64 protein-coding genes, 1 riboswitch and 1 other annotated feature (1 of these 66 cut by a window edge) are annotated in these 56,260 nt (G+C 39.0%); of the genes, 40 read left to right on the plus strand and 24 right to left on the minus strand.

All coding sequences use genetic code 11. From position 1 onward, the window contains the following. Positions 1–97: IS3 family transposase (locus ABVF21_RS19035; RefSeq protein ID WP_160917705.1), on the plus strand; the 97-nt coding region annotated here is incomplete at its 5' end. A gap of 47 nt (positions 98–144) precedes the next feature. On the opposite strand, the gene ABVF21_RS19040 is transcribed toward ABVF21_RS19035, so the two are convergent. Next, entirely contained in the window at positions 145–609 is a 465-nt protein-coding gene (locus ABVF21_RS19040) for a hypothetical protein (protein WP_371018775.1), read from the minus strand. A 167-nt stretch (positions 610–776) separates the two neighbouring features. Between ABVF21_RS19040 and ABVF21_RS19045 the strand changes: the two genes are divergently transcribed. After that, complete coding sequence (locus ABVF21_RS19045; protein WP_371018776.1) at positions 777–1,445, plus strand: DUF1836 domain-containing protein; 669 nt, start codon at positions 777–779, stop codon at positions 1,443–1,445. Between the two features lie 64 nt (positions 1,446–1,509). Here the strand turns inward: ABVF21_RS19045 and ABVF21_RS19050 are convergent, their stop codons facing one another. Then, complete coding sequence (locus ABVF21_RS19050) at positions 1,510–1,911, minus strand: BsuPI-related putative proteinase inhibitor (protein WP_371018777.1); 402 nt, start codon at positions 1,909–1,911, stop codon at positions 1,510–1,512. Positions 1,912–2,148: 237 nt separating this feature from the next. On the opposite strand from ABVF21_RS19050, the gene ABVF21_RS19055 reads away from it, so the two are divergent. The 3 genes from ABVF21_RS19055 (at position 2,149) to ABVF21_RS19065 (ending at position 3,687) form a co-directional block, all read left to right on the plus strand. Beyond that, complete coding sequence (locus ABVF21_RS19055; protein ID WP_303533006.1) at positions 2,149–2,775, plus strand: NUDIX hydrolase; 627 nt, start codon at positions 2,149–2,151, stop codon at positions 2,773–2,775. 236 nt (positions 2,776–3,011) lie between these two features. Beyond that, positions 3,012–3,215, plus strand: coding sequence for a hypothetical protein (locus ABVF21_RS19060; protein WP_194220200.1), 204 nt, complete (start codon positions 3,012–3,014; stop codon positions 3,213–3,215). Then, a complete protein-coding gene (locus ABVF21_RS19065; protein ID WP_303533002.1) occupies positions 3,208–3,687 on the plus strand; it encodes an endolytic transglycosylase MltG in 480 nt (159 codons plus the stop codon). Before ABVF21_RS19060 ends, ABVF21_RS19065 begins: the two co-directional genes overlap by 8 nt. Before the next feature lie 44 nt (positions 3,688–3,731). Here the strand turns inward: ABVF21_RS19065 and ABVF21_RS19070 are convergent, their stop codons facing one another. Together ABVF21_RS19070 and ABVF21_RS19075 are read right to left on the minus strand one after the other, a co-directional pair. Further along, positions 3,732–4,952 (minus strand): GerMN domain-containing protein, encoded by a 1,221-nt coding sequence (locus ABVF21_RS19070; protein WP_371018778.1) that lies wholly within the window; start codon positions 4,950–4,952, stop codon positions 3,732–3,734. Next, the gene (locus tag ABVF21_RS19075) at positions 4,952–5,485 is read right to left on the minus strand and encodes an RNA polymerase sigma factor SigX (RefSeq protein WP_303532998.1); all 534 of its coding nucleotides are present in this window, start codon (positions 5,483–5,485) and stop codon (positions 4,952–4,954) included. Before ABVF21_RS19075 ends, ABVF21_RS19070 begins: the two co-directional genes overlap by 1 nt. 206 nt (positions 5,486–5,691) lie before the next feature. Here ABVF21_RS19075 and ABVF21_RS19080 point away from each other — a divergent pair, with 206 nt between their 5' ends. After that, positions 5,692–6,972 carry an MFS transporter gene (locus ABVF21_RS19080; RefSeq protein ID WP_371018779.1) on the plus strand — a complete coding sequence of 427 codons (1,281 nt, stop codon included), beginning with the start codon at positions 5,692–5,694 and terminating at the stop codon, positions 6,970–6,972. Positions 6,973–7,061: 89 nt separating this feature from the next. Here the strand turns inward: ABVF21_RS19080 and ABVF21_RS19085 are convergent, their stop codons facing one another. From ABVF21_RS19085 to ABVF21_RS19095, 3 genes are all read right to left on the minus strand, one after another. Next, on the minus strand, positions 7,062–7,598 hold the full coding sequence (locus ABVF21_RS19085) for a GNAT family N-acetyltransferase (protein WP_303532994.1): 537 nt from the start codon (positions 7,596–7,598) through the stop codon (positions 7,062–7,064). Positions 7,599–7,682: 84 nt separating this feature from the next. Beyond that, complete coding sequence (locus tag ABVF21_RS19090) at positions 7,683–8,564, minus strand: protein-glutamine gamma-glutamyltransferase (protein WP_303532993.1); 882 nt, start codon at positions 8,562–8,564, stop codon at positions 7,683–7,685. Beyond that, positions 8,545–9,486, minus strand: a complete 942-nt coding sequence (locus ABVF21_RS19095) for a hypothetical protein (protein ID WP_303532991.1) — start codon at positions 9,484–9,486, stop codon at positions 8,545–8,547. The genes ABVF21_RS19090 and ABVF21_RS19095 overlap by 20 nt, the downstream gene beginning before the upstream one ends. Positions 9,487–9,691: 205 nt before the next feature. On the opposite strand from ABVF21_RS19095, the gene ABVF21_RS19100 reads away from it, so the two are divergent. Both ABVF21_RS19100 and ABVF21_RS19105 read left to right on the plus strand, forming a co-directional pair. Beyond that, positions 9,692–10,549 (plus strand): ABC transporter permease subunit, encoded by an 858-nt coding sequence (locus ABVF21_RS19100; RefSeq protein WP_303532990.1) that lies wholly within the window; start codon positions 9,692–9,694, stop codon positions 10,547–10,549. A gap of 24 nt (positions 10,550–10,573) precedes the next feature. Continuing rightward, a complete protein-coding gene (locus ABVF21_RS19105; protein WP_371018780.1) occupies positions 10,574–11,617 on the plus strand; it encodes an ABC transporter permease in 1,044 nt (347 codons plus the stop codon). 96 nt (positions 11,618–11,713) lie between these two features. On the opposite strand, the gene ABVF21_RS19110 is transcribed toward ABVF21_RS19105, so the two are convergent. Both ABVF21_RS19110 and ABVF21_RS19115 read right to left on the minus strand, forming a co-directional pair. Continuing rightward, positions 11,714–12,340: a hypothetical protein gene (locus tag ABVF21_RS19110; protein ID WP_303532987.1), complete on the minus strand. Its 627-nt coding sequence runs from the start codon at positions 12,338–12,340 to the stop codon at positions 11,714–11,716. Between the two features lie 7 nt (positions 12,341–12,347). Continuing rightward, positions 12,348–12,911, minus strand: a complete 564-nt coding sequence (locus tag ABVF21_RS19115) for a sigma-70 family RNA polymerase sigma factor (RefSeq protein WP_303532986.1) — start codon at positions 12,909–12,911, stop codon at positions 12,348–12,350. A gap of 219 nt (positions 12,912–13,130) precedes the next feature. On the opposite strand from ABVF21_RS19115, the gene ABVF21_RS19120 reads away from it, so the two are divergent. Next, entirely contained in the window at positions 13,131–13,781 is a 651-nt protein-coding gene (locus ABVF21_RS19120) for an N-acetylmuramoyl-L-alanine amidase (protein ID WP_303532985.1), read from the plus strand. A gap of 60 nt (positions 13,782–13,841) precedes the next feature. Here ABVF21_RS19120 and ABVF21_RS19125 read toward each other — a convergent pair whose 3' ends face one another. Beyond that, the gene (locus ABVF21_RS19125; protein ID WP_084006653.1) at positions 13,842–14,009 is read right to left on the minus strand and encodes a YfhE family protein; all 168 of its coding nucleotides are present in this window, start codon (positions 14,007–14,009) and stop codon (positions 13,842–13,844) included. A gap of 137 nt (positions 14,010–14,146) precedes the next feature. On the opposite strand from ABVF21_RS19125, the gene ABVF21_RS19130 reads away from it, so the two are divergent. Continuing rightward, complete coding sequence (locus ABVF21_RS19130; protein ID WP_303532981.1) at positions 14,147–14,461, plus strand: hypothetical protein; 315 nt, start codon at positions 14,147–14,149, stop codon at positions 14,459–14,461. A 21-nt stretch (positions 14,462–14,482) separates the two neighbouring features. Here the strand turns inward: ABVF21_RS19130 and ABVF21_RS19135 are convergent, their stop codons facing one another. Genes ABVF21_RS19135 through ABVF21_RS19145 form a run of 3 tightly spaced genes read right to left on the minus strand, consistent with a single transcriptional unit; the run spans position 14,483 to position 18,211 of the window. Next, positions 14,483–15,616 (minus strand): Ger(x)C family spore germination protein, encoded by a 1,134-nt coding sequence (locus ABVF21_RS19135; protein WP_371018781.1) that lies wholly within the window; start codon positions 15,614–15,616, stop codon positions 14,483–14,485. Continuing rightward, entirely contained in the window at positions 15,613–16,701 is a 1,089-nt protein-coding gene (locus tag ABVF21_RS19140; protein WP_371018782.1) for a GerAB/ArcD/ProY family transporter, read from the minus strand. Before ABVF21_RS19140 ends, ABVF21_RS19135 begins: the two co-directional genes overlap by 4 nt. Beyond that, positions 16,688–18,211 carry a spore germination protein gene (locus tag ABVF21_RS19145; RefSeq protein WP_371018783.1) on the minus strand — a complete coding sequence of 508 codons (1,524 nt, stop codon included), beginning with the start codon at positions 18,209–18,211 and terminating at the stop codon, positions 16,688–16,690. Before ABVF21_RS19145 ends, ABVF21_RS19140 begins: the two co-directional genes overlap by 14 nt. Positions 18,212–18,489: 278 nt before the next feature. Between ABVF21_RS19145 and ABVF21_RS19150 the strand changes: the two genes are divergently transcribed. Then, entirely contained in the window at positions 18,490–18,684 is a 195-nt protein-coding gene (locus tag ABVF21_RS19150; RefSeq protein ID WP_303532973.1) for a hypothetical protein, read from the plus strand. Positions 18,685–18,728: 44 nt separating this feature from the next. Further along, positions 18,729–18,942, plus strand: a binding site (T-box leader). Positions 18,943–18,996: 54 nt separating this feature from the next. Continuing rightward, on the plus strand, positions 18,997–20,682 hold the full coding sequence (gene argS, locus ABVF21_RS19155; RefSeq protein ID WP_371018784.1) for an arginine--tRNA ligase: 1,686 nt from the start codon (positions 18,997–18,999) through the stop codon (positions 20,680–20,682). A 30-nt stretch (positions 20,683–20,712) separates the two neighbouring features. Here argS and ABVF21_RS19160 read toward each other — a convergent pair whose 3' ends face one another. Further along, on the minus strand, positions 20,713–21,444 hold the full coding sequence (locus tag ABVF21_RS19160; RefSeq protein WP_371018785.1) for a TraR/DksA C4-type zinc finger protein: 732 nt from the start codon (positions 21,442–21,444) through the stop codon (positions 20,713–20,715). Between the two features lie 150 nt (positions 21,445–21,594). On the opposite strand from ABVF21_RS19160, the gene ABVF21_RS19165 reads away from it, so the two are divergent. Continuing rightward, entirely contained in the window at positions 21,595–22,071 is a 477-nt protein-coding gene (locus ABVF21_RS19165) for a hypothetical protein (protein ID WP_303532967.1), read from the plus strand. A 777-nt stretch (positions 22,072–22,848) separates the two neighbouring features. On the opposite strand, the gene ctaG is transcribed toward ABVF21_RS19165, so the two are convergent. Further along, positions 22,849–23,754 (minus strand): cytochrome c oxidase assembly factor CtaG, encoded by a 906-nt coding sequence (ctaG, locus tag ABVF21_RS19170; protein WP_303532965.1) that lies wholly within the window; start codon positions 23,752–23,754, stop codon positions 22,849–22,851. Positions 23,755–24,043: 289 nt separating this feature from the next. On the opposite strand from ctaG, the gene ABVF21_RS19175 reads away from it, so the two are divergent. The 10 genes from ABVF21_RS19175 to ABVF21_RS19220 all read left to right on the plus strand — a co-directional run bounded on the left by ABVF21_RS19175 (position 24,044) and on the right by ABVF21_RS19220 (position 32,076). Beyond that, entirely contained in the window at positions 24,044–24,370 is a 327-nt protein-coding gene (locus ABVF21_RS19175; protein ID WP_303532963.1) for an ArsR/SmtB family transcription factor, read from the plus strand. A gap of 114 nt (positions 24,371–24,484) precedes the next feature. Next, positions 24,485–24,607, plus strand: coding sequence for a hypothetical protein (locus ABVF21_RS19180; RefSeq protein WP_255622948.1), 123 nt, complete (start codon positions 24,485–24,487; stop codon positions 24,605–24,607). A 26-nt stretch (positions 24,608–24,633) separates the two neighbouring features. Then, a complete protein-coding gene (locus ABVF21_RS19185) occupies positions 24,634–24,774 on the plus strand; it encodes a hypothetical protein (protein ID WP_371018786.1) in 141 nt (46 codons plus the stop codon). 144 nt (positions 24,775–24,918) lie between these two features. Next, positions 24,919–25,368: an NUDIX hydrolase gene (locus ABVF21_RS19190; protein WP_303532954.1), complete on the plus strand. Its 450-nt coding sequence runs from the start codon at positions 24,919–24,921 to the stop codon at positions 25,366–25,368. 92 nt (positions 25,369–25,460) lie between these two features. Next, on the plus strand, positions 25,461–25,778 hold the full coding sequence (locus ABVF21_RS19195; RefSeq protein ID WP_303532952.1) for an ArsR/SmtB family transcription factor: 318 nt from the start codon (positions 25,461–25,463) through the stop codon (positions 25,776–25,778). 197 nt (positions 25,779–25,975) lie between these two features. Then, complete coding sequence (locus ABVF21_RS19200) at positions 25,976–26,548, plus strand: SCO family protein (RefSeq protein ID WP_371018787.1); 573 nt, start codon at positions 25,976–25,978, stop codon at positions 26,546–26,548. A 267-nt stretch (positions 26,549–26,815) separates the two neighbouring features. Beyond that, positions 26,816–28,258 (plus strand): NADP-dependent isocitrate dehydrogenase, encoded by a 1,443-nt coding sequence (locus ABVF21_RS19205; protein WP_371018788.1) that lies wholly within the window; start codon positions 26,816–26,818, stop codon positions 28,256–28,258. A gap of 130 nt (positions 28,259–28,388) precedes the next feature. Further along, positions 28,389–29,879, plus strand: a complete 1,491-nt coding sequence (locus ABVF21_RS19210) for a spore germination protein (protein WP_303532944.1) — start codon at positions 28,389–28,391, stop codon at positions 29,877–29,879. 23 nt (positions 29,880–29,902) lie between these two features. Further along, complete coding sequence (locus ABVF21_RS19215; RefSeq protein WP_303532941.1) at positions 29,903–30,997, plus strand: GerAB/ArcD/ProY family transporter; 1,095 nt, start codon at positions 29,903–29,905, stop codon at positions 30,995–30,997. Then, positions 30,994–32,076 (plus strand): Ger(x)C family spore germination protein, encoded by a 1,083-nt coding sequence (locus ABVF21_RS19220; RefSeq protein ID WP_303532939.1) that lies wholly within the window; start codon positions 30,994–30,996, stop codon positions 32,074–32,076. The genes ABVF21_RS19215 and ABVF21_RS19220 overlap by 4 nt, the downstream gene beginning before the upstream one ends. 40 nt (positions 32,077–32,116) lie before the next feature. Here ABVF21_RS19220 and ABVF21_RS19225 read toward each other — a convergent pair whose 3' ends face one another. The 3 genes from ABVF21_RS19225 to ABVF21_RS19235 all read right to left on the minus strand — a co-directional run bounded on the left by ABVF21_RS19225 (position 32,117) and on the right by ABVF21_RS19235 (position 35,053). Beyond that, positions 32,117–32,665, minus strand: a complete 549-nt coding sequence (locus ABVF21_RS19225) for an NADPH-dependent FMN reductase (protein WP_194220170.1) — start codon at positions 32,663–32,665, stop codon at positions 32,117–32,119. Positions 32,666–32,788: 123 nt separating this feature from the next. Further along, positions 32,789–33,448, minus strand: a complete 660-nt coding sequence (locus ABVF21_RS19230; protein ID WP_303532937.1) for a response regulator — start codon at positions 33,446–33,448, stop codon at positions 32,789–32,791. 12 nt (positions 33,449–33,460) lie between these two features. After that, positions 33,461–35,053: a GAF domain-containing sensor histidine kinase gene (locus ABVF21_RS19235; protein ID WP_371018789.1), complete on the minus strand. Its 1,593-nt coding sequence runs from the start codon at positions 35,051–35,053 to the stop codon at positions 33,461–33,463. Between the two features lie 138 nt (positions 35,054–35,191). On the opposite strand from ABVF21_RS19235, the gene ABVF21_RS19240 reads away from it, so the two are divergent. From ABVF21_RS19240 to ABVF21_RS19255, 4 genes are all read left to right on the plus strand, one after another. After that, on the plus strand, positions 35,192–36,541 hold the full coding sequence (locus ABVF21_RS19240) for a TrkH family potassium uptake protein (protein WP_371018790.1): 1,350 nt from the start codon (positions 35,192–35,194) through the stop codon (positions 36,539–36,541). A gap of 111 nt (positions 36,542–36,652) precedes the next feature. Continuing rightward, positions 36,653–37,144, plus strand: a complete 492-nt coding sequence (locus ABVF21_RS19245; protein ID WP_303532932.1) for a universal stress protein — start codon at positions 36,653–36,655, stop codon at positions 37,142–37,144. Between the two features lie 126 nt (positions 37,145–37,270). Next, positions 37,271–37,480 carry a helix-turn-helix transcriptional regulator gene (locus ABVF21_RS19250; protein WP_303532931.1) on the plus strand — a complete coding sequence of 70 codons (210 nt, stop codon included), beginning with the start codon at positions 37,271–37,273 and terminating at the stop codon, positions 37,478–37,480. Further along, positions 37,477–37,944 carry a hypothetical protein gene (locus ABVF21_RS19255; RefSeq protein WP_371018791.1) on the plus strand — a complete coding sequence of 156 codons (468 nt, stop codon included), beginning with the start codon at positions 37,477–37,479 and terminating at the stop codon, positions 37,942–37,944. Before ABVF21_RS19250 ends, ABVF21_RS19255 begins: the two co-directional genes overlap by 4 nt. A 3-nt stretch (positions 37,945–37,947) precedes the next feature. Here ABVF21_RS19255 and ABVF21_RS19260 read toward each other — a convergent pair whose 3' ends face one another. Beyond that, a complete protein-coding gene (locus tag ABVF21_RS19260) occupies positions 37,948–38,310 on the minus strand; it encodes a hypothetical protein (RefSeq protein ID WP_303532927.1) in 363 nt (120 codons plus the stop codon). Positions 38,311–38,446: 136 nt separating this feature from the next. Here ABVF21_RS19260 and ABVF21_RS19265 point away from each other — a divergent pair, with 136 nt between their 5' ends. The 11 genes from ABVF21_RS19265 (at position 38,447) to ABVF21_RS19315 (ending at position 48,009) form a co-directional block, all read left to right on the plus strand. Then, complete coding sequence (locus ABVF21_RS19265) at positions 38,447–38,686, plus strand: hypothetical protein (RefSeq protein ID WP_194219929.1); 240 nt, start codon at positions 38,447–38,449, stop codon at positions 38,684–38,686. 105 nt (positions 38,687–38,791) lie between these two features. Beyond that, positions 38,792–39,238: a GNAT family N-acetyltransferase gene (locus tag ABVF21_RS19270; RefSeq protein ID WP_371018792.1), complete on the plus strand. Its 447-nt coding sequence runs from the start codon at positions 38,792–38,794 to the stop codon at positions 39,236–39,238. 303 nt (positions 39,239–39,541) lie between these two features. Next, positions 39,542–40,906, plus strand: coding sequence for a sigma-54 interaction domain-containing protein (locus ABVF21_RS19275; protein ID WP_371018793.1), 1,365 nt, complete (start codon positions 39,542–39,544; stop codon positions 40,904–40,906). A 237-nt stretch (positions 40,907–41,143) separates the two neighbouring features. Further along, positions 41,144–41,845, plus strand: coding sequence for a CoA transferase subunit A (locus tag ABVF21_RS19280; RefSeq protein ID WP_371018794.1), 702 nt, complete (start codon positions 41,144–41,146; stop codon positions 41,843–41,845). 2 nt (positions 41,846–41,847) lie between these two features. Continuing rightward, positions 41,848–42,516, plus strand: coding sequence for a CoA transferase subunit B (locus ABVF21_RS19285; RefSeq protein ID WP_303532922.1), 669 nt, complete (start codon positions 41,848–41,850; stop codon positions 42,514–42,516). A 15-nt stretch (positions 42,517–42,531) separates the two neighbouring features. After that, the gene (locus tag ABVF21_RS19290; protein WP_303532920.1) at positions 42,532–43,851 is read left to right on the plus strand and encodes a GntP family permease; all 1,320 of its coding nucleotides are present in this window, start codon (positions 42,532–42,534) and stop codon (positions 43,849–43,851) included. 21 nt (positions 43,852–43,872) lie between these two features. After that, positions 43,873–44,652 carry a 3-hydroxybutyrate dehydrogenase gene (locus ABVF21_RS19295; protein ID WP_303532918.1) on the plus strand — a complete coding sequence of 260 codons (780 nt, stop codon included), beginning with the start codon at positions 43,873–43,875 and terminating at the stop codon, positions 44,650–44,652. A 100-nt stretch (positions 44,653–44,752) separates the two neighbouring features. After that, entirely contained in the window at positions 44,753–45,931 is a 1,179-nt protein-coding gene (locus tag ABVF21_RS19300; RefSeq protein ID WP_303532917.1) for an acetyl-CoA C-acetyltransferase, read from the plus strand. A gap of 366 nt (positions 45,932–46,297) precedes the next feature. Then, positions 46,298–47,296 carry a ribosome small subunit-dependent GTPase A gene (rsgA, locus tag ABVF21_RS19305; RefSeq protein WP_371018813.1) on the plus strand — a complete coding sequence of 333 codons (999 nt, stop codon included), beginning with the start codon at positions 46,298–46,300 and terminating at the stop codon, positions 47,294–47,296. Positions 47,297–47,325: 29 nt separating this feature from the next. After that, positions 47,326–47,823 (plus strand): DinB family protein, encoded by a 498-nt coding sequence (locus ABVF21_RS19310; protein ID WP_371018795.1) that lies wholly within the window; start codon positions 47,326–47,328, stop codon positions 47,821–47,823. A 63-nt stretch (positions 47,824–47,886) separates the two neighbouring features. Further along, positions 47,887–48,009, plus strand: a complete 123-nt coding sequence (locus ABVF21_RS19315; RefSeq protein WP_371018796.1) for a YuzL family protein — start codon at positions 47,887–47,889, stop codon at positions 48,007–48,009. 119 nt (positions 48,010–48,128) lie between these two features. Here the strand turns inward: ABVF21_RS19315 and ABVF21_RS19320 are convergent, their stop codons facing one another. Then, complete coding sequence (locus tag ABVF21_RS19320; RefSeq protein ID WP_371018797.1) at positions 48,129–49,547, minus strand: PLP-dependent aminotransferase family protein; 1,419 nt, start codon at positions 49,545–49,547, stop codon at positions 48,129–48,131. 394 nt (positions 49,548–49,941) lie between these two features. Here ABVF21_RS19320 and ABVF21_RS19325 point away from each other — a divergent pair, with 394 nt between their 5' ends. Further along, complete coding sequence (locus ABVF21_RS19325; protein WP_371018798.1) at positions 49,942–51,642, plus strand: peptide ABC transporter substrate-binding protein; 1,701 nt, start codon at positions 49,942–49,944, stop codon at positions 51,640–51,642. 86 nt (positions 51,643–51,728) lie between these two features. On the opposite strand, the gene ABVF21_RS19330 is transcribed toward ABVF21_RS19325, so the two are convergent. The 3 genes from ABVF21_RS19330 to ABVF21_RS19340 all read right to left on the minus strand — a co-directional run bounded on the left by ABVF21_RS19330 (position 51,729) and on the right by ABVF21_RS19340 (position 54,708). Then, positions 51,729–53,204: an amidase family protein gene (locus ABVF21_RS19330; protein WP_303532906.1), complete on the minus strand. Its 1,476-nt coding sequence runs from the start codon at positions 53,202–53,204 to the stop codon at positions 51,729–51,731. A 142-nt stretch (positions 53,205–53,346) separates the two neighbouring features. Continuing rightward, positions 53,347–53,928: an ECF transporter S component gene (locus ABVF21_RS19335; protein ID WP_242057313.1), complete on the minus strand. Its 582-nt coding sequence runs from the start codon at positions 53,926–53,928 to the stop codon at positions 53,347–53,349. A gap of 144 nt (positions 53,929–54,072) precedes the next feature. Then, a riboswitch (FMN riboswitch) is annotated at positions 54,073–54,210 on the minus strand. Between the two features lie 171 nt (positions 54,211–54,381). After that, complete coding sequence (locus tag ABVF21_RS19340) at positions 54,382–54,708, minus strand: c-type cytochrome (RefSeq protein WP_194219975.1); 327 nt, start codon at positions 54,706–54,708, stop codon at positions 54,382–54,384. A 232-nt stretch (positions 54,709–54,940) separates the two neighbouring features. On the opposite strand from ABVF21_RS19340, the gene spoIIP reads away from it, so the two are divergent. Continuing rightward, positions 54,941–56,113 (plus strand): stage II sporulation protein P, encoded by a 1,173-nt coding sequence (gene spoIIP, locus ABVF21_RS19345; RefSeq protein ID WP_303532903.1) that lies wholly within the window; start codon positions 54,941–54,943, stop codon positions 56,111–56,113. 28 nt (positions 56,114–56,141) lie between these two features. On the opposite strand, the gene ABVF21_RS19350 is transcribed toward spoIIP, so the two are convergent. Then, on the minus strand, positions 56,142–56,260 hold the final stretch of the coding sequence (locus tag ABVF21_RS19350; protein ID WP_303532901.1) for a YitT family protein. It continues 454 nt past the right edge of the window; only the last 119 of its 573 coding nucleotides appear in the window; the start codon falls outside the window, past its right edge — the gene reads right to left on this strand; the stop codon is at positions 56,142–56,144.

A 56,260-nucleotide genomic window follows, 5' to 3' on the forward strand; every position in this document is an offset into this window, starting at 1 on the left:
ATATGTAGACTACTATAACCATGAACGCGTAAAAGCAAAATTGGCTGGTTTAAGTCCGATCCAATACCGAACTCAAACCAGCCAAACAGCTGCATAATAAAAACTCTAACTTTTAGGGGTCACTACCTTGGCTTCCTTTTTTTCTTAATAGTAATATGGCGGATAGCCGTAGGGATAATAGGGGCGATAGTAAGGAATGAGACTAAGAGCTGCAATTCCAGCTAAAGGAAAGAAAAAGCGCCCGAATCTGCGATAGCGATAGCGGCCATATTGTCTATCCGTATCTTGACCTTCGCTTTCTTCTACTTCTTGAGGGATCATCATACCTATGTGTTCATCATCTGAGTCCATAATAATTCCTTCATACTCCATTCCATCCTGCATTCTTACTTTAGCATGATAGGTGTTATACCTTTTGCATAACTGTTTCATATCACCCATAAGCTGTTTTTCTTCTCCAAACATTGCCCCTTGAACGGCGTTGTTTTGCATATTTGCATGGTGAGGCATTTGATTACCCTGCATGGCTCCTTGAACTGCCTGATTCGGAGAATGTCCCTGCATCGCACCTTGAACGTTCTGATTCATTTGGTTCCCGTACATGTTCATAAGCGATTCCTCCTTTACACAACACAGGATATTCACCTAGATATGAATCAGTTACTAACACAAGTGCAATTTTGAGCCCAAATATCTCATTTATGTGTACCCTTCTTGAAATTTCCATAAAGAAACTATACGATAAGTTCAAATGACCTTAAATGTAGAGGTGGAAGATGAGAGACTTTTATTTAACTAGAACTGAAATGGGACATATTCTTCAAACGATTCGCGCAGAGGAAAAGCCAGATGAAATTTTATTGAGAGCGATGAAAAGGTCCGGAAAAGGAAGAACAGAAATACCAGCTATTTTTGATAAGTTATTGAAAGTGACTGAAGGTGCTTTCGGCTTATCTATTAATGAAATTGTGACGCTTGGTAATCAGCTAGAGTATGCAAGTTTCCGATCCACTGCTGTTCAAAATTGGGTAAAAAGAGATATTAAAGAATGGATTGGTCCACCACAATTAGGTAAGAAATACGCAATAGAACAAGCGGCAATTTTATTTATTGTAGAAGACTTGAAGAATACGCACGATTTCGAAAGCATCCGCCTTCTATTGAAATTTGCTTTTAATAACCCGGCGGATCGAAATGATGACTTAATCGATCCATTAATCTTTTATACGACGTACTCACAGCTTTTTGAAGTGATTCATACGAAAATAAAACCTTCAAAGGAAGAGTTTAAAAAGAAGTCAATTGAGTTGTCTAATGTATTCCATGAAGTAACGGACAATCAAAAAAAAGATATTGAGAAACTACTTATTTCTGCCGCACTCTCTGTTCAAGCTGCTTACTATCAAACGTTGTCGAAGCAATACCTTGATGATGTTTGGAAATAAGAACTGATGAATGAGTAAGAAAGAACGAGCTGGCACCTCATAAAAGGCGCCAGCTCGTTTTGTTTTAATCGATTGTAAAATCAATGGATTGTTTGAATTCGCCTTCTCCATCTGTTGCTAGCCAAACTTCTAGTGTATAGGATCCTGGTGTAAGTTCATCTACAATAATGGAGTACTCGAGTGATTCAGCTTGTTTTAATGTAGTGTTCTCTTCTTCTTTCAAAAAACTTTTAGTAGCGGAATAGGTTTTAATTACTTCTCCTTGCTCATTCGAAAGTGTATAGTCATACTTTTGACTACTTGGAAAGTGGATAGATTGGACTCTCTCTGTTTGGTTTTGAATACGATATAAGAAAGTTGCCGCTCCGTTTTCCGTTGTTTCAAGCTGAAGGGTAGGTTCAAGAGATCCAGCTACTATACCCGAAGAACCGGATACTTCCTCACTTGTATCGTTATTTGTATTCATAGTTGCGTTCTCCTCTCCACATCCCGTCAAAGTAAGGAGTACCATTGTTCCTATCATTACATATTTAAGCATCCCATCACTCCTTTGTTTATTAGACGAGGTGACATCCTAGAAAGTTACAATTTAATGGAATGAACTTAGAACCTTATTTCAATCTTCAGAGACAAAGTGGAGGATATACCGTTATAAATGCCATATAATAGAGTGAGATAAGTTCTACAGAAGGAGTTCGATAGAATGAAGCCATCTTTAGTAGATATTCAAGCTAGGATAAATGGCAGAAGTGCAGAAGTCCTTGGAAATGAGCGCTTTTATAAATTTGCCGTTCTCTTGCCTTTAATAGAACGGAATGGAGAGCTACATGTATTATTTGAAGTACGAGCACGGTCGTTAAGAAGACAGCCGGGAGAGGTTTGTTTTCCGGGTGGTAAAGTAGATCAGCACGACAAAAACCCGAAAAATGCAGCAGTAAGAGAAACTTGTGAAGAGCTCGGGGTTTTAGAAAGAGAAGTTACTGTAATGGGGGAACTTGATTTCCTAGTTACATCATTCCAATCTATCGTATACCCGTTTGCGGGAATGATCCAATCAGACTCTGAATTATCACCTAATCCAGATGAAGTAGAGGAAGTGTTTACTGTTCCTTTATCTCATTTTATGAATTACCCACCAGAGCGACATGATATACGCGTACATGTACAGCCAGATGAAGGATTTCCGTTTCATCTTATTCCGAACGGTGAAGAATATAATTGGTCATCTTCAAGTATGCCGGAGTTCTTTTACTATTATCGTGACTATGTCATTTGGGGGATGACGGCAAGGATACTATATCATTTCATTCAATTGATGAATGAAAAATAAGTGAAATGGCGTTTTTCCATTAAAGGACTATTGTCAATTGAATCAAACATAGGTAAACTAGAAAAGGTCGATTTATGTCGGTTTTTTCTAGTTTTTTTGTGATTTTCTATTTCGGAATGATGGAACTTAGAATCACATCCGACAAAAACCTACAGATCGACGCGAAAGAATTTAGTTGGATGATAATAAGTGCAATACATAGAGAGAATGCCAAACATTTAATAGGGGGAAAAGCAATGTTAACGATTATTTTTGTTTTACTTGCCGCTTCACTTGGTTTCTTTATTTACTCGTATTTTGTTAAGGACTACGCTAAAGAAGTGAAAGGTCAAGTTGATGATGTTTATATCAACTTAATGAAAGAGTTGAAAACGGTTAAGAAACGTACTGAAATGCTAGAAAGTAAAACTAAGTCTGTAAGTGGTGGTCCTAATGAGTAAGCAAGAAGCAAAAGGAATTGGGGCTGGTCTTTTATTCGCTGCGATTTTGTTAACGGCATATTACTTTTTGTTTTCTCCAGCAAAAGCAGAGGAAGGCAATAAGCTAACTGAATCTGCCGTTGAACAGCATTTAGAAGAAAAGGGCATGGTTATGGTTAAAAAGAAAGAGTATGATTCTTTAAAAGAAAAAGAAGCGACTCAAAATCAACAAGCGAGTGAAAAGCAGGATCCAAAAGAAAAGATCGAGAAGGAAGAAGTCTCTCAACCTGAGAAAATCACCTTCACTATTAAGGAAGGAATGACTAGTCAGGAAGTTGCTCAAAGTCTAGAAGATAAGAAGCTAGTAAAGAAATCGGATGCTTTTATTAAATCGCTTCGAGATATGGACAAGGAAATGGCCGTTCAACCAGGTGAATATGAACTTCAAACGGATATGTCTTCTGCAGATATAGTGGAAGAGATTACTAGATAAATGAAACACCCGGCATAAATTGCCGGGTGTTTTTTCATTTCATCTTATCTCGAAATAGCGTTGGGAGAAGAAGGAATGGTCAGGGGTTGATCAAGTGAATATCCACCGATTTGATCAAATCCAGTATTTTCAAAACGAATCTTTTGATAGTTATATTGAGATGCAGTAAGCATTAAAGCTTCAATTGTTTGCATTGCTTCCTCTTCTGATTGAAATACACTATCTTCCGTAAAGGCAATTGTTGCTTCAGCCCCATCTCCGTCGAATGAATAGATGTCTACGTTAGAAGGGATCGCTGGCATATAATAGGGCACGTTAGAATCCCCATCTTTCATAAGGGAGAGAGCGACATCGAGTTCAGCGCCTTCTTCACCTGAAAGGACTGGTCCTTTTATGAGAAAACGTGATTCAGAACTTGATTCATATAGGTAATATGGAGAAGGTTTTTGATTCACTGTCGTGTCAGCCGAACCAAAATTTCCGAGAGTGTAGTCTTCCTCTCCATTCGTTTGCCAATTGATTTGATCGGCACCAAGACTTTTCGCTAACTGTTGAACACTATCGTTGATCATAATTGATTCCGTCGATGAAAGGCTATCACCAGGCTCTTTAAAGCTAACTGTAAGTGTTTTGGTTCCATCAGTATCAATCAATTCTATCGTTGCATCAGCCATTGGTGAACGCTCAAGGCCAAATTCCGAAGCATCAAAAGTAGATAAAATTTCTTCTAAGTTTTCTTGTATGCTTTTGTTTTCAACTAAAGTAAATGAAAGCGGAACGAGAAGTAAGCTTTCAGGATCTGGGAAAGAAACAACAAGGTTTGCTCCTTCAGACTGCTGAAATGCTGGCATGTAGCTGTCAAAAGCAGTTGGTTCTTTTGTGAGTGTTGGCGTCTCCTCCTTCACAGCATCACTCGTTTGATCAGATTTCTCGTCAGTAGGTGCTAATGTTGCGCTTTCAGATTTTGAATCATTTCCTGCGACTGAAGGATTCGCTGTATCTGAATTGTTAGAGTCTGATTGTGTAATGGCCATATTAGTAGAGTTATCATTTTGATTGAAGAGACCAGGCGTAATTAGAACGGCCAAGAATAGAACGGCAATAGCGGCAATACTGGGAATGACCCATGGCGTTTTCTTCTTTATTCGATGCCTTTGTGATTGTTCATTCTTTTTTTTCTCGATGTTGTGATAAATCGATTCTTTGCTTCTATGATCTTTGACTTCAGGTAGTTGAGAAAGAAGGGATTTTGTTCGATCACTCATCATAATACCCCCTTTAGTTGGTTTTTGGATGGATCATCTACTAGATTGCGTAGCGCTTTAATAGCCCGATGCTGAGTTGTTTTCACTTTACTAACACTCCAATTTAATATTTCGGCTGTTTCATTTATCGACAGCTCTTGAATGTAACGAAGAATTAGCACCTGTTGCTGATCAAGTGTGCATTCGCTTAAACATTTATAAATGGTTTGCACTTCTTCTTTTTGAAGTAGAATTTCTTCCGGAAGTGGAGATTCATCGGTTGGTTGCTGTTTGTTAAAATCGAATTTACTAAGCCATCTTGAGGTTCTTCGATTGTGTGTACGTAAATAATCAATGGCTATATTTCGTGCAATGGCAAACAACCATGTTTTCTCATTGCTCCGTTCTTCATACTTGTGATAAGACCGTAGGACGTTAATATAAACTTCTTGCACTAACTCTTCCGCAATTGCTCTATTTTTTACCATGTAGAATATAAATTGAAATAAGTTCGTGTGGTAGCGATCATATAAACATTCAAATGTCTTATCCATTCTTCAGCCCTCCTTCTTCTATTTATTAAAACGATGTATCTACTTAAAAGGTTACAGCAAGATTACAAAAAGAAATAGAATAATCTATTTAGAGGCGGTAGGAATGAATTAAAATAACGATATATGGATGACAAAGCAAAGTGTTTTAGTATTTAGCTTATCTTCGATAGAATGTTATTTAATGACAGCTTGAGAGGAGTTATTGGATGCAGTTATTTTCGAAGCAGCAAAACTCATCCTTTTTTTATGGATGTTATATTGTAATGGCAGCAGCCATTGGCGTCTTTTTTTCAGGACCAGGTCAAACTTACGCCGTATCTGTGTTCATTGACTATTACATTCAAGATTTTGGCTGGGGACGATCGCTTGTATCAGGCATATATTCTTCTGCTACGCTGGCGGCTGGACTTTTGTTATTTGTTGTAGGGAGATTAGTAGATAAACATGGACAGCGGCGAATGATGCTCATGATGGGGGGATTGCTGGCAGTTGCATGTTTTTGGAATAGCTTTGTTATTGGACCTGTCATGCTTTTTATTGGTTTTTTTATGCTTCGTTTATTCGGACAAGGTTCAATGACGTTAATTCCGAATACACTTGTGCCTCAGTGGTTTGTAGTAAAGCGTGGGCGAGCACTTAGCTTTATGGCTATTGGTGGTTTTTTAAGCTCAGCTTCTTTTCCTCCACTTAATACATGGCTAATTACAACGTTTGGATGGGAAAGTGCCTGGAGAATACTTGGACTCGCACTCATTGTTATTTTTCTACCTGTTGTCTTTTTTATTGTTAAAAATAAACCTGAAGACATCGGACTTCTTCCTGATAATGCCATATCGAAGAAAAGACTCGCACAACGTCGAGAAGAGAAAATGGAGGAAGAGGAGCAAGAAGAGGGCTTCGAAACGAATTGGACTGTGAAAGAAGCGATGAGAACGAGAGCATTTTGGTTTATTCTTTTTTGCGTTAGTATTCCTGCACTTGTCAATACCGGTTTAACTTTTCACTTATTTTCTATTCTAGGTGAGCAAGGTGTACCAGGAAGTACAGCTGCCATCATATTGAGTATTATGGCGATTGTTGGATTTCCTGTCACAATGGCTTCAGGATTTATTCTCGAGCGCGTGAACGTTCATATTGTTCTTGGTTTATCGTTTATTGGCCAAATGGTATTTATCTTATTGTTAACTCAAGTGCATACTTATTTACTTGCTATTGTGTTTGCCGTTCTTTGGGGAATGATTGGAGGGATTGAACGGATTACATTAAACATTATATGGCCGAATTATTTTGGTAGGGAGCATCTAGGGAGTATTAAAGGAATTGCGACAACGACGATGGTCATAGGCTCTGCTTTTGGGCCACTTCCATTTGGTATTGCTTTTGACGTTTTTGGAGGGTATACAGAAATCTTATTGATTATACTTATCTTTCCAATTCTCGGTACAATTGCCGCATTTATGTCTCCACCGCCTAGTAAACAAGTATAAAGAAACGCTTCTTCAGGTTTATCTGAAGAAGCGTTTTTTTTGCACATTTAAGGAGTGTGAGCGGAAGTAAGGAAATTATCTATTAAATCTTATTGGAACAGAGAATAAACGAGCACATGATAATACTGATTTCTTAAATAGACGTGATCTATAAAGCGTCCTTCTTTATGAAAACCAAGCTCATCTAAACGCTTAACAGCGGCACGGTTGTCTTCTATTGTTTGCGCATAAATTTTGTGAAGTTTCATTTGTTCAAAACCGTATTCTATAACGGCTTTTGCTGCTTCGGCTCCATAACCACCGTTCCAGTAATTTCGAGACAGAATGGCACCAATTTCTGCTTTAGCAGAGGTGCGATCCCAGTTTTGAAAACCTGCCGTACCAATTAATTTGTTTGAGGGCTTCAACCGTACACCCCAACGTATTGTATTGGTCAAAGATATCGATGTGGTATCTTTGAAAGCACGTATATAGTGAAGGGCCTGTGTAGAGGTTTTCATAACTTTTCCACCATCATAATAGGTGACAAGTGGATCTGCGAATATGGAAAAAAGTGAACTACGATCTTCTTCTTTAAGTGCTGTTAAAACAAGGCGTTCAGTTTGAATTTCAGGGAATTCTTTCAATGCGTTCACCACCCGTTACTCTACCATATGCATATGTGAAAACGGGGTGGAGGGCTTATGACCCGAGAGGTAGCCTGATTTTATTCAAGAACTATTTCCAATTCGGATCGTTATAAAGTTTTTTAGAAATTCTTCATGATTTTCTTCATATTCATCAATTGACATTGTTGATCGCTGTAAGGTGTCATCGAACAGCATAATAGGCGTTGTTCCTTCCTTTCTATTGGATGAGAATTGATACAAGTACGAAAAACCAGGTCTAGTAGCAGGAAGCATTAAATAAGGCATCCGCGTCGCGCCCGGCCGTCTTCTTAATGCAAGGGCTTCAATCATACCTTCAATGGTTCGAAAGCCTAAACCGTGTCCAAAAAAAGTACCATCCCCTAAATCTACAACATTCTCACCTTGCCATTCTGGCGTAAGAGGATTCACGTCAGGGTTTTTTACATATCGAATGTCCCCAGGAAGGTAGTCAGGAGGGATGTTGTGAACAATTTGCAAATCCTGGTCGTACTTCCATCCCCAAAGCCGTATGTTTGAAAATAGTCGATTAAACTGTGCTGGAGGGAGCATTTTGACTGCTGCGTGATAGAGAATAATAATCATAGCGGTGGCGCATTCAAACGCATATAGTCTCCCATTTCGGTAAATATCGAGTATTGCTTCAGATGCCGGAACGCCCATCTTTAATTGAAAGGCACCATCTGGGAGGAGGTTCCAGAAAACAGGGTTACATCGTGAACGATAAAAGTCTGCAAATTGAACACCGCTATAGTAAAGTTCACGTGAACTGTCAGTGATGGCTACTCTAAATCGAATTTCAAATAATAAGGCATCCATCGAGCGATAGGAATACGTATAGGGACTTGCATACATGACTTGAAGTATCGTTTGTTCAAGAGGTCTTACAATGCCAGCATTGAAAGCTTCCTCTTTACTTATACCATTACCTCCTATAGTAATCATGCTGAACCTCCTCAATGAGCGTCAGTTGGGCATCGAGAGGTCGATTGATCCACTCCTTCCATTTGTTTCGAGATCTTTTTCTCATTTGATAGGAGAAGTTGGCAAGATCTTCTTTTTCATTTTCGGTTAACGTATGAAATCCTTTATCTCGATGGTATTCCGATGAAGTGTTTGAATGATGTTCAAGGTATTTTGTGTAGTGATCGATAATATAAGGTGAAAGTTGAGCTGTTAATTCATAGCTATTTTCATTATGAAGAAGGTATGGGAGGTTCTCTTCATACCAACCCCTAAAATAGGCATACTGATCAGAGCTTTCTTCTAAACCGGAAATGAAATGAAGCAGTTCTCTTGCAAACTCAACTTCTTCTTCACGAGAAGATAATAACTTTTCACCAATAGGGAGGAGACTAGACATGTTTCGTGAAGAAAAATAAGACCATGTTAAGTAATGTGTAGAGTGGCCTTCGCTGTTTCTCTTGAATAATAGGTCTGAAACAAGGGAGAGGTCTTCCGGGTTTTGATAGATGGTTGTCAATAGCCCAGCAGCGCGGTCAATAACAAGTCGATAGCGAGCATTTAGTTTATCCTCTTTCCCAGTTTCGACCATCCATCTGAGTACAGAGTGAATGAACTGTGGAAGATCGCAGACTGAATATGGAAAAGGAGTTGCTGGTGTGCGTTCTGTAGCTAGAATATCTCTTTGGATGGACAAAGCTACTTTATTCCGATCTGATAAGTTCTTTGTGAGATTATGCTCGCGAATAACCTTTGATAAGACATAGAGAGTGGGATAAGTAAGGTCCTCGTCATTGAGGCGTGTAATGGCTAATTTTGTATCATGCTGAATCAACTCTCTTATATACAGATCAAGACGTTTAATGCCTTCTGTTTTCCGGATTATCTCAAGTGAGGTAGACATGTTTAAGGGAGGCCTCCTTTCGAAAGTGCGCTGTTAACAGCGTATTCGGGAGGGGGGAGTTTCATCACATGTAATAAAAAATGATTCTTTATAGTCTATTTGAAACTTTTACTTGTTTGCTCCGTCTTTAAAATAGACTATGTTAAATCAAGGTATCTACACGATCAGCTATTAAAGAAAATTGAATTCATAAGGGGGATAACGTATGGAGAATAAGGCTGTTCGAACTGGCCTTAAGTTTATTACTGCTTTTATTGGTGTGCTGTTACTAGGGGCGTTACCGGGGTTATTCAATGGTATGAAGCTTGATTTTTCTGGATATTTGAAGAGATTAGTTAAGACATTAGATGAGTTGATCCACTATCAAGATATAACGTTTCGCTCTGGGAATGCGAATTATCAATTGTTCCCAGAGGTCTTTGATTATGCGACATATTCCATAGTCATTTTATTCAGTGCCTTATGTCTTTCGTTTGTTGTAGGATTTGTTTTTACATACGTTACCTACAGATTTACGCCCCCTATGCGAAAATGGTTTAAACGATTTGCCGTTCTAACTGAATCTTTTCCAGATGTATTTATTCTCGTAATTGTTCAAATTGGAATCATCTGGTTTTATAAAAAAACCGATATTTTGTTAATGGATATTGCAGCATATGAACGAATTTATACGATGCCTATATTAGTGCTATCTATATTACCAGCTTTCCTATTCTACCGAATTATGATGCAAGTGTTCGAAGAGGAATATGAAAAGCCTTATGTTGAGCTTGCGCAAACGAAAGGTGTGCAATCAACTGCCATTTTTCTTGTCCATGTTTTTCGGAATGCGATCTTATCGATTTATTTCCATTCGCGCTCCATTGTCTGGTTTACGTTATCTAATTTATTTATTATGGAATTCGTCTTCAATTTGAACGGATTAATCCGCTTTATGTATGAACATCCTACGCCAGAAATTTTCACGGTAGGCGCTTTATGTCTTTTTATCCCTATCTTCTTGGCGCTGACACTTTACCAGTTTGTAGCTGAGCGAGTTTCAAAAGAAGAAGCGTTACTATAGTTCGGAAGTGAGGGAAGAAGGATGTTGAAAAATGCGTTGCGAAATCCAATGTTTATGTTCGGAATGATCATTATCGTTCTCTTACTAGGTAGCAGTATGTTTTATTCGCTCGTTTACAATGATGACATTCCTCAAACGTTTATGCTTTATGACGACGATGGGAATTTAATTGATCGATCGCCTCTTTCCCCTGTACAAGCTCTTCCATTTGGTACAGATAAGTTCGGCTATCATTTGTTTGAGCAAATTATCATTGGTGCAAAATATACAATTGGAATTGCCTTTCTTGTTGCTTCAATGAGAATGGCGTTATCATTTGTTGCAGGTGTAATTGGAGGGACTTATTTTCGACGAACGCTTAGAAGCACAGCTGGAGTGGTGGATGCGATGCAGTATATCCCTATTTCGTTATTATGTTACTTTATTCTTCATGGAGTATTAATGGAAAACGGGATGGAAGGAACGTTTTCATTCTCTTTCACTGAACGCATCGTTTTTGAAGTGATCATCTTGACAGCGGTCGCTATTCCTACAACGACGATTCTTATTTCAAATGAGACGAACGCCATTTGGCGTAGAGAATTTATTGAAGGAGCACGAACGTTAGGAGGCTCTAGAAGGCATATTCTTGCAAAGCATGTACTACCGCACTTAGGACCACGAATGATGATTATTTTTCTTCAGCAAATTGTTAACGTTCTGATTCTTTTGCTACATCTTGGATTGTTGAAGTTGTTTTTTGGTGGAACTTTCTTTAATCCAGACCCTATGTTAGGTGATGAATATCGCTCGGTTTCTGGAGAATGGTCAGGGTTAATTGGATCCACCTTTAGATTCCTTTCATATGAAACATGGATTCCGTTGATTCCCATCCTATTTTTTGTTCTTGTCATACTGGCTGTGAATTTTGTTTTAGAAGGCTTCAAGCAAGTGGTAGATAAGCAGTCGTATAGTAGAAGGATGAAGAATGTTGAACTTCCTGATACAAAGACAGAGATCGATTCAAGTTCCTTTTCTTTTGTACATAATCATGGTGAAATGATGGAGAGGAAAACGGCAAGTAGATAAGAAAAAGCACAATCCAAAATTGTGCTTTTTCTTTTATGTTTGTTTTACAACGTTACTATGATCTTCGGGTAGCGGATAAAAATTCATACAGGTTAGTTAATTAGATGGAGAGGACCAACTCATACTTGCTTCCTTTATCCTCTTAGAACCTTTAAGAAAAAAAGTATTATCTTCTTCATCCATAAAGGCTAAAGAAGGGTAATCGCTGTTTGGTTTAATCGTAATTTCTAAATGATAATAATCCCATATTTCCCCCAGCTGATCATTTTTCGATTGATATAAATGAGATAACACCTCCAAATATTGTATTGTTAATTCCTTCATTTTTTTATTTGAAAAACTGTCTGACACCATGATATCCAGATAAATCGTTTTATCCATTGAGAAATAGGTTACATCGAGAATATCTAGGTCACGTTGAGCAATTTCTGATGCCCGCTTCATATAAGCTGCACTTACGTATGGGGCCTCTTGTAACTGGTTAGAAGCTTCTTTTATAGGAGGATCCAAATCACTATCAATGACTGTGAGAGTAACTGTCATAAGTAGTGCCAAACAGACCGCAAATCCAACCATTTCTAGAAAGGTGCTTCGTTTCTTCTTATGGTCAGCGTAATGAGCAATAAGGATATTTTCCATGATTCTTTCTTTTTTTCTTTCCGTTAATTGCTCTTTAATGAATAAAGATTCTTTCACTTTTTCTTTTAATCTATTTTGGTTCATTTTTCATTCACTCACTTTCATTATTCAGTCTTGATTCAAGAAGGCGACGAGCTCGGTGCAATCTGGATTTTATAGTTGCCTCTTTTGTGTCAAGGAGTGAACTAATGTCTCTAATGGATAAATCTTCATAATAGTAGAGAATAAATGTTTCACGATATTTTAATGGGAGTTGTAAAATCGTTTGGCGTAACATATAAGATTCTTCTTTTGTTATCACAATAAGTTCTGGGGAAGGCTGATGATTCTTAATGAAATTTAAGATTATGTTACTTGGAATGATGTTTTTAAAAGACCAGCTTCGTACATAGTCATGACAACGGTTAATCGCAATGCGATAAAGCCAGTTCTTTAGAGAAGCTTCTCCTCGAAAAGTATTTATCTTTAAAAAGCAAGTCAGAAAAACCTCTTGTATGATATCTTCTGCTTTCCCCCAGTCCTTTACATAAGTATAAGCGAGTCTTAGCAGAGCTTCGCCGTATTGATCCATTAATTCTTCGACTAACTCTGTTTTTTGCAGTGTTGAATAGGTAGAGAAATCTGCATGAAGTTTAAGATGGGAATTATCGTTCATATCATCATCCTTCGAAGGTCATTTAGGATTGGCACTGAATAGCAATTGAAACTAAGACCTTTCCTATTAAGACGAGGGATCAAAAGAAAGGTTGCAGAATTTGTAAAAATCATCTGTTAATGCCCCTTTTATCTTTTCAAATTCGATATATAGCATAAGGAGGCAGCGATTGGTATCGAGAATAATCGATACGAAAAAGGAATAGAGGGGGAATGAAAGGTGATTATCATTGATGCAGGGCATGGCGGGAATGATCCAGGAGCGGTGGCAAATGGCGTGAAAGAGAAGGATTGGACTATGGAAGTAGCGCTTCATCAATATGAGTTTTTGAAAAGTCTTGGTATACCTTGTGCTATCACAAGAACAAATGATATTAATCTATCTTCTGAAAAGCGTTCTGCACTTGTTAAAGGGTCAGGTGCTTTGATTTGTTTGAGTAACCATTATAATGCGGGAGGAGGAAGTGGAGCTGAAGTTATTCATTCAATTTACGCAAAGAGTGATTTGGCAGGCAGTATAGCAGAAGCTTTGAAAAAAGCGGGGATGGGAGTGCGAAGAGTTTTCTCTAGAGAAGGAGCGGATAGAAAAGATTACTATTATATGCACCGCTTAACTGGGGATGTAGAGACAGTAATAATTGAATACGGCTTTTTGGATTCTTCATCGGATGTAAATAAATTAAAGGCTCGCTCCTATCGCCTGCAGCTTGCTGAGGAAGCTGTGCTTGCGGCCGTGCGGTATGTAAAAGGTGCGCTTCCACAGTCACTGTATTACGTCCAGGCCGGCGCTTATAAGGAGAAGGCTAGCGCTGATCAATTATGCCAGAAATTGAAAAAGAATGGGTACGACGCATTTGTGAAAAAGGTTTGAAGAAGTATAAATACTTGCATAAATAAGGAGCCATGCAATCAGCATGGCTCCTTAAAGTCATTATTTAAGTAGATCAGGATTTTCGCTCTTTGCCCTTTTCACTTTAGGCTTACGAATTCCACCTGCAATATCTGCTTTCTTAAATTCTTTCGCATAAGCTACTTCTTGAGCATCACTTAGTGAGAAACCACTTTCATGAATTGGTTGGTATTGAGAATTCTTAGCCATTTGTAATTCCTCCTTGTATCGTCTCTTATAATAAATGGTACCCGTGTGAAAAAATCATTAAACATCCTAATCTAACTTTGTTAAAATACTAATGTTTGTGGTAACTTAATACTAAACATGTTCAATACGGAGGCACTATGAATAGAAAGAGAGCATTAAATATATCGATTGCAAGTATCGTCGTACTTGTCAGCCTTTTTTTAATTGGAAAGTATACCTATGTTCATGAAAAGCATATTGAACATGGTGAAGTGATTAAAAAGGAAAGCACAGATCATCATTTCTATGTTTTTGTTCAGCCTGAAGGAGAAGGAGAAGCCATTGAACTTTTGGTTGAAGATGAAATGACCTGGAACCTTGTCGATGAAGGGGAATATTATGAAGTCGCCTATTCCTGGTATGGTGCAAAAGAACCGGCAATTGAAGAGATGAAGCAAATAGAAAGAGAGTAAGCGAGTGCGCTTACTCTCTTTCTATTTAATTATTCCTGTTTCAGCGATCTTTACATCTACGTTTGCCTGAAGATCTATATTTGGATAGTCATTGTCCCACTGTTTTCCATCCCATGCTTTGTGATGATAAGCATTTATATCACGACCAATTCCAAGGAAATCACAGTTTGCTTCTTGAAGCGTGTGAAGAATATCATTCGCTCTTTTTGTTAATCTAGTGGATAATTCATCTGCAATATCGTGTACCTGTTTTTCAGTAAAAAGATTATTTTGTGGGTATTCTTCTATATTTCCTCGTACTTCAAGATTGACAACCGCTTTGATTAATTTTTGATTCTCAAATGAATAGGTAGTATCTGACTTAGAATTACGAATATTAATTGTTACGGTTTCAGTAAGGAAGCCGTCTTCGTGTTTTTCTCCTATATTTTCAACAATATTTGCCTTTTTACTTTTTGAGTTATCCATAAGAAGCAACAAAGTTGCATCGAATGAAGGAATGGAAACACCGGTATAGTTTGAATGGTGAAATAAAGCCAGTCCATCAATTTCTGGTGCGCCTACTTCGTCATTGAAACTAATATAAGGAAGAGCATAATCCTGGCCTTGGTCATGTGAATAGCGAAACGTTTTTTCAATAGTCATTCGAGGTGTTTCTGTTTTATTCTCCGCTCCTTTAATTAAGTTGGAGATAAACTCAGTCACAAGAGTATCTCCCACGTGATCTAACTTAAACATGTCTTCTGCGCGGCCTTCAACTACACCCACTCGCGCATCAAGTGCACTTTTTGGATCACGGTATAGAATATCAAACATATAATCAATATTTTGAGTCGCCACCTCTTCGCCTAAAAGGAGAAGCTGATTTTTTGAGGAGGTAACTTGTTTAGAAATGATTCGATCCATTTCTATTCGCACTGCCCTAGGGGAGGTCCCTGCAATAGAAATAACTCGATTGGAATAAACACCTCCTTGGCTAACAGGAATGCCAAGATTCCGAACAGCAAAAGTTGATCGAATCTCATTTTCATTCTCATAATCAAATCCAGCTCCGTAGATAAGCTTAGATTCTTTCAATAGTTCTTGGTCCCAACAGGAAGTCATAAGTAAGAGAACACCTATTAAAACCATGCATTGGTAAAGTATTTTCTTCATTGGGATTCCTCTTTCTTCTTAAATAATAAGCTAATGAGTAAAAGCAGGAGAGGGAAACCAAGGGCAAAAAAATAGCTTGCTTTTGCGTGATAACTAGAAATCATTTCAACAGTATACCGATCATGTGAAAACATGGAGAAAAACAGTGCAATAAAAGCGGCAGTCAAAATAGGTCCAGTTGTTTTTTTTCTTTTTGTTAAATGTTGAATGCCTCTTCCTGCAATATATAAATACGATACATAAGAGGTCATAACAGAAACGATCCAAATTGAAAGAAAAAGTAGATCGACTCTATCGACAACTACAAAGGAAACGCCTTTTAACATATACACGAGAGGTTCTGGAATCATTTCAAGCTGAGCAGGGCTAAAAAAGACGTACGTCGTAAATGTTAAAAAGCTATATAACAGTGTCACTGCTACATTAGCCAGTGTTAAGCTCTTTAATGCTGCTTTCCCTTTTGATTGAACGTAAGGGTAAATGAATAATACGATCTCAAAACCGAGCATGGATACTATCCCTTGCTGTGTTGCTTTTAGGATTGTTTCTAAGCCATTTTGACCAATTGGTAAGATATAACGAATATCCGCATCCTTTAATGTATAGGCTGCCATAATGATCAGAGGAATAATTAGAACTGAAACAAACTGGTAAAATCTACCCATTACTTTAATTCTTCCAATAGCAAGGTAGGTGCCGCTAACCGTCAGCAACAAAAAGATGACAAACATAGGCGTTCGAAATAAGATCCACGTTTTGATTGTGGTTTCAAACAATTCCAGTACAATAACCGCTGTTGAAATAGCGAATAGCGTGTAAAGAAGTGAAACGACGAAAGCTACATATTTGCCAATGATTTTAGGGGCGTATTCAAACAAAGTTAAGGAGGGGAAACGATTGCTTAACATGTAGAGAATAAAAATAATGAGTTGGATAGCAAAACCAGTTATAAGAAGAGTAATCCAGCCATCAGTTCCGGCTCCTGCATATAAGGAGGAGGGAAGCGAGAGTACTCCTACGCCAACTTGTGTTTGGAAAATGATGAAAAAAAGCTGCGCCGAATTAATTTTGCTACTCGTCTTCATTTTGTTTCCACCTTCTTGAAATCCACTCCTGTGTTCCGTGCTGTGCACGAACATCCGTCGGTCGCCTACCGAGTAACCATCTTGGAAGGCGTATAATAGAATCTTTTAGCTCGTTGAAACGAAATGGTGCAAGCGGTGAGAAATAAGGTGTTCCGAAAGTTTCTAAACCACATAAATGGATTAAAATAATGGACAATCCGAAAACGAGCCCAATAAACCCAAATGTCGCTGAAAGAAGCATGAGTGGAAAACCAAGCAGCCTGATCGACATACTCATTTCATACGATGGAACGGCAAAAGAGGAAATAGCTGTTAGAGCTACGACAATAATCATCATATTCGATACAAGGTTAGCTTCTACAATGGCTGTTCCAATAACTAAACCTCCAACAATACCGATCGTTTGGGCTATAGGACCCGGTAGTCGTATAGCGGCTTCTCTCAATAGTTCAAGAACAATTTGCATAATTAAAGCTTCTAATAATGGTGGGAATGGAACGTTTTCAAGCGAGCTTTTAATATTTAAGATTAACTCCGCAGGTAGTACCTCTGGGTGAAAAGATACAGTGGCGATGTATAAGGAAGGCAACCCTAATGCAAAGATAAAACTGGCTACTCTTATGAGTCTTAAGATAGATCCGATATACCACCTGCTGTTGTAGTCTTCAGGCGATTGATAGAATGCAAAAAATGTAACTGGCATAATTAATGTTGATGGGCTACCTTCCATTAAAAGCCCAATTCGTCCTTCAATTATATGGGCGGTCATCCTGTCTGGACGCTCTGTACTTAGCATTTGTGGAAATGGAGAAAAAGGGGAATCCTCGATAAATTCTTCTACATATCCTGGTGTCTGGATGGAATCTGTTTGGATAGCTGTCACCCTTTTTTCTACTTCCGCAATAAGGTCAGGGTTCACCAAGTTCTGTAAGTAAATAACAGCTATTTTCGTGTCCGTTGTTTTACCAACTTTAAAGAACCTAATCACGAGGTTAGGATTTTCAATTCTTCTACGAAGCATTTGTAGGTTTTGCATAATGTTTTCGACAAATCCTTCATGTGAACCACGAACGACTTGCTCATTAATTGGCTCAGATATTGCTCTAGAATTTCCTGAGAAAGCTTCTAGTAAATAAAAATGTACTTGTCCATTTATTAGTAGAACAACAAATCCTTTTGTTAATCCTGTAATAGCTTCATTTAAATTTTTTGATCGTCGGTATTCTTTAGATGTGACTGTATCCTCGATGTTTAATTGATTTGTTTCAAACAATGGTTTCATAATCGTTCTTTGAAGTTTCTCTTCATCAACTAATGGGTCTAAATAAGCAAGTAGGCATTTCACATCCTGAACTGTAATATTTCTGAATTTGATATCTTCTGTATTATGGAATTTGGATTTTATATATTCCTTGTTTTCTTCAAGAGAATAGTATGCATCATGTGATTCAATAGCAGTTGGAATTTGATAAGACTCATTTCGAATTGATTTGCGTTTGCTTCGTCTCACAATGCACCCTCCTCAATAAAATTAGATAGGTATAGGTTGTTATAAAAATTGAGAAGTTATGTATACGAATTGAAATGAATCATACATGATAGGTTTCAAAGTGTTATACATTTCTTGTGATAGGTCTATAGTCTTTATTATCTCGTGATTGTTTTCGTCGTTTACTGGTCTTTTGTATGGTTTTAACCTAGTTTAGATCGAGTCTTGTCGAATGAGTGCAAATTCATTGTTAAGGTGTTGTATAATACGGGTAACTTATCCGGAAGGTGGTTCTAACGATGACGATTAAAAATGTTCAAAAGGAGAAATTGGCAGTGGATCGGTGTATGAAGCATTTAGAGGTCGTGAACGTTGAACCAAAAGTAAGACAGCTGATCTCTATGTACTTGACATCGATTTATCGAGAAGGTTATCAGGAAGGTTTTGAAGATGGTAGTAAATATCCTGAATCAGCAAACAGACTTATGAAATAATCGGTTGAATTTATACGGAAATCGTCTATAATAAGAATAATATTGTATCGTCAATGCGAAAGAGAGTAGTGTTTGTATACGGATAAAGCGATCCGGGGATGGTGAGAGCTCGGAACCTTAGCAGGCATGAACCGGACTTTCAAGACACTGTTTTGAATAAAGTAGAAGCAGTCGGGCTCCCCGTTATAGAGTGAAGTTGGCTCAAATCATTTATTGAGCAATCAGAGTGGTACCGCGGAATTCATCTCCGTCTCTTTTATAGAGACGGAGATTTTTTTATAGACAAATGGATATAAAAATAGGAGGAAACGTATGAATTACAAAGAATTATTTGCACAACAACTTTATGAAGCATGTGAAAAAGAAGTGAGCTTTCTTAATATAATGCAGCGAATTGAACTCCCTAAGCATGACTCTTTAGGTGACTATGCCTTCCCATGCTTCGATCTTGCCAAAGTGAAACGAATGCCTCCTCATCAAATTGCGAAGGAACTTGTTTCTGAAATTCATGAGAAAGTCTTTGAAAAAGTAGAAGCAGTCGGACCTTATATTAATGTGTTTCTTAATAAGAAAATGGTCAGTACTGAAGTAATAAGTCGCATTCTCCGTGAAGGAAGTGAGTACGGGGCTTCTAAGGTAGGAAAGGGTGGTGCAGTGACGATTGATCTTTCCTCTCCTAATATAGCGAAGCCCTTCTCAATGGGCCATTTACGCTCAACCGTTATTGGAAATTCACTAGCGCTAATTGTTGAAAAAGTCGGCTATCGCCCCATTCGCATTAATCATCTTGGGGACTGGGGAACTCAGTTCGGAAAATTGATAACGGCCTACCGAAAGTGGGGGGAGGAGCAAAAGGTTCGTGAGCAAACGATTAAAGAACTTCTTAAGCTCTATATTACATTCCATGAAAAAGCGGAATCAGATAATGGTCTTGAAGATGAGGGGCGTAAGGCATTTAAAGAATTAGAAGAAGGTAACCCAGAAGCCGTTTCATTATGGAAATGGTTCCGTGAAGAATCTCTTAAAGAGTTTGATCGAATTTATGAGCTTATGGGGATTACCTTTGATTCAACAAATGGAGAAGCGTTCTATAATGGTAAAATGCAAAACGTTATTGATCAACTTGAAGAAAAAAATCTCTTAGTTGAATCTCGTGGAGCCATGGTAGTAGAACTTGGAGAGAGCTTACCACCATGTCTAATTAAGAAGAAAGATGGCGCCACACTTTATGCAACCCGTGATCTCGCTGCAGCCATTTATCGCTATGAAACATATGGATTTAGTAAGGCTCTTTATGTCGTAGGAAATGAACAGAGTCTACATTTCAAACAATTATTTCAGGTATTAAAGAAAATGGGCTTCGATTGGGCGGATCAAATGCACCATATTAACTTCGGGATGATGTTGAAAGATGGAAAGAAAATGTCGACAAGAAAAGGGAAAGTGATATTGCTAGAAGAAGTGTTGACGGAAGCAATCGAGCTTGCAAAAGTAAATATTGAAACCAAAAATCCTAGTTTAGAAAATAAAAACGCGATTGCTGAACAAATTGGGGTAGGGGCCGTTTTGTTTCATGACTTAAAGAATGATCGTCGAAATGATATAGAGTTCTCACTTGAAGACATGCTACGTGTTGAAGGGGAAACTGGTCCATACGTGCAATATACTCATGCGCGTGCCTGTTCCATTCTACGCAAAGGGGATTTTCATTCTAATGATCATATAAAAGGCCTCGAAGATGAAGAAGCCTGGTCAGTTGTCACAAAACTACTTAGTTTTCCAAATGTAATCGAAAGATCAGCAGCTGAATACGACCCTTCTCAAATCGCAAAGTTTGTAATTGAACTTTCACGTTCTTTTAATAAATACTATGGACAGATTCGTATCTTAGATGATCCTTCATACAAACAAGCGAGACTGCAACTAGTGTCAGCCGTATCCATTGTTTTACAAGAAGGCTTGCGATTGTTAGGACTACAGGCACCAGAAGAAATGTAATAAGACAGCCCGTTTTTCGGGCTGTCTTATTTAGATGAGGTCACTATCTTCGATTGTACCCTGACTTGCCTTCTGGTCATGATCATCTAGTAAGTCTTCATAACGTTCATGACGTTGATTTGGAATAACTCCAGATGGTTTGCCATCTAGATCGGCTGATAAAAATGATTCGATTTCCTCGACATACCCGACAGGCTCATTGGAATCAATATACATTTTGTCATAGTTCATTTCCTGAGCGTTAAAGTCTGAAGGTGTTTCAGATGTTCCATACTTCGCAGCTCGTTGCCACGAATCTTCAGCGTCAAAAAAGGTAGCATCGTTAGAGTCGTTTACATGTTCCACGTAGGAATTGCCAAGTACACCTTCTTCTGCTGGTCTTTTGTCTGATGTCTTTTGTGATGGACTATGTTCTACACATGTTGAAGCTGTTGGAAGGACAGCGAGTCTTTCTGTTGAAATATCATTTCCACAAACTTCACATATGCCGTATTTTCCATTTCCAATTCGTTCAAGGGCCTTTGTCAGTTCTGCTAATTCTGTTTTTGCATGTTCATTTAGTGATAGATCTTTCTCGCGTTCATATAATTCTGTCGCCGTATCGCCAGGGTGATTATCGTAATTGGATAGTTCACCTGTAGAATGTTGAGCAAAAGATTGAGAAACACCAAATTCATCGTTTTCATCTAATTCATCACTAAGAGTCAGGATGCGTTCTTGAATCATTTTCTTATATGAACGAAGTTGGTTCGTTGTTAACATAGTCAATTCTCCCTTCTTTTTCTTATATCCGTAGTATGGATCAAAAAGAAGGGTGCTACTTCTGAAAATAATTCCATGAGAGTTGGATGAAATACCAGTAATATGGAAAAGGTAAAAATGTAGCTGAGACAATAAGAAGCTGGTGATGGGATGAACAGAAAAGTAAATCCAATTGAAGTTCTCTTGTGGAGTATTGCCTTTCCCGGGTTTGGACAAATCATTAATAAGAATTACATAAGAGGTGCTTTTTTTATTGGGCTTGAGTTTTTGATCAATGTGAATGCAAATCTTAATATGAATATTCTCTATAGTTTTCAAGGTAAGTCCGTCCAGGCAATTTCAGTTACAAATTATGAATGGGCTATGTTTTATCCTTGTGTTTACATGTTTGCGATTTATGAAAGCTATCTAGGCGCTATCGAAAAAGCAGGGAAACTACCAGGTGATTACCTGTCTTTACCCTTTGTATGTGGCGCGTATTTTTCTACGGTGGCTGTGATTGTATCGAATTTAAGAACAGAGCCTTTTGTTATTCCACCGACCTTTGTTGCTATTATAGGTATTGTTATTGGGGTAGTAATTGGGGGCGGATTACGTCAATTGTTAAGACGGAAGAGTATGCAATAACAAAAGCCATGAAGCAAAGTGCTTCATGGCTTTTTTGAACGGGTCGTTCTGGTTTTCGGTGTCTAGCTGCAGTGGGCAGACACTCGGTCACTTCACCTTTTCATCCGAACACAAAGACCGTGTTCAAATGAAAAGGCTCCAGTGCCTGCCGTGTCTAACCGCCCACTTCCGCTTTTCGGTGTCTAGCTGCAACTCGCAGAAACTGCGATATTTCACTCTTTCACCAGAACACAAAGAGCGTGTTCTAGTTCAAGAGCTCCAATATCTCCGTTTCTAAACGCTCGTCTCCGCTTTTCGGTGTCTAGCTGCAACTCGCAGAAACTGCGATATTTCACTCTTGAACTAGAACACAAAGAGCGTGTTCTAGTTCAAGAGCTCTAATATCTCCGTTTCTAAACGCTCGTCTCCGCTTTTCGGTGTCTAGCTGCAACTCGCAGAAACTGCGATATTTCACTCTTGAACTAGAACACAAAGAGCGTGTTCTAGTTCAAGAGCTCTAATATCTCCGTTTCTAAACGCTCGTCTCCGCTTTTCGGTGTCTAGCTGCGCGGGCCAAATCCTCCGGCTGTTTCGCCCAATCGAATGAGACAAAGAGCGTCTCAATCTCATGGGCTCCAACATCCTGCGGATTTAGGCGGGCCCGCTCCGCTTTTCGGTGTCTAGCTGCAGTGGGCAGGGTCTCGATCGCTTCAGCCCATAAAATGAACACAAAGACCGTGTTCTTTTTATGGGCTTCCAGCGCTTGTCGACCCTAACCGCCCACTTCCGCTTTTCGTATTAAATCTCACTGATTCGGAATTCTGGTGATTGTAGTTCTTCGGCGTCTTTTTCTCGTTCTCTTCTTGCCCATTGGAAGAAGATGTAGCCTAGTGCGGTGCCGTATGAGAGTTCTTGAATGATTTTCATGATGATGCCGCCTAGCTGTTGGTCTTCCATTATGCCAAGTGGCTTGAATTGGTCAAATAGTTCAGGTGAAACGGTCGTGCCGGTTGGTACGCAATATCCCATTGCGTTAGCCCATACCGTTGGATCGGTATAGGTAGCGTATAGTGGAGTCGTTGCGAAAATAATGAGAGCACATGCTGGGGTAAGCAGCACACCATCAGCAAAAATGTACCCAAGTTTCTTAACACCTGATAACGTATCGTATTCTGGTATTGGACAAACAAGTGGCCACCACATAGCAAAGGCTGTCAGGATTAGAGCGGCTTTATAGAAATTTTGAGCCGTATAGTGCACCATTAAGTAATCAAAGATTTCTGGGATATGATAGAAAGAAAATAACCCGTTAAATAAAAGCAATGAAATAATAGGGAATGTGAAAAATTTAAAAATTTTACGAATCACTTTGATATTTAGAAGTGGACGTAGTAACCATGCTGGGGTACCTACTATCATGAGTGGTGGAGCGACTAAATAAACGAGCGCCATCTCAGTCATATGGATGCTGAGTAATAAATGCCCCATAAGTGATAGTGGACCGCCAAGTCCGAGATAAAATAAGAAAACCCCGATTAAGAAAAAGATCTTTTTGTAAAGAGGAATCGGTGCTGAGTCTTTAAAGCTATTTTTCCAAGGTCCTGTTAGAAGTAAGTAGAATCCAGCAATAACGATTGCAGCTACCATAATTCCAGGACTCCATAAAGCACTAAACGAAAATGTGCTCGATAATTGTTCCCACATTAGGAACACCTCCATCTATGATCATAATGCCTGACAGTAAATGTTGACCGTTTTCATCATACCATATCATCTACTTGCATCCTATCTAACAATAAGAAAGCCTTTACTTTTTCTTCTTACTCTATTGTAAAAAGGATTTACCATTAACTCAAGGCGGGTTCTACATTTTGTGTGAAGGAATCGTGACAGGTACTCTAATTTAAGTTGACAATAGTGAAAGGTCTTTCATACAATGACAACAGAATCATATATGAATGTTTGTTCATGTAATGAGGGAGAGGGGATTGTTTTGGATAATCAAGGGCAGGATGTGGCAAAAGAACAATTGGATCTAGATGAAGAAACACTTTTTATTGTTTCGCAAACTTTTAAAGCTCTGGGAGATCCAACGAGGATTCGGATATTAAACTTGTTGGCAGATCGGGAATGTGCTGTAAGTGAAATAGCGGATGCTCTGCATCTTTCTCAATCGACTGTTTCTCATCAGCTTCGTTTTTTGAAGAACTTACGCTTAGTAAAGTTTAGAAGAGCCGGCACGAGTATTTTTTATTCTCCTGATGATCAGCATGTGATGGCACTGCTTCACCAGGCGATCCATCACGCCTGCCACGATTAATCGCTCTGTATGGTAGAATTGTACGGAAACGTTCAAGAAAAATGGACGGAAATGAAGTGAAGTTTCGTTATACTATTATTTGAGTGATTGATAAAGTGAAAGGAGAATGGCTTCTTGTTATCTAAAATTAAACAGCATAAAACAGAATCCGCTGTTATTTTCCTGGCCTTTGTTCTGCCTTTTGTAACAATGATGGTCATTGGAGTATTATCCATCTATTTATCATACAGCGGGTAGTACGGAATTAGAAAGGTGGACAAAATATGGATATAGGTTCGATTCTAGTTTATATGTCAACAGGGCTATTTTTTGTAGTGTTTGGTTTATTTGGGTTTTTCTTGTATATGTTAAAGAGAAAAGAAAAAACGGTTGAACATGAGGAGATGGACAGCCATGAGAAATAAAAATATTCGCCTTCTTATTATTTTATTAGTTCTTTGTGCTGTCTGGGGTGTAGCCTTCTGGGTTTGGGCGTTTGCCACCGCATAAAAAGCCTTTTCGAGAGATCGAGAGGCTTTTTGTTTGATTTCAATTCTTTAGGAGGTACTATGGACTATATTCAACAAATAAGAGCATTAGTTGGGAGTCGGCCATTAATTCTCCCTGGTGTTGCGATATTATTATTTGATCATACGAAAAGCAGACTACTGCTACAGAAGAGAACAGATAATAAGTTATGGGGATTAACAGGTGGATTTATGGAGCCGGGAGAATCTTTTGAAGAGACGGCTGTACGTGAAACATTTGAGGAATTAGGAGTAGGTATTAAAGAGTTAACGTTTGTTTCCCTCTTTTCTGGTGAAGAGTTATATTACCGATATCCAAATGGAGATGAGGTGTATAGTGTTATTGCTGTTTATAAGGGACAATGTGAGAGTGAAGCTTTTAAATTAGATAGAAATGAAGTATCAGAAGTGAAATATTTTCCACTAAACGAGTTACCAAAAGAATTGAACCCAAATCATAAGGTAGTCTTGGAAAAGTTAGGTTATTCATAACAATAACCGTTTATTGACAGGATAAAAAGGTTCCTATATGCTGAAATCAGGTTATATGTTTAAACTCTTAAACGAATAGGAGGCTTTCTGCGATGAATCAGAAAAATGACCATCAGGAAGCGATCCAACTTTTTCGCAAAAGCACACCGATCTTCCAGGCGCTAGGTGATCCCTATAGACAGGATATCATTATGCTACTTAGTGAACACGATCCATTAAGTGTGAATGAGATTACGGAGCGATCGACTTTATCACGTCCTGCTATTTCTCATCATCTGAAAATTTTGCGTGAAGTTGGACTTGTTTCTGTTGAGCAGAAAGGCACAACGAGATTCTACTCTCTACAATTAGAGGATGGTGTTACGACGTTGAAAACGCTGCTAGCAAAAGTAGAAGAGACCTGCTATTAGTCCTTCTACTCTTTTTAAATACTTATAGTTCAAAAGTTTAAACCTTTAGACTATAGAAAGAATGATGTTTTTTTGAGAGAAACAGCTTTTTGTTCATGAAATTCTCAAAACCGATATTTACGTCGTATAGCATCTTTCCTTATTTTGAGATAAGGTAAAGAGAGCGCTTAATTTTATTTTTATTGGAGGTAACCATTATGAAGAATCGACTGTTATTAGTAACAGTAATAACTCTTCTTGTCGTACTAGCTGCATGTGGGAAAGACGTTCCTGACGATCTCGATTGGGAAGTACAAGATTTTACATATACAGACCATACAAAAAGTGAGTATGGATTAAATGATTTAGAAGGAAAAGTGTGGATAGCTGATTTTATTTTTACAAATTGTGAGACAGTATGTCCCCCAATGACAGCGAATATGTCACAGCTACAGGATAAGCTAAGTGAAGCAGATGTAGAGGTAGAGCTCGTTTCATTTTCAGTAGATCCTGAACGGGATACTCCTGAACAGCTTGTGACGTTCTCTGAAAAATTTGATGCTGATCTATCTAACTGGCACTTCTTAACTGGATACACTGAAGAAGAAATAAAAGGTTTTGCGGAAAGTAGTTTTAAAACGGCGGTAGATGCTGACCCAAGTTCAGATCAATTCATTCATGGTACTAATTTCTACCTTATTAATAAAGAAGGTATTGCCGTTAAGAAGTATTCTGGCTATTCTAACGTTCCATTTGAAGAGATCGTGGACGACGTCAAAGCGCTTCAATAATGATCAACCAGTCCTCTTCCTTTAGGGGCTGGTTTTTTTTTAGCCACGATGACAGAAACTCTGTAAAATTGACAAAAAAGCACATGATTTCTATAATAACCTTGGAAAGCGATAACAAAATGTTGGTTTATTCCATGATTCAAGTCCTGAATTGGACGATCTTGAGAAATGGATATTTCACTGTATCTGAAAGATCCGGTGTTCTCTTATTGAGCCTACCGGGTTTTTCAATGTGTATTGATAGACCAGAGAGAAGGAGAGAAAATTATGGCAGAAAAGCGCCCAATTACGGTAGCAACAGGAGACGGCATTGGTCCAGAAATTATGGAAGCAACCTTGCATATCTTAGAACAAGCTGGGGCTGAAATTGAGCCTGAATTTATTGACGTTGGAGAGAAAGTATACCTTTCTGGAAATTCAACGGGAATCCCTCAGGAAGCATGGGATTCGTTGCGTAGAACTAAGGTACTTCTCAAAGCCCCTATTACAACACCACAGGGTGGAGGATACAAGAGCTTAAATGTAACCATTCGTACCGCTATGGGTCTATATGCAAACGTTCGCCCTTGCGTTTCTTATAACCCTGTTGTAGAAAATAAGCATCCTGACATGGATCTTGTCATTGTTCGAGAAAATGAAGAAGACCTCTATTCAGGAATTGAGCATCAGCAAACACCGGACGTTGTACAAAGCTTGAAGCTTATTTCACGACCGGGCTCTGAGCGTATCATTCGTCATGCATTTGAATATGCTCGTAAAAACAATCGCAAGAAAGTAACATGTCTCGTGAAAGATAACATCATGAAATTAAGTGATGGTCTTTTCCATCAGGTTTTTAAAGAGATTGCGGCTGAATATCCTGAAATTGAATCTAATAGTTATATTGTTGACATTGGTATGGCACGCTTAGCTGATTCGCCTGAAGAATTTGATGTAATCGTTACATTGAATTTATATGGTGATATCGCTTCTGATATTGCCGCTCAAATTGCTGGAAGTGTAGGTTTGGCGGGATCAGCCAATATCGGTGATCAAATTGCGATGTTTGAAGCTATTCACGGAAGCGCTCCTGATATCGCAGGTAAAGGTATTGCGAACCCATCAGGTCTTCTGCACGGTGCGATTATGATGCTTGTTCATATTGGACAGCCTGAAGCTGCAGAGAAAATTCACAATGCATGGTTGAAAACAATCGAGGATGGTGTGCTAACAGGCGATATTGCAAAAGGGAAAAATGCTGTTGGAACGAAAGAATTCGCTCATGCTGTAGTTGAACGTCTTGGTCAATCTCCTTCAGTTCTTGAACCGGTGGTATATCGTAAAGAAGTATTGGAAGAGAAAGAAGATTCGACTCGTCCCAATTATGTTCCTGAACGCGAGCTTGATGGAACGGATGTATTCTTGTTCAACAATACGTTAACGATTGATGAAATTGCAGAAAAGCTTACGCGTGCAGCGGCGCAAAGCAATCACGAATTTGTGATGATGACCAACCGTGGCGTGAAAGTATATCCAAATGGATTCTCTGAAACATTCTTATCTGATCACTGGCGCTGTAGGTTCCAACCAGTTGAAGGTAAAAAAGAAACTCAAGGAGCCATCCGTGAGCTACTAACTCAAATTGAATTAGAAGAATTAGATTGGATTAAGATCGAGAACTTATATTCCTTTGACGGTAAGATTGCATACTCACTTGCACAAGGGCAATAAAGGAAAAAGCGTGTCATAATGACACGCTTTTTTTATTTGGTTTGATTTCATTGATGAAGTCTGGAGGTGGATAAATTGATGTGACTTGTAGAAACTACAAGGAGAACATGAGAATGTGTGGTGACTGAAAGTGCTTCGATGGTTTAAAAAAAGTCGATCTCCCGATAACCTGAAAAACTTGCCTGAGCTAATTAAAAGCTTAAAAGACTCCGATGATTTTTTGCATTTTGAAAATAAACAGGATAACAGCTCTTTCTTTTTATATTATTTTAAAACGCTTATTCATGAGAATGAATTCAACGACCACATTTTACCCTATCTCGTGAGAGAACCATTGAAGTCACTTGATGAGGTGAAGAAAAGGGTACCCGTTCCAGGCGTCATCATTACAGAAGATCTTAAGATAATTTGTGAAAAAGTAATGATGGGTTTTATTATTATTCGCTTGAATGAATCTGCCACAAAATGCGCGATGATACCTTGTCAGGTAAAAAAAGCCAGAGCGATCACACAACCTGAAGTCGAATTTACAGTTGTGGGCTCAAAGGAAGCATTTGTAGAATCTTTAGATACCAATTTACATCTGATCCGTAAGAGGTTGCCGGTTCATGAATTAAAAGCATATGAGCTGACGATTGGCAAGCTGACAAATACGAAAGTAGTCATTCTTTATCTGGACGGAATTGCGAACGAAGAAAATGTAAACACTGTTAAACAACGTCTCAAAGATCTTAAAGTGGATCAGGTTGTCGATAGTTCCGTTCTTATGCAACTGATATCTGATAGTAAAAACTCTCCGTTTCCGCAACTTATTGATACAGAAAGACCTGATCGTGCGACATCTGTGTTATGCGAAGGGAAAGTAGTCATTCTATCAGATGGATCACCCCAGGCTTTAATAGGACCAACAACCCTTGTTGAATTCTTTTCCGCATTTGAAGACTATTTTGTGAATTGGATCGTCGCCTCAAGTGCCCGCATGATCCGCATTTTTGCGATTTTATTTTCAATACTTGTGACACCGGTTTATGTAGCAACATTAACCTATCATTACGAACTGATACCGAAAGATCTACTCGGCACCCTCGTTAGCTCCAGACAACGAATACCGCTACCCCCTATTCTAGAAGCTATATTTTTGGAGTTAGCCATTGAGTTGCTAAGAGAAGCAGGCGCAAGATTGCCGACAAAAGTTGGTCAAACGATTGGTATTGTAGGCGGTATTGTTATTGGGACTGCTTCAGTTGAAGCAGGATTAACAAGCAACGTCCTATTAATTATCGTGGCACTTTCTGCCCTTGCCTCCTTTACAACTCCTGTCTATCGAATGAGCAACACTATTCGTTTAACAAGGTTTCCTTTCCTATTTTTCGCTCATCTGTGGGGGCTCCTTGGTGTAACAATTTGCTTTAGTTTTTTAATAGCTCACCTTCTCAAATTAAAATCGTTAGGTAGACCATTCCTTGAGCCAATCTACCCATTACGTGTTCAGGATTTAAAGGATGCTCTTATTAGGCTTCCGTTGAAATTTCAAAATAAGCGACCTATTCAATTACAAACAGAAGATACAGTACGTTTTAATCCAGTAACGAAGAAAGAAAAAAATGATTTCCATGAGTAAACGCAGAAAGGAGATGCTTTTATATGGCTGGACCAGAAGTGAAAGATGAGTATAAAGTATCTCCATTTCTAGTGTTTTACCTTGTTCACTCCGTTCAAGTTGGGGTAGGAGTTATGGGGTTTCAAAGAATCAGCGCAAAGTATGCAGGAAATGATGCTTGGATTTCGGTACTAGTTGCTGGCCTTAGTTTAAATGTGATTATTTTTTTGATATATAAAATCATGCTAAAGGAAAAAGGGGATCTCATTTCGTTACATCAAAATCTTTTTGGGAAATGGTTAGGAGGATTATTAAGCTGGATTGCTATTGTTTATTTCATTGCAATGAGTGTGACTATTCTACGTACATATATCGAAGTAGTTCAAGTATGGATGTTTCCAGACTTAAATAAATGGATCTTCGGTTCTGTATTTCTCCTTTTAGTCTATTATTGTTTATCGGGTGGGTTTAGGGTAGTTGCCGGTATAGCTTTCTTTGGAGTCGTATTGCCATTTTATCTTATTCTAACGATGATTTTTCCGATGTTTTATGGACACTTCCGAGACCTTTTACCGGTATTTAATCACTCTTTGTTTGAACTGTATGAGGGAGTTAAGGGTGCTTCTCTATCTTATTTAGGATTCTCAACGCTTTTTATGTACCTACCGTTTATTAAAGATCCTGAGAAATCACATCGATGGGCGCAGGGGGGACATTTATTTACGGTCTTTATATACACTACAGTTATGATTACAACGATTGCTTTCTTTAGTACAGAACAGCTTCAGAAAACCATTTGGGCGACGCTAACAACATGGAAAATTGCTGAAATGCCTTTTGTTCAGCGTTTTGAGTACATTGGTATTGCTTCGTGGGCATTAGTCATCCTTCCAAACCTTTGCATTACGATATGGGCTGGGGGAAGAGCAATTAGGAGATTATCAAACATCAGTCAACGAAACGTAACGATCCCGCTCCTTTTTATTATTTTACTGGCTAGTAGCGCTTTCGCAAGACGAGAAAGCATTGACTTACTAAATCAGTATACGAGTCAAGTGGGATTTTATTTTGTTTATCTTTATGTACCATTCTTATTTGTAGCTCAGTATATCAAAAGTAAGGTGGGAAGGTCAGAATGAGGCTGATCCTAGTATTCTTATTATGTAGTGCTGTACTGACAGGGTGTGTTGAAAGCAGTATTCTTGATGATATTCAAATGGTAACGATTATTGGTTATGACCTTCCAGATGAAGAAAATGAAGAAAAGTTAATTAAAGGGATTGCAGTAGCTCCACAATATCAAGCTAATGGGAGAGTGGATAATAGTATCTTTATTCAAACAGCTGAACTGAGTAAAGAAATTCGCAGTCAATATAATTCAGAGTCATCAAAATCATTTGTAAGTGGAAAGTTGGAGGTTGCTCTCTTTAGTAGGGAAATGGCAGAATCGGAAGGCATAATTGAATTAGTTGATACGCTCCAAAGAGACCCTTCCATTGGTTCAAGAGTATTCTTAGGCATTTCAAACAGCGACTTGGAAACATTATTAACTACCAATTATGGAAACGTGGATACAGGCACATTCATACACGACACTCTAAGTCATAATAGTAAGCACGGTATGCTTCCCGAAACGAGTTTGCACAATTTTTTGTACCATTATTACTCAGAAGGGAATGACCCGATCTTACCGCTGGTTGAACAAGACGGCGATAAGGTGAAGATTATTGGTATTGCTTTATTTAATGGAGATAAGATGGTTACTACCCTTGACTCACAAAGTTTGTTTACATTCAAAATTCTGTATGAGAAGTTTTCTAGTAATGATTCATTTACTGTCAAACTCAATGAGGAAGATCATGCAGCTATTTATAATATTGCTTCGAAAAGGAACCTAAACTTAAAGAAGGTTGGAAGGAATGAGATTAAAATACACGGTAAGGTTTTGGGTGTAATCAAGGAGTATTCTGGAAAACAGTTAACCCCTTCGGCGCTCAAAGAAATTGAGAAAACGATGGAGACTGAAATTGAAACCAGAGGAAATGAGATGATACAAGAATTCCAACGGCTAAATATTGATCCCCTTGGTCTTGGCAATGCGATTCGTAGTGTGACTCGGGGAGATTTCAATCATGATGATTGGATGGACCGCTATCCTGATATGGATATCGAATTTCATATGGATGTAAAAGTAACAGAGTCGGGAGTCATAGAATAGACCAAAAAAGCCCGATAGCTTTTCGCTACCGGGCTCCTTTTTACTGTACTTCTATTTTGTTTTCTATGGTTTGGGATAGGGAAACAAGTTCATCTATAACGATTGTGAGACGTTCTTTCGCTTTTGTTTCCACCATGTAACCTTTCTCATCAAAGCATGTGGGATCTGCGCAGAATTGATCTGGGAGGACGAGAGCATATAACCCTCTCATAACTGTTCTCATATTGTTCAATGCGTTAATACCGCCTTTTCCACCACCGCCAACAGAAGCAAGAACAGTTGGCTTATGTTTGAAATGAGAACCCCCTAAAAAATCGAGTGCGTTTTTTAAGGCTCCGCTCATGCCATTGTGGTATTCAGGTGAGCAAATAACAAATGCATCAGCTTTTGTTGCGTGGTTTATGAGGCGCTGCACCTCTGGATGATCAAGATCTTCTTTTCTACCTTTAAACAAAGGGAGGTCATGGAATCCTGCGTCGAATGTGAGCACTTCAATTCCCTTTTCGTCTAATTGATCGGTAACTGTATTTGTTAAGTTCCTCGTCATAGATTTGTCTCTTGGACTACCGTTCATCACCATTACTTTCATAGGAAAGCTCCTTTCTCATACCTCTATATTCTTTTATTACCTCAATTGTGAGTATTTCAATCTAAGTGTATTTTAAATTCTTGTATCGGACATCGGAGGGAAGAAGGAATTCAGTCTCAGCCTTTAGTTGTAGATTTCATTTTCAAACCAGTTCTGCTTTGTCGCGAAGAGAGCAGCCTGAGTACGATCGTGAAAATTTAATTTGGAAAGAATACTACTTACATGAGTTTTTACTGTTTTCTCAGTAATATATAAAGAGGCAGCAACCTCTTTATTGCTCTTCCCAAGAGTTATTTCTCTTAATACCTCTTTCTCCCTTGGTGTAAGGGTTGTGATTCTGCGTTCATCCTCGACTTGATCTTTCTTAGTCATATGAGACATCAGCTGATTTGTAGCGAGTGGATGAAGGTGGCGTTTACCGCTAAATGCTGCGCGTATTGTGTAAACTAACTCATCAGGGTCAATATCTTTTAATTGATACCCTTCAGCACCAGCGCTAATGGCTGGAAGAACATGATCCTGATCTGAAAAACTTGTTAAGATAATAATTTTGATGTGTGGTGCGTTCTTTTTCAATTGCTTAGTTGCTTCAATTCCATCCATTTCAGGCATAACTAGATCCATTAAAATAACGTCAGGACTGAGCTCATAAGCAAGCTTCACGGCTTCAACTCCATTTCCTGCTTCCCCAACAATTTCAATATCCTCCTGTGTTTGTAAGAATAAGCGAAGTCCTTTTCGAACCATAAGATGGTCATCAGCAAGAAGTAATTTAATTTTCATCATATCCTCCTCTCATATCGGCAGTATAACTTGTACTGTTGTTCCAAAGTTTCTTGTACTTGTGATGGATAAATGGCCACCTAGTATGGCCGCACGTTCTTTCATTCCTCTAAGACCAAGGGTGCAATCCCCAACAGTCGTTTGATCAAAGCCAACACCGTGATCCACAATTGTTAAGCTAGCATCGGTTTCAGAAAATGCCAGCTGAAGTGATACTTCATTTACAGCAGCATGCTTATGTATATTGTTGAGCGCTTCTTGACCAATCCGGAAGAGCGCCTCTTCTATTGGTCTAGGGAGGAGTTTAAGACCTGAAACGTCACAAACGGCTTGAAGACCTAGTCCTAGTGCATAATTTTTAAGGGACGTCATCACGCCGGCTTCAATTCCCACAGGTCGAAGCTGCCAGATTAATGTTTTCATTTCTTGCATTGCTTTCTGTGATAGCTGTTGAATATCGACTAATGCCTCATTAAGAACTAGAGGATTGTCTTGGATACTCTGTGCACCACGTGCTGTCATTGATAATGAGAACAGTTTTTGGCTAACGGAATCATGCAAGTCTCTTGCAAGTCTGTTTCGTTCTTCAGAGAGGATGAGCTCCTGTCTCTTTTCATTTACCCGTGATTGCTCAATCGCAAGAGCCGTGTGATCAGCAACAGCTTGTAAAATTTCTTCATCTATTTTTGAGAGCCTTACATCGTTGTGACTAAGAGCAAATAGAATACCTATTTGATCATTTCGAATCGTGACCGCGCGGGCATGAATTTCAGTGATTTCCGCATCAATTGGAAGATGAAACGTTTGAGGTGTAACGGGACTTTCTTTAGCCACTGCTTCTATAACTTCTTTTAGTGTATCATCAGAATAAGGCATGTTTATTACGTTTAATTTGTTTTGATCGTACAAAGAGTGGAGAAGATGCTGGTGACCGGTATTATGGAAATAACCGACGATAGGCCAGTTAAAAGATTGAGCGGTTTGCCGTACAATCCCGTTAATGATCTCTTCAGTATGTTCGCACTTCCATAATTCTCTTGTAAGTGATTCAAGTTTCGAATAGTTTTCTGCACGTTTTTGCTCATCTTGATATAATCGTACTCGTTTAATAGCTGTTCCAATTTGAAAAGCAACCGATTCAAGTAGAGTAAGTTCTTCTTCAGTAAACTTTTCTTTACCAGGAGAGCCAACATTTAAAATACCAAATGATTCCCCGGCGGCAGTTAATGGAACGGTCGCATGATGAGTTAATCCTTCTGTATCACCGGTTTTGTGATGAATGGCATCTTCAATTCGTTTACATTCAATGATGTTAACTGCTTCGTTCAGTCGTCCATCCCAAAATTTATTTAAGCACCAGCAAGTTCCTTTACACATTGGTTCCTTTTCTTTCAATGCAAGAGCTTCAGGAAGTCTTGCATCGGCTGTACAAGTAAACTGCTTCTTATAGTTTGATAAGAAAATCCATCCTGTTTTGAGTCCGGTGACGTTCAAAAGCTCTTCAAGAACAGATTGAAGCATCGTCTTCAGGTCGGTTGAACGATTTAATGTTTCGGCAATGGTTTTCAAGGTGAGTAATTCACGCTCGTATCGTTGATCATCCACAGTAGTTCCCCCAATATTTAAACAATTGACATTTTTTATTATACTATTAACAGGGTTATTATCTAAACAGTGAGATTTACAAGAATACGATGTTCGTAATAATCCAGTCATAGATCAGAGAGGCTGAGGAGGAATAAGATGAAAATCAAAGAAAAAGCAACAGAACTTTCTTCCGTCCAGCTGATTGTTCTTTTCTATTTTGCGGCTGTAGTATTATCGACGGTTCTGTTAAGTCTTCCGATTGCCCATCAAGCTAATGTTGAATGGAACTTTATAGATGCTTTATTTACAGCTGTAAGTGCAATTAGTGTTACAGGACTAACTGTCGTTTCTACTGCAGATACGTTCAGTACAACCGGCACGTACATCCTAGCTTTTGTCCTTCAATTCGGTGGAATTGGGATTATGACTCTTGGCACTTTTATTTGGTTATTAATGGGGAAGAAAATAGGAATGAAAGAACGTCAACTTATTAGTACAGATCAAAATCGTGGTACATTAGCTGGCCTTGTAAGTTTAATGAGGCAAATCCTCGGGCTTATTCTCTTATTTGAAGCGATAGGGACAATTATTCTTGGGATCTATCTGCTAAAGTATTATGATACGTGGCAAGACGCCTTTTTGCAGGGATTCTTTGCTTCAGTAAGTGCTACGACAAATGCAGGGTTTGATATTACTGGGAGTTCACTTATTCCATATGCAAATGATTATTTTGTGCAATCCATTAACATGATTCTGCTTATATTAGGCGCAATAGGGTTCCCTGTTCTTATCGAACTGAAGGATTACTTATTTCAAAAGAAAGAAACGGTAGCGTACCGCTTTACGTTGTTTACAAAGGTTACGACGGTTACATTCTTTGCTCTAATTTTAATCGGTACCGCCCTTATATGGATTTTAGAAGCAGGAAATTTCTTGGCTGATAAGTCATGGGATCAATCGCTATTCTATTCATTGTTTCAGTCCGTTACGACGAGAAATGGTGGTCTCGCGACTATGGACGTGAGTGAATTCACTCTGTCTACGCAGTTAGTGTTAAGTTTACTTATGTTTATTGGCGCATCTCCAAGCAGTGTCGGCGGAGGGATTCGAACGACTACTTTTGCTGTTGCTGTATTAACAGTTGTTCATTTTGCAAGAGGTCGAAAAAGTGTCAAAGTTTTTGGGAGAGAACTTTTACATGATGATATTATCAAATCGTTTATCGTCATTTTTACAGCAACTGGTCTTTGTGGTTTGGCAGTCGTTATTCTTTCAGCAACAGAACCATTCTCATTAACTGCCATTGTATTTGAAGTGACTTCAGCCTTTGGTACAACGGGTTTATCCCTTGGCATCACTCCTGAACTAAGTACTGCGGGTAAATGGGTTATTATGTTTCTCATGTTTGTTGGCAGAATTGGAATTATATCGTTTCTACTGATGATGCGAGGAAATGCTCCTCTCGAACGTTACCATTATCCAAAAGAACCTATTATTACCGGATAATGAGGCTAATGTAACAAATATATCTATATGAATACGTTTTCGGTAATGGCGTTATTTTCCTCTCAGTAGGGGTATATCCATACTACTTCAAATACTGAGGAGGAAAGTATCATGTATACCAAAATTGTAGTAGCTTATGATCGTTCTGAGGATAGTGAAAAAGCGCTCCACCAGGCAGTTAAATTAGCAGAACTAAGCAAAGCTTCTATTCATTTAGTGCATGTTGCGAAAGAATCACATAAACTTTCAGCTCAACCAGCGACGAGAATTCCATATGGCACTGGAAGTATTGGTAATGAAGGACATGCTGGTGTCCCCACACCGATACCTGAAGAGCAAAGTGGCGTAACAGTCGAACGAAGTGATGGAGAAGCAATGCTTCGAGAAGTGAAAGAAACACTGCATCATATGGGTGTGAATGTTCATTCTGAGGTAAGAAGTGGCGATCCTGCGAAAGAAATCGTGGATCTAGCTGTTATGACAGAAGCAGATTTAATTGTTATCGGTAGTCGAGGATTGAGTGGAATTAAAAAATGGATGCTTGGAAGCGTAAGTGAGAAGGTTGCTCAACAATCGCCATGTCCCGTCCTAATTGTAAAATAGATAGCCTGGGAAACCAGGCTTTTTTCTTTGGTCAAAAAGTTAATTATCATTAACTTAAAGTTAGGTTTACTTAACATTTTGTTTGATGTAGAATACAGATAAAGGAAATGTGAGAGAGGGGTTCAGGTGACATTACAAAATCGAATTAGAGAACTAAGAGCTCGTTTTCAGTTAACGCAGCAGCAGCTCGCTTCAAAAGTAGGAGTAACGAGACAAACGATTGCAGCTGTTGAAAAGGGAGATTATGTTCCCTCATTATTATTAGCTATGAATATTTGTAGAGAATTTAACATGTCGGTGGAGGAAGTATTTCAACTACAGGGGGAATCAGAGTGAAATTATCTTTCGTTTATTTAATGAACTTGGTTATACTTGGTCTTTTTAGTTGGGCTATGGTTACTTATTTCAATGCAGCTTCGCAATTTAAAACTATAATAAGTGGAGACGGAAATGAAGTTACGATTAACCTACTCCCTATTCTTTTGACTATTTTGATCACGGGTATTATTGGCTTTATATTCACTCGTAGTAAGAGAAGAAAGAATAAGGGATGGAAAGAAGCACTTTTGCTTCCTTCCGAACTGTGTGAGGATGATGAACGTGAAAAAGCCTTAACCGCCCATGCGTGTCGCAATGCGTATATTGCGATGATGTTTGTCACGCCTTTTCTAATTGCTGGAATGACTTTCCAACCCGTTATATCTCATTATTTCTCAGCCTATCCGATTCTTATATTGCTACTACTGCCGTTCGTTCAGGTTAGTGTTTTTTATTTTTCTCTTCGGAGGAAGTTAAAGTAACGTTTACCAGCAGAGCTTTAGCGTTAATTCACTGCAATTATCTTGATTACCTGCTGTGAGATCGACGCGAATGGCGTCTGGCGTATAAGCTATGTGAAAGGGAGAAGTCACGCCAGCACGTTGAATCAGCATATGAACATGGGAATGATCATTTTTCTGAGCGGCGTCTTTTAATTCATGAGCAAATTGAGCGTCGTTTTCCACTTTATTAAGCAGTTTCTCTCCATCTTTCATTAGCTTCGAACACGTCTCAGCTGATTGTTGGAAACGAGTCACTTCAATTGGAGGGAAAGGGCGATAATAAGAGGGATAACAAGGTGAATACAGATTGGGCCATTCGTTGTATCGGTAATGTTTAAACGACATCATTGGCCTCCTGAATATGTGATGCTATTACCCTATGGGTTTATAAAAAAAGGTGTGCATCTTTCTTTAATTTGTGAAATTTGATTCCAACAGGTTACAATAATTCAGAAGACGTTTGGAGAAGGAGCATGGTGTTTTGAAGAAATACGTTATTTTTACGATCAGTCTTATTAGTTTCTATTTCATTTTGAATTTAATTATTGGTTCAATTGTTAATGCTATATTTCAACCAGATTGGCTGATGGCCTGGGCTAAGGGGCAACAGGTGACAGGCACCGTTACGTTTGGCCTTCTATATAATCCTATTGATCTTATAAGTTTGATTTTGTCGCTAGTGATTAGTGTGATCATTACATCTAAAGTCAAACCATCTTAAATCGTGCTGAGGCACGATTTTTTATTTTTATGATATTTGAAGGCATTGTTCATAAAAGGATAGAATGGTTAACTTGTGAAAAAGAACTAGTAAGGAGATTTTGTGATGAAGATAATGCAAATAAACAAGGGTTTTCCTTATGATCTTCTACTTGAAGCTGATCCATCTCTCGATCATATTGAACGTTATTTAAAAGTTGGAAGCTGTTATATTGCAGTCGAAGAGCAAGAAGTGATGGGAGTCTATGTGTTAGTAGAAAAAGAAGAGGAAATAATGGAGATCATGAATATAGCAGTAAGAGAGGATAGAAGGGGAAAGGGAATAGGAAAAAAGCTTATTCACGATGCTATCCAAAGATCAGAGGCGCTTGGAGCGACCAAGATTGAGATTGGCACGGGTAATTCAAGTCTGGATCAATTAGCTCTCTATCAAAAATGTCACTTTCGTATAATAGACATTATTGAGGGTTTTTTTGATAGCTATCCTGAGACGATTATAGAAAACGGTATTCCTTGTCGGGATATGATTCGGTTAAGCTATAGCAAAATATAAATCGATCTGTTCCATTTTCTAATGTGAGGAAATGGAACCTTTTTTGTAAAATTAGTAGTTATTGGGGAAAGGGAATTGCATTCAGGCGGGCAGGGAAGGCGAATTTTACATCTGTGTGAGAACGCTGAAGTGAAAGTGCTTCAATCAATTAAGCCAAGATTCAAGAATTAATAGTAAATACACAGCTTTTTATTTAACAAAACAGAGTTGTATGTTACGAGAATACCACTAATTACTTTATAAAAAATGCAGTTTTAGTTGAATGGTACAATGGTTAATAGAAAAGATAAAGGAGTGGCTAGAGTGAAACCCGGTGAGCTTACTAAGAAGTGCAGTATGTTAGAAACTATTATTGATAACGCTTACGAATGGCTTGTCGTTGTAAACAAAGAAGGTATGATTGATTTCATGAACAAAACGTATTGTGAATTTCTAGAAGTAGATAGCTCAGAAGTTATTGGGATGCACGTAACGGATGTCATTGAGAACACACGGATGCATATCGTTGCTAGAAGCGGAAAGGTAGAAATTGCAGATTTGCAATACATACGCGGAAACTACATGATTGCCAATCGCGTCCCTATTTATCACAACAAGGAATTAATCGGAGCTGTAGGCACAGTTATCTTTCGTGACACTGAACAATGGAAGCAAATGAATACGCATATTAAAGAGCTTTTATCTGAATTGGAATATTATCGAAGCGGATCTGCAAGGGAAAATGGTGCGAATTATTCCTTATATGACATCGTTGGTGTATCAGATTCGATTCAGAGTTTAAAAGAGAAGGTGAAGCAAGTAGCAAGCGGAAATGTTTCGGTTCTTATTCGTGGTGAAAGTGGCACAGGTAAAGAACTTTTTGCACATAGCATTCATCAACTGAGTGAGCGTAGCAATAGACCTTTTATTAAAGTGAATTGTGGTGCCATACCTGATCAACTACTTGAATCGGAACTTTTTGGATACGAGGAAGGGGCTTTTACAGGAGCGAAAAAAGGAGGGAAGCCAGGAAAATTTGAGCTGGCTAATACAGGTACAATTTTTCTTGATGAAATAGGAGACATGCCCCCTAACATGCAGGTGAAATTATTACGTGTCCTACAAGATAGAGAAGTAGAACGAGTTGGCGGAGTCTCATCGAAAAAAGTTGACGTAAGGGTAATCGCAGCTACAAACCGACCTTTAGAAGCGATGGTAGAGGAACGTCGCTTTCGTGAAGACTTATTCTATCGAATCAATGTAATGCAATTACAAATTCCCCCATTAAGAGAAAGAATTCAGGATGTAAAACCTCTTGCAGAATCTTTTGTAAAGAAAATTTCCATGAAAGCAGGAAAGCGCGTCATAGGAATTAACGAGCAAGCCTTTCAATTATTAAGGAAGCACAACTGGCCTGGTAACGCTCGTGAGCTTGAGAATGCGCTAGAAGCTGCTGTTCATTTAACACGTAGTGAAACAATAGAAGTCACCTCACTCCCCGATTACTTAAAAGATAAAGATGGGATCATAGCGGGAAACAGAAAATTAAGAGAAATTTTAGAAGAAGCTGAATCAGAAGCGATTCGTAAAACGCTTGCTCAATGTGAGAATGATAAATTTGCAGCATCCGAAATACTTGGTATAGGGAAAACGAGCTTATATGACAAAATTAAAAAGTATAATCTTTGATGAAATTCCAGAAAACCGGAATCTATTCCGGTTTTCTGGAATTTGTTTATATTATATCTCTAGAAACGTGTTTTTAGAGGTTGACGAATGAAAATTGATTATTTTTTCCGGAAAAACGGAACTTAAATAAAAAGAATAATCCGCCAAATGTTGAATGCGCTTACAATATTGTGAACTATTCTATTATGGCATGTTTCTTGCATTACAAAGATTGAGAAGAAAAAAGGAGTTGGAATGATGAAGGAACAGTATAGGGATGGTTATGATGCAGTAAGCGAAATTGTTGATGGATCAACGTTAATGGTCGGTGGATTTGGTCTAGTCGGTATTCCAGAACAAATGATACTCGGATTAGTGGAGTCGGGAGTCAAGAACCTTACAGTGATTTCAAATAACTGTGGTGTAGACGATTGGGGACTTGGTCTGCTACTTAAAAACCATCAAATTAAGAAGATGATCGGTTCGTATGTTGGTGAAAACAAAGAATTTGAACGACAGGTACTGTCGGGTGAGCTTGAAGTAGAGTTAATTCCGCAGGGAACACTTGCTGAAAGAATTCGTGCTGGTGGTGCTGGGATTCCAGCTTTTTATACCCCTGCAGGCGTTGGAACTAATGTAGCTGAAGGAAAGGAAACGCGAATGTTTGATGGGAAAGAATATGTTTTAGAGCATGCGTTATGCGCTGACTATAGTCTAATTAGAGCCTGCTATGGGGATGATTCAGGCAATCTTATTTATAACAAAACGGCTCGCAATTTTAATCCAATGATGGCAGCTTCTGGAAAAGTTACGATGGCTGAAGTGGAGAAAATCGTAGCTACAGGTGATTTAAATGCAGATCAGATTCATACGCCTGGAATTTATGTTCAGGGACTCCTAGAAGCTAAGCAGGAAAAACGAATCGAACGAAAAACTGTTCGAAATGGATCGGGGGAATAAGGATGAAGGCTACAAAAAGTAATGTACGGGAACGAATAGCGAGAAGAGCGGAACAAGAAATTATGAGCGGATATTATGTGAACCTTGGCATTGGGATCCCGACGCTTGTTGCCAATTACATATCAGAGGATAAAGTGATTGTCCTCCAATCTGAAAATGGCTTGCTTGGTATCGGAGAATATCCACAAGAGAATGAGTTGGATCCGGACCTCATTAATGCTGGAAAAGAGACCGTAACAGCAATTGAAGGAGCTTCTTATTTTGATAGTGCGGAATCATTCGGAATGATTCGAGGCGGTCACATTGATCTTGCGATACTCGGTGGAATGGAAGTATCTGAAGGCGGAGATCTTGCAAATTGGATGATCCCTGGAAAGATGATTAAAGGAATGGGTGGTGCGATGGATCTCGTTCATGGAGCAAAGAAAATCACGGTAATTATGGATCATGTTAACAAAGATGGGGCACCTAAAATTGTGAAGGAATGTTCGCTCCCACTTACTGGGAAAGGTGTAGTCAATCGAATTATTACCGATCGAGCGGTGTTAGACATTACCGATGAAGGATTAGTCGTGCAAGAAATAGCTTCAGGATACACGTTAGAAGAGATTAGGAATGCTACAGAACCTGAAATCAATGTGTCACTGACACTTCAGTATGATGCTTACTAAAAAGGGGGAACAGCCATGTTAAGTATGATTGGATTAATTGGTGGGTTACTATTGCTTATTTATCTCACAATGAAAGGGATGAATTTGCTCGTCGCAGGTCCACTCTGCGCTATTGTAGTAGCTGTTCTAAGTGGACTGCCACTTTTCCCACAACTCGTTGAAGAAGGTGCTCCGAACTTCATTGGTAACTATATGGGAGGATTCTCAGGATTTGTTGCCTCGTGGTTTCCTATGTTTTTACTTGGAGCGATTTTTGGGAAGGTCATGGAAGACAGCGGTGCGGCAGATAGCGTCTCCAAATGGGTTGTAGCAAAACTTGGATTGAAACAGGCGGTGCTTGCTATTGTTCTAGCCTGTGCGATCTTAACGTACGGAGGTGTTAGTCTTTTCGTTGTCGCATTCTCTGTCTATCCAATGGCTGTAAGTTTATTTAAACAAGCGGATTTACCACGTCGTTTTATACCAGCTACGCTTGCGTTTGGCTCGGTTACCTTTACAATGACGTCTGCAGGATCGCCAGAAATTCAAAACTGGATTCCGATCGAATATTTAAATACGAGTCCTTATGCCGGTTGGGAAGTAAGTTTAGTAGTGGCGTTGTTCATGGCGCTGTTTGGCTACTGGTGGTTGAAACGGATGATTTCAAAAGCTGTGGCCAAGGGAGAACGGTTTAAAGCGCGTAAGGAGGATCCTGAAGTGGAAAATCGTCCGCTTCCAAATCCATTACTCGGCCTTGTCCCACTTGTCATTGTATTAATTATCTCATTCATTTTCCATGATAGCTTGAAACAATCAGCGCTTATTATTGCTTTACTTGGAGGAATTGTAGCTACATATTTGTTAAATCGCAAATACTTTGAGAACTTTGGACGTGCGGTTTCTGATGGAACGCTTGGATCATTGATTGCCATCGGAAATACAGCAGCTGTAGTTGGTTTTGGTGGTGTAGCCAAGGTTGTGCCGGCATTTGAAACAGCCGTGGATTTCATGACTGGTATTCCTGGAAGTCCTCTTATTGGGGGAGCCATTGCAGTCAGTGTGATCGCTGGGTTAACAGGATCAGCATCTGGTGGTCAGGTTATCGCCTTGCCTCTTCTTGCACCTCACTATATTGATGCTGGTGTGAATCCAGAAGCACTCCACCGTACGGTTGCAATCTCTTCAGGAGCACTTGATTCACTTCCTCACAATGGTTACGTCGTAACAACGATTCGTGCTATTTGTGGTGAATCACACCAGGATGCCTACGGAGCTGTAGGGGCACTAACAGTCATCGTACCTCTTATTGGACTTGCCCTAGCAATTCTATTATTCAGTTTAGGATTCGGAATTTAGCTCGACGAAGGAGGGGTTTTTTTGTTAGTGGATAAGAAAGTAGTCGTTATTACAGGGGCAGCGAGCGGGATTGGGAAAGAGTTGGCACGAGTGTTTGCTGAAAATGGGGCAAAGGTTATTCTTAGTGATTTGGATGAGGATAAAGTAAAAAAGGCGGCGGCTGAATTAAAAGAAAGCGGTATGAATACGATTGGAATCCGCTGTGATGTAACGAAAGAAATGGAAGTTGAGTCGTTATTTAATCAAACGATTAACACCTTTGGTCGATTGGATGTACTGATTAACAATGCAGGACTTCAACACGTTTCAGCCATTGAAGCTTTTCAAACGGAGAAGTTTGAGCTGTTAACGAAAGTAATGCTTGTTGCACCGTTTATTGCAACTAAGCTCGCCTTTCCAATCATGAAGAAACAAAAGTATGGACGAATTATTAACATGTCTTCTATTAATGGACTTGTGGGCTTCTCTGGAAAAGCCGCTTATAATAGTGCAAAGCATGGAGTGATTGGACTTACGAAGGTAGCGGCACTTGAAGGAGCGGAAGATGGTATCACGGTTAATGCGGTTTGCCCAGGATATGTTGATACCCCGCTAGTAAGAGGTCAGCTTGAAGATTTAGCTAAAAGTAGAGAAGTGGCTTTAGAGAGAGTACTTGAAGAAGTGATCTATCCCCTCGTTCCACAAAAGCGTTTGTTAACAGTGCAGGAAATTGCGGATTACACGATGTTTCTAGCAAGCGACAAGGCAAAAGGAATTACAGGTCAGGCAGTGGTCATTGATGGAGGATACACAGCACAATAATGGATTCAATCAGTGAAAGAGAGTTAAATCTTTTCTCTCTAAAAAAACTTGTAAACGCTTTCCTTTTATTTGTAAAATAGAGAAGAATGGAGGGGAGAACATGAAAGATGTTTTTATTTTGGAGGGTGCCAGAACGCCATTTGGAACGTTTGGAGGTTCACTTAAAGATATTAGTCCAACTGACTTAGGAATTACGGCAAGCAAGGAAGCGCTAGTAAAAAGCGGGATAGAGGCAAGTGAAATTGATCTTTCTGTTATTGGGAATGTGATTCATTCAACATCAAATGCTTCTTATCTCGCACGTCATATTGCTCTTGGAACAGGAATACCGATCGAGAGCCCTGCACTAACAGTGAATCGTTTATGCGGTTCTGGAATGCAGGCCGTCATATCAGCTGCTCAATCTATTATGATGGGAGAGGGTCAAACGGCCCTTGCCGGCGGAGCGGAGAATATGAGTTTATCGCCTTATACGTTAAGAGGAAATCGTTTTGGAGCTAAAATGGGTGCTCCTAAAATGGATGATATGCTGTTGGCTACGTTAACAGATGAATACACTGGAACTGGAATGGGTATAACGGGAGAGAATCTTGCAGTAAAGTATGGGATTTCTAGAGAAGATCAAGATGAGTATGCAACCCAAAGCCAGCAAAAAGCAGCCGAAGCAAGAGAGAAAGGTATTTTTGCGGAAGAAATCGCCCCTGTTGAGATAAAAAGGAAGAAAGGGATGGAAAGCTTTGCGATTGATGAGCATATTCGAGAAGGTACTACAGAAGATAAGCTAGCTAGTTTAAAACCAGCTTTCAAAAAAGATGGAACTGTCACTGGTGGAAATGCAAGTGGAATTAATGATGGGGCAGCTTCGGTCGTATTAGCAGGAACAGATTACGTTACGTCAAAAAATCTCAAGCCTCTTGCTCGAATCGTTTCTTGGGGAATAGCGGGAGTAGATCCTTCAATCATGGGGATTGGTCCTGTTCCTGCCATTCGACAGGCACTAGATAAAGCAGGTATGACATTGCAAGATATGGACTTGATTGAAGTAAATGAAGCTTTCGCAGCTCAGTATCTGGCTGTTGAAAAGGAGCTAGAGCTTGATCGCTCACGAGTGAATGTTAACGGGGGCGCCATCGCGTTAGGACACCCAGTAGGAGCAAGTGGGACACGTGTTCTTTATACTCTCACAAAAGAATTAAAGCGCAGAAATGGGAAATATGGTGTTGCCTCCCTGTGTATTGGTGGAGGACAAGGTATTGCCGTAGTGATTGAAATCGATTGATTTGTCAGAAAAGATTGCTAATTCATGCGATGGTGCGTATAATAAAAGTACTAACTAACGGAAAGGGGTTGTGCATTATGGTAAATAACAAAAAGAATTCATTGTTAATTGCATATTGTGCACAGTCCAATTGGTAGGGTAGGAGCTTTTTCTTACTTCTGATTAATAAGATCAAAAACCATGGGCTGTGCGATTGTGTCTATGGTTTTTTATACTTTATCAGCTAATTACTTACGCTGATTGTATGATAAAAGCCGACATCATTGTACGGCTTTTTGTCATATTTACACTTATTAATCAGGAGGCTTTCAATTGAAACGAATAAAATTAGGATGGAATTCATACTTTGAAGAAAATTATCAAGCTATGGCAGAAGATGGACTTATCCCAGCTCGAATTAAAATGGAACATCGTGGAGGTTACAGCGTTTCAACAGGAGAAAATTCTTATGCAGCAGAACTTTCAGGTAAGTTCCGATTTGAAGTAACACAGCGTGATGCTTTGCCAGCGGTTGGTGACTGGGTACTGATTACTCCAAAATCAGAGAATAAGGCGATCATTCATCAATTGCTCCCAAGAAAAAGTAAGTTCTCTCGAAAAATTGCTGGCACGACGACAGAAGAGCAAATTATCGTAGCCAATGTCGATACGGTTTTTCTTGTAAACGCATTAAATCAGGATTTTAATCCAAGTCGAATTGAGCGATACCTTTTGATGGCGTGGGAAAGCGGGGCAAACCCCGTTATTGTTTTAAGCAAAGCAGATCTTTGCGATAACGTCATGGAGAAAGTGAATGCATTAACTGGTGTCGCAGTTGGAGTACCAATTCACGTGGTTAGTTCAGCCACTGAGATAGGGATTGATGACTTAACGCCTTATTTAATTGAGGGAACGACAACCGCTCTTCTTGGTTCGTCTGGAGCTGGAAAGTCCACGCTTATAAATAAGTTATACGGACAAGATATTCAAGTTGTTCAAGACATTCGTGAAGAAGACGGTAAGGGTAAACATACGACGACAAGTCGAGAACTGATTTCTCTTCCTACTGGAGGTGTACTGATTGATACGCCAGGTATGAGAGAACTTCAATTGTGGGAAACGAATAACCTGTCTCAGAGTTTTCCTGATATAGAAAGCCTTGCGGAACAATGTTATTTCAGGGATTGCAAGCACGAAGGTGAACCAAAATGTGCTGTAAGAAATGCTATTTCTGATGGACTGCTAGAAGAAAGAAGGTTTGAGAATTATAGAAAGTTCAATCGAGAGCTTGCTTTTCTTGAACGACAAACGAATAAGAAGGCTCAGCTTGAGGAGAGGAAAAAGTGGAAAAAAATCGCTGGAGATCGAACTAGAAAGCATCGCTAGGCTCTTTAATTTAGGAAGGAGTAGATGAGATGACAGATGAGCGTTCAATTCTAAATGAATATGCTTCATTAACGAACTGGTTAGAAACGACGGCGATGGAGATGAGTGAGGAAGTGTTTTTTAAGCCTATTAAATCAGGTAAATGGTCTCCAGCTGAAATTCTCTCTCACATCATGAAATGGGACGATTATCTATTAGAAGAGCGAATGCCATACATGAAGAGTGAAGCGATTTTGCCAAAGCTTGAAAATGTAGAAGCAGTGAACAACCGTGCAGCCCAATTTGCTAGATCTGGGATTATCCAAAAGGAATTAATTAAAGAAACGATAAAATCAAGGGAACGAGTAGTCAAGCGACTTCTAGAGTGGCGCCCAATCGAGTGGAAAAACACGTTTTATATCGATAAGTATCCTCTCTGTCTAACAAGTTATATTAAAGGATTAATTGAACACGACGAGCATCACAAACTTCAAATAGAAGTTTTTATGAATGAACAGGGAATACCTCACTCTCTTTTCTTAACATAGTTGTGAAAGGTATCGGATAATAAAAAGAGGCACGGGAGAGTCTAAAAGGTGGAGGTGAGAAAAATGGCAAAACATAAAGCAAACCCCACTACAAATGGACTTGCTTCATCTCAGCCAGAAGGACAAGGAACTGGTATTGAAGTTGGAACAGCCCGTGATTCTCAAAGAAAAAATAAAAAGAAGTAACAAAAAACGCTGTCTCGCACGAGATAGCGTTTTTTTGTGATTATTTGTCTTTATCTGTCCAACGAAGTATTGTTGCCCGGGATGATCGTTGTTTGAATGGAAATCATTATCGCCATCTATTAGTAAATTACTGCGAATTGTCTCACGTGTAATGTATTTAAGACACTGATTAGGCGACTTGTCCCTTCTAAAAGCTGATCTTTTGTTACATAAGAAAGCGGTAGTCTAATTCTTACAGCATGCTCTTGTTTATGTGGCACAAGTAGGACGTTTGAATCTAGTAGCGTATCAAATAATTCCTGGCGATTAAGCGATGGCTTGAAATCAAACCAAATTGAGGTAGGGTCTTCTATTTGAAGTATCGTTATGTGATCTTTAAGAGTATTAAGCTTATGCAGGACTTTCTGCTTTCTTACATACAATTGTTCTTGGATCGTATCAATATGATCATGAAGTTCATCAGAATTTAAGATGTTATCAACGATTTCGAGCAATACAGGAGGAGGAGTCATGCAAAGTTGCATTTGTACCTCTTGTATTCGGTTTACCACATGGTCAGGCCCAAGAACCCATCCTAAACTTAGTCCTGGGGCTATGCCTGTAAAGTGGCCAATCTGAACAACTAATTCACGATTCGATCCTAGTTCAAAAAAAGAAGGGAGCTCGTTTCCTACAGAATTAGTAAGTAATGATGTTTCAACAATTTCGAGAATAGGAATGCCTACTTTCTCACATTGAGAAAGTAGTTTTTTTCTTTGTTGTAAAATGGCTGAATGACTTAAGGAATGATCGTAAATGTTGTTTGAATTAGCAATTACAAGTTTGATGCTTTCTTTTTGAAACATGGTTTGTGTTAATGGCTTGTCTGTTGAATACTTAATAACTCGGATGCCTGAGACAATTAGGATATTTATGTGTGAGTAATTCACAGGTTCTTCCATAGCTATCGCATCCCCGGGGTTTAGAAAACATTTAACTGATAAGAGCATCGCTTGTTCAAGGCTTGATGTTAAGACCATATGTTCACTTAGACATGATTGTTTCATAAACCGACAGATTGAGTGAGTGACGCGCTCTTTCGTTGGTGGAGCATTATCAAGCTTAGTTGTAAAAGGTGTTAATTCATGAGCAGATTTTGCTAGGCATAAATCTTCCGCTATTGATCCTGATATTAGATTTATTAGTGAAGGGTCTTTTAAATAATCGTAATGTTTTCCATACAAAGAAGAGTCATCAGCTAAATGCTGATTTCGTAGTTTGTTCCATGTCATTGAATGATCAGGAATTAAATCTGCAGCCTCAGGACTTACGCGTGTGCCACTCCCTTGTCTGGATGTTATATAGCCATTTGCACGTAATTCGGCGTATGCTGTCGTAACGGTGCTCCGATTCACACCTAGTTGGACAGCCAGGTCACGCTCAGCTGGAAGGGCATTACCTGTTTGAAGAGATCCATTTATAATCGAATTTTCAAAGTAATCAACGATTTGTTTGTACAACGGTTTGCTGCTCTCTGGATTGAGTATAAATCTCGCCATTGTCCACCACCTCACTCCTATTATAGAGAATTTTAGATAAAATTGTATAAAATTTTCAAAAAAATTAACATTTAAATATTCTCTATAAACACAGGTTTTAAGCCATTTGACGGATATTTTTGTAGGAAAAGACAAATTGGATGGTATACTTTTGGCTAAATTGGATGGTTACAGAAAGTTTTTTGAAATTTAAAATAAATTTAATCATTCAGTTAATTGTTAATATTCAAACGAATAGTCGGCATTGGTTTACATAGGTTGAGTGATATGACCTCCCTGTTATAGATCTCACAACGTTTTCCGTCGAATGTATTCGTTTGAATAATTAACTGTGAAGAGTCTACATTGTGCTAGATCTTCAACTGAATGGTACAAACAAATAGGGGGTAACACAATGAAGAAAAAGTTTTCGCTTCTGCTTTCGGTCATCTTGTTGTTAAGCCTTTTCCTTGCAGCGTGTTCTGGTAACTCAAACACGTCTAGTAACTCGAACAGTGAGGGAGAAGCAACCAGCGGAGATAGCGATAGCTCTGAGGGATCAGCTGAACAGGTGCTAAATTTAACGGATACACAGGATATACCGACTATGGATTCAACACAGGCTACAGATACAGTAGCATTTAACGCAATGAACCAGGTATTTGAAGGGCTGTATCGTCTAGATAAAGACAACAAGCCAGTTCTAGGTATGGCAGCTGAAGAGCCACAAGTTGAAGAAAAAGACGGAGAAACTGTTTATACTTTCAAGATTCGTGATGATGCGAATTGGTCTGATGGTACTCCAGTTAAAGCAGATGATTTCGTATATGCTTGGCACAAAATTATTCACCCAGATACTATGGGCGGATATGCATCAATGATGGGTGCTGCAGGAATTAAGAATGGTAACGAAATTATCACTGAAGGCGATCCTTTATACGGTAAGGTAGAAGAGCTTGGTGTTAAAGCAGTAGATGAGAAAACACTTGAAGTAGTAGTGACTCAAGAGGTTCCTTACTTCTTCGACCTTTTAACATTTGCATCTTTCTATCCACAGCCAAAAGACTTTGCTGAAGAGCAAGGCGAAAACTATTCTCTTGAATCTGATACAATGCTTTACAACGGTCCATTTACACTAGCTGAATGGAATCATGGCGACGGTTGGAAGCTTGCTAAAAATGATGGGTACTGGGATGCAGATACAGTACAACTTAAAGAAGCGAATTACAAAATCGTAAAAGATGAAGCAACTCGAGTTAACCTTTATGAAACTGGAAAAATTGATCGTGCTGGTCTTAGTGCAGATTTCGTTGATCAGTTCAAAGATCGCGAAGATTTCACAACAATTCTTGATACAACTATTTACTTCCTTCGTATGAACCAGAAGAACGAAGCTCTTGCGAACAATGACATTCGTAAAGCGCTATACCTTTCTTATGATCGCGACGGTCTAGTAAATGTTTTGCTTAACAATGGTTCAGTAGCAGCTCGCTATCTTGTACCAAAAGAATTCTTATTCTTTAACGATGAAGATTTCCGTGCACCAGCTACAGACGGCTATCTTGCAGATCAAACAGCAGACGATGCTGCTGAGTACTGGAAGAAGGGTCTAGAAGCTCTTGGTACAGATAAAGTTGAACTTGAATTCCTTACAACTGATAGTGACCTTGCATCCAAAATTGCAGAGTATGCGAAAGATCAGTTTGAGTCTAAGCTAGACGGTCTTACAATTACAATTAACAAACAGCCTTGGAAGCAATTCCTTGATCTTGAAGATGCAGGAGACTTTGATATCTCAACTGGTGGTTGGGGACCAGACTATCCAGATCCAATGACTTACATCTACATGTTTGAAACAGACGGCGCTTATAACCGCATGGATTATTCTAACGAAGAGTATGACAAGCTAGTTTCAGGTGCAAAAACTGAAACGGACGAGCAGAAGCGCTGGGAAATGATGCAAGAAGCTGAGCGTATTCTAATCGAAGAAGATACAGCGATCTTACCAACTTATCAAGGTGGTTCCGCTATTATCATGAAAGACTACGTGAAAAACTACCACATCCACAAGTTTGGTGCCGATTCTTCTCTTAAATGGGTAACAATCGAGAAGTAATCTTAAAAAGCGCGAGCCGAGAGGCACGCGCTTTTTATTTGGTGTGAAAAGGAAAAGTTTGATCATGGTTCTTTAATAAATGATAGTCATCTTGTCTCATGTGTCGTCTGGTTATTGATAAACAAATACGGCAACCTTCGATGATGTGTATGTTGTTCGAAGACGTAAGCAAGTTTAATAAGCTGTGGTTCACTAAATGCTTTACCAGTCAGAGTAATGCCAAAAGGTTTGTTATTAGAAGTGAAACCAGCTGGTACGGTTATAGAAGGGTAGCCTGCTTTTGCGGGAAGTGTTGAACCGTAAGAGCCTGCGAATAGTAATAAATCTAGCTCTTCTCTTTCCATAAGTTGATCAATACCTTCATCCTTTGCGTATTTCAAATCTTGAAGTCGACTTTTGAGATAGGATGGATCAGATAATGTTCCTTGCGTATGATTTGATTCGATAAGAAGCGATTGACCAAATGGCAGAGAAGTCGCCTGATTTTGGTTATAGTAATCAATAATTGTTGATAGATCTAGTGGAACAGAAGAGGTTGTTTCCTTAGCAAGGTAGCTGTTCACTCCTGATTTGAATTCGTGGAGAAGGACCTGGTAGTCACTCTCTAACGCTTCCTGATATAGACTTATCTCTTTCACTTCTACAATAGAGCAACCTATCGTTTTAAGATCTTCCATGGCTTTAGTCAATTGTTCTTGTTCTTCCTGATGCATCGCATCATAATAGCCTTTTTGTACGACACCTATTCTTAAATTCTCAAGTAATGTAGGGAAGAGATATGGAGTATAATCATGGTACTCAGGTACAAAATGCGTCGCTTGATCTTGTGACTCCTTTCCTGATAACACACCGAGAAGGATAGCAGCATCAGTGACATTGCGTGTCATTGGGCCAGCCGTATCCTGTGAATAAGAAATAGGAATAATTCCAGTTCGGCTAATAGATCCCACGGTTGGTTTTAGACCAACACCAGCATTGGAGCTTGATGGGCTAAGAATAGAGCCATTTGTTTCTGTTCCTATAGCAGCCGTAGCGAAATGACAGGCAACAGCTACAGCAGAACCAGAGCTCGATCCTCCGACGTCAAGTGTTCCAGGCCCATAGGGGTTAAAGACTTGACCGCCTCTTGAACTAAATCCATTAGGCATTGTTTCACTCATGAAATTAGCCCATTCGGTCATATTGGTTTTCCCGAGAATCACAGCACCAGCCTGACGAAGATTTTTTACTAGAAAAGCGTCATTTTTACCATAAGAAGAAGCTAATGCCATAGAACCTGCACTTGTATGCATGTGGTCATCGGTGTTGATGTTATCTTTGAGCAGGATTGGGATTCCGTGTAATGAACTTCTAGGTCCATTTTGTATGCGTTCACGATCAAGGGAGTCTGCAATGAAAAGGGCGTCAGGATTGATTTCTAGTATAGCGTTTACTCGTGGATTATAATTTGCGATTTGTTCAAGATAGAACTGTACGAGCTGCAGAGAAGTAAGCTTGTCTTCTAACATTGCATGCTGAAGATCAAGGATTGTTGATTTTTCTAACCATTCTAATGACAGCATATAGTATCCCCCCATAAAAAACCTTTTTGTAACTGTTTCAACAAAAATTGGTAAAATCCTTTTACAATAGTCAGTTCTTAAGCGTTCGTTTTCTATTCATATAAAAAACCCGAATCTTATTGTAAGATTCGGGTTTTGATATTTAAGCAACTCTCGTTTGACGAGCAAACCAAGGTTTTAATTTTATAAAAAAGGCAACGAATATACTTGCTATAATAGCGCCTTTTACAAGGTTGAATGGTGTAATTCCTGTTAATACGAGAGCCTGACGAGCTGATGAAGACATTTCTTCAAAGCCCATAAACCACGTATATGCTGGAAGAATAATTAAATAGTTCAACAGTCCCATCACTGCCGACATTAAGATCGTTCCGAGCGTCAATCCCAGTGCTAATCCCTTCTGAGTTTGATTAAATTTACGGAAGATTAAAGAAGTTGGTACGATCAAGAAAACTCCTGCAATGAAGTTTGATATTTGACCAATTGGTACTCCGGTGAAGCTTCCTTGAATTCCAAAATGAATGAAATTCTTAATCGCTTCTACAAGTATCCCTGCAACTGGACCATACAGAATGGCAACAAATAGTGCTGGAATTTCACTGAAGTCTATTTGTAGAAAAACAGGAAATCCAGGCAGTGGAAAATCTAAAAGCATTAACAAGTAAGAAATACTGCTGAACATCGCAACGACAATCATACGTTGCGTTTTTGAAACACTTTTCATTGTGATATTGCTCCCTTTTTTTCGAACCACCGAAAAAGGAGATGTGGCCCCAGTGCACACAAAAAACCATGAGTATGGGGCTCATGGTTACGGCATGGGGAAATAAGCAAGCTTCTGTTATAATTCAAAGAAAGCTTACTACTCCACCATCTTCTCCCATCCAGACTATACTGTCGGCTCTGGAATCACACCAGATCCTGCCCAAATTACAGGCTCGCGGGCTTGAGGAATTACTTATCCTTCACCGCCGGTCGGGAATTACACCCTGCCCCGAAGATAGTTCGTTATAATATTTACAAGTTCATTATACAGGGAAAGTAGCGATAGCTCAATGAAAACATCTTGAACATATGCTATTTCATGATAACGCTTTCTTTTTTGAGGGGAACTAGCACAGTCAAAAACTTAAAAGCTCTCCTTCTTTGAAGAGGGAGAGCTTAAAATAAAGCGCTATTATTTTTTCTCAGAGAGCCACGTTGCTACTTTTTCAGCGTCTTCACCTTGAATGACACCAGCGGGCATACCGCCGCCTTTACCATTCTTGATTATTTCTAGAATTTCATCTTTTGAATACTTGCCACCTACTGCTTCAAGAGCAGGACCAGCACCGCCTCCAAGGTTTTCCCCATGACATGACGCACAGTTTTGAGAGAAGATTTTCTCGGCTTCTCCTCCAGCTGAATCTCCACCGCCTTCTTCAGACTGTTCACTATGGCCGGCTTCATTTCCACCAGCATGTTCTTCGGTTGTGGAAAGCCAGTATGTAAAGCCTACAACCATAACTAGGAACAAAATTATTGCAGTAATATATGCGGATGATTTTCCCATTCTGTTCACCTCCTGTATCCTCATCTTTATCATACTTTTCAAACATTCAATTATCAAATATATTTTGCTTATTTCTTCCTGAATTATGTATGCGTTTCTATGATCACTAGTGAAAAAATCTTCTATTTTGGGGTGCGAATTCATAGACATAGAGTATGACGTTTAAGGAGTGGGAGGGAAAAAAATGAAAAGTAGCTCACAAAGTCTTTTTAGTAGTACAAGCAATAATAAAATTAGGTTGGTTTCATTTTTTACTATTGTTGGTCTTATTTTATTATTTATTGTGGCAGGTATGATTTCCTCATCAGAAACGAAGTATCAACTCTCCTCTTCTGTGTTACATGATTGGATTACAAGTTTCTCGACTGAAGCTCTCGTTTATGGAATGGGGACGGAAAACCATTACTTGACACAAGTACTACCAGAGGAAAGTGAGCCGCCGGCGCTGTCCTTAGTTGCCTTTCAGTTTATTACGAGTGTGAAACCCGGGGATATACGTAGTCTTTTGGGTGGGGAGCTACCAGGGTTTGCTTTATATGATGCTAAAATCCACGTAGCTGGTGAAGGGACGAATTTCACCAATCTCCCTATTGAATCAACTCCTGCATTAGATGAATTGTTAAAAGAACGTGAAGTTCCAACTGAAAAATTACAGATAAATGATTCCAAGGATCAAGTAACACCTCCTCTTCAAACAACAAATGGTCGAAAAGTAGCTTTTATTTATCACTCTCATAGTTATGAATCATACCTGCCGTTACTAGGACTTGAAGGCAACAAAAATGCTAATCTTGCAAATGATGGAAAAACGAACATTACGTTAGTTGGTAAGCTACTTGGAGAAGAGCTGGCTGAGAGAGGGATTGGAGCAAAAGTAGATGACTCAAATATAGGCGTGCTTTTAAATGAAAAAGGTTGGGAACACGGTAAAGCATATGATGTGTCTAGAACAATCGTACAATCGGCTGTGGCAGGAAATGATGATTTTAATTTGTTTATTGATATTCATCGAGACTCTTTAAGAGAAAAAGATACGACAGTGACAATTAACAATGAGGAATATGCTCGTACGGTCTTTGTTATTGGAGAAGAGAATCCAAATTACGAGAAAAACTTAGCACTTGCAAAAGAGTTACATGAAAAATTGAAGACCAAGTATCCTGGGCTCAGCAGGGGAGTTATTGGGAAAAAAGGTCAAGGGGTAGACGGTATCTACAACCAGGACATATCTCCTAATGCTATGTTAATTGAAATAGGAGGCGTAGATAATAACCTCGAACAGCTGAGTCGAACAGTTAAAGCGATTGCGGATGTCATTAGTGAACACTACTGGAATACCCAAAAAGTAAATAACTAACAAAGCGCTGTGCATATGCACAGCGCTTTTAAGCAGTTTCTTTATTTAATGTTAGTAAGCTAGTCGCAATTCCAACTGCAAAAATAGTTATGGCAGAGTATAATGTAGCATTCAATCCAATCGTCTTTGAACCGATAATAATAACAA

Source organism: Pseudalkalibacillus sp. JSM 102089, from assembly GCF_041366475.1.
Classification (GTDB): Bacteria; Bacillota; Bacilli; order Bacillales; family Guptibacillaceae; genus Guptibacillus; species Guptibacillus hwajinpoensis_B.

Excerpts from the sequence above, each read along its gene's own strand:
- ABVF21_RS19095 (WP_303532991.1), bottom strand. The coding sequence starts at position 9,486 with ATGTCTACCTCACTTGAGATAATCCGGAAAACAGAAGGCATTAAACGT.
- ABVF21_RS19330 (WP_303532906.1), bottom strand. The coding sequence starts at position 53,204 with ATGCTGTCATTAGAATGGTTAGAAAAATCAACAATCCTTGATCTTCAG.
- ABVF21_RS19115 (WP_303532986.1), bottom strand. The coding sequence starts at position 12,911 with ATGAACGATAATTCCCATCTTAAACTTCATGCAGATTTCTCTACCTAT.
- ABVF21_RS19110 (WP_303532987.1), bottom strand. The coding sequence starts at position 12,340 with ATGAACCAAAATAGATTAAAAGAAAAAGTGAAAGAATCTTTATTCATT.
- ABVF21_RS19065 (WP_303533002.1), top strand. The coding sequence starts at position 3,208 with ATGAGTAAGCAAGAAGCAAAAGGAATTGGGGCTGGTCTTTTATTCGCT.
- ABVF21_RS19335 (WP_242057313.1), bottom strand. The coding sequence starts at position 53,928 with ATGAAAAGTGTTTCAAAAACGCAACGTATGATTGTCGTTGCGATGTTC.
- ABVF21_RS19040 (WP_371018775.1), bottom strand. The coding sequence starts at position 609 with ATGAACATGTACGGGAACCAAATGAATCAGAACGTTCAAGGTGCGATG.
- ABVF21_RS19130 (WP_303532981.1), top strand. The coding sequence starts at position 14,147 with ATGAATAGAAAGAGAGCATTAAATATATCGATTGCAAGTATCGTCGTA.
- ABVF21_RS19215 (WP_303532941.1), top strand. The coding sequence starts at position 29,903 with ATGGCTGGACCAGAAGTGAAAGATGAGTATAAAGTATCTCCATTTCTA.
- ABVF21_RS19045 (WP_371018776.1), top strand. The coding sequence starts at position 777 with ATGAGAGACTTTTATTTAACTAGAACTGAAATGGGACATATTCTTCAA.
- ABVF21_RS19200 (WP_371018787.1), top strand. The coding sequence starts at position 25,976 with ATGAAGAATCGACTGTTATTAGTAACAGTAATAACTCTTCTTGTCGTA.
- ABVF21_RS19340 (WP_194219975.1), bottom strand. The coding sequence starts at position 54,708 with ATGGTTGTAGGCTTTACATACTGGCTTTCCACAACCGAAGAACATGCT.
- ABVF21_RS19135 (WP_371018781.1), bottom strand. The coding sequence starts at position 15,616 with ATGAAGAAAATACTTTACCAATGCATGGTTTTAATAGGTGTTCTCTTA.
- ABVF21_RS19190 (WP_303532954.1), top strand. The coding sequence starts at position 24,919 with ATGGACTATATTCAACAAATAAGAGCATTAGTTGGGAGTCGGCCATTA.
- ABVF21_RS19055 (WP_303533006.1), top strand. The coding sequence starts at position 2,149 with ATGAAGCCATCTTTAGTAGATATTCAAGCTAGGATAAATGGCAGAAGT.
- ABVF21_RS19140 (WP_371018782.1), bottom strand. The coding sequence starts at position 16,701 with ATGAAGACGAGTAGCAAAATTAATTCGGCGCAGCTTTTTTTCATCATT.
- ABVF21_RS19060 (WP_194220200.1), top strand. The coding sequence starts at position 3,012 with ATGTTAACGATTATTTTTGTTTTACTTGCCGCTTCACTTGGTTTCTTT.
- ABVF21_RS19160 (WP_371018785.1), bottom strand. The coding sequence starts at position 21,444 with ATGTTAACAACGAACCAACTTCGTTCATATAAGAAAATGATTCAAGAA.
- rsgA (WP_371018813.1), top strand. The coding sequence starts at position 46,298 with ATGGCAGAAGATGGACTTATCCCAGCTCGAATTAAAATGGAACATCGT.
- argS (WP_371018784.1), top strand. The coding sequence starts at position 18,997 with ATGAATTACAAAGAATTATTTGCACAACAACTTTATGAAGCATGTGAA.
- ABVF21_RS19240 (WP_371018790.1), top strand. The coding sequence starts at position 35,192 with ATGAAAATCAAAGAAAAAGCAACAGAACTTTCTTCCGTCCAGCTGATT.
- ABVF21_RS19285 (WP_303532922.1), top strand. The coding sequence starts at position 41,848 with ATGAAGGCTACAAAAAGTAATGTACGGGAACGAATAGCGAGAAGAGCG.
- ABVF21_RS19205 (WP_371018788.1), top strand. The coding sequence starts at position 26,816 with ATGGCAGAAAAGCGCCCAATTACGGTAGCAACAGGAGACGGCATTGGT.
- ABVF21_RS19195 (WP_303532952.1), top strand. The coding sequence starts at position 25,461 with ATGAATCAGAAAAATGACCATCAGGAAGCGATCCAACTTTTTCGCAAA.
- ABVF21_RS19315 (WP_371018796.1), top strand. The coding sequence starts at position 47,887 with ATGGCAAAACATAAAGCAAACCCCACTACAAATGGACTTGCTTCATCT.
- ABVF21_RS19325 (WP_371018798.1), top strand. The coding sequence starts at position 49,942 with ATGAAGAAAAAGTTTTCGCTTCTGCTTTCGGTCATCTTGTTGTTAAGC.
- ctaG (WP_303532965.1), bottom strand. The coding sequence starts at position 23,754 with ATGTGGGAACAATTATCGAGCACATTTTCGTTTAGTGCTTTATGGAGT.
- ABVF21_RS19070 (WP_371018778.1), bottom strand. The coding sequence starts at position 4,952 with ATGAGTGATCGAACAAAATCCCTTCTTTCTCAACTACCTGAAGTCAAA.
- ABVF21_RS19320 (WP_371018797.1), bottom strand. The coding sequence starts at position 49,547 with ATGGCGAGATTTATACTCAATCCAGAGAGCAGCAAACCGTTGTACAAA.
- ABVF21_RS19075 (WP_303532998.1), bottom strand. The coding sequence starts at position 5,485 with ATGGATAAGACATTTGAATGTTTATATGATCGCTACCACACGAACTTA.
- ABVF21_RS19100 (WP_303532990.1), top strand. The coding sequence starts at position 9,692 with ATGGAGAATAAGGCTGTTCGAACTGGCCTTAAGTTTATTACTGCTTTT.
- ABVF21_RS19165 (WP_303532967.1), top strand. The coding sequence starts at position 21,595 with ATGAACAGAAAAGTAAATCCAATTGAAGTTCTCTTGTGGAGTATTGCC.
- ABVF21_RS19260 (WP_303532927.1), bottom strand. The coding sequence starts at position 38,310 with ATGTCGTTTAAACATTACCGATACAACGAATGGCCCAATCTGTATTCA.
- ABVF21_RS19090 (WP_303532993.1), bottom strand. The coding sequence starts at position 8,564 with ATGATTACTATAGGAGGTAATGGTATAAGTAAAGAGGAAGCTTTCAAT.
- ABVF21_RS19150 (WP_303532973.1), top strand. The coding sequence starts at position 18,490 with ATGACGATTAAAAATGTTCAAAAGGAGAAATTGGCAGTGGATCGGTGT.
- ABVF21_RS19290 (WP_303532920.1), top strand. The coding sequence starts at position 42,532 with ATGTTAAGTATGATTGGATTAATTGGTGGGTTACTATTGCTTATTTAT.
- ABVF21_RS19245 (WP_303532932.1), top strand. The coding sequence starts at position 36,653 with ATGTATACCAAAATTGTAGTAGCTTATGATCGTTCTGAGGATAGTGAA.
- ABVF21_RS19300 (WP_303532917.1), top strand. The coding sequence starts at position 44,753 with ATGAAAGATGTTTTTATTTTGGAGGGTGCCAGAACGCCATTTGGAACG.
- ABVF21_RS19220 (WP_303532939.1), top strand. The coding sequence starts at position 30,994 with ATGAGGCTGATCCTAGTATTCTTATTATGTAGTGCTGTACTGACAGGG.
- ABVF21_RS19280 (WP_371018794.1), top strand. The coding sequence starts at position 41,144 with ATGAAGGAACAGTATAGGGATGGTTATGATGCAGTAAGCGAAATTGTT.
- ABVF21_RS19185 (WP_371018786.1), top strand. The coding sequence starts at position 24,634 with ATGGATATAGGTTCGATTCTAGTTTATATGTCAACAGGGCTATTTTTT.
- ABVF21_RS19125 (WP_084006653.1), bottom strand. The coding sequence starts at position 14,009 with ATGGCTAAGAATTCTCAATACCAACCAATTCATGAAAGTGGTTTCTCA.
- ABVF21_RS19230 (WP_303532937.1), bottom strand. The coding sequence starts at position 33,448 with ATGAAAATTAAATTACTTCTTGCTGATGACCATCTTATGGTTCGAAAA.
- ABVF21_RS19310 (WP_371018795.1), top strand. The coding sequence starts at position 47,326 with ATGACAGATGAGCGTTCAATTCTAAATGAATATGCTTCATTAACGAAC.
- ABVF21_RS19080 (WP_371018779.1), top strand. The coding sequence starts at position 5,692 with ATGCAGTTATTTTCGAAGCAGCAAAACTCATCCTTTTTTTATGGATGT.
- spoIIP (WP_303532903.1), top strand. The coding sequence starts at position 54,941 with ATGAAAAGTAGCTCACAAAGTCTTTTTAGTAGTACAAGCAATAATAAA.
- ABVF21_RS19270 (WP_371018792.1), top strand. The coding sequence starts at position 38,792 with ATGAAGATAATGCAAATAAACAAGGGTTTTCCTTATGATCTTCTACTT.
- ABVF21_RS19225 (WP_194220170.1), bottom strand. The coding sequence starts at position 32,665 with ATGAAAGTAATGGTGATGAACGGTAGTCCAAGAGACAAATCTATGACG.
- ABVF21_RS19050 (WP_371018777.1), bottom strand. The coding sequence starts at position 1,911 with ATGAATACAAATAACGATACAAGTGAGGAAGTATCCGGTTCTTCGGGT.